The sequence below is a fragment of the Achromobacter pulmonis genome, assembly GCF_902859765.1.
Classification (GTDB): Bacteria; Pseudomonadota; Gammaproteobacteria; order Burkholderiales; family Burkholderiaceae_B; genus Achromobacter; species Achromobacter pulmonis.
Genome location: NZ_CADIJV010000037.1, coordinates 1 through 46,413, shown reverse-complemented (window position 1 = coordinate 46,413; position 46,413 = coordinate 1). Strand labels below are relative to the sequence as shown.

The 46,413-nt window shown below is 63.3% G+C and carries 40 protein-coding genes, 1 tRNA gene and 1 pseudogene; 28 read left to right on the top strand and 14 right to left on the bottom strand.

Translation table 11 applies throughout. The features are described from left to right. The 9 genes from HV701_RS23280 to HV701_RS23240 all read left to right on the top strand — a co-directional run. The coding region (locus HV701_RS23280; protein ID WP_175135370.1) for an ABC transporter ATP-binding protein at window positions 1-865 on the top strand (865 nt) is incomplete at its 5' end. Further along, window positions 862-1,575: an ABC transporter ATP-binding protein gene (locus tag HV701_RS23275; RefSeq protein ID WP_175135369.1), complete on the top strand. Its 714-nt coding sequence runs from the start codon at window positions 862-864 to the stop codon at window positions 1,573-1,575. The genes HV701_RS23280 and HV701_RS23275, both read left to right, overlap by 4 nt. Before the next feature lie 45 nt (window positions 1,576-1,620). Continuing rightward, complete coding sequence (locus HV701_RS23270) at window positions 1,621-2,781, top strand: transporter substrate-binding domain-containing protein (RefSeq protein WP_175135368.1); 1,161 nt, start codon at window positions 1,621-1,623, stop codon at window positions 2,779-2,781. A 269-nt stretch (window positions 2,782-3,050) separates the two neighbouring features. Then, entirely contained in the window at window positions 3,051-3,704 is a 654-nt protein-coding gene (locus tag HV701_RS23265; RefSeq protein ID WP_175135367.1) for an ANTAR domain-containing response regulator, read from the top strand. Further along, window positions 3,701-5,194 (top strand): M81 family metallopeptidase, encoded by a 1,494-nt coding sequence (locus HV701_RS23260; protein ID WP_175135366.1) that lies wholly within the window; start codon window positions 3,701-3,703, stop codon window positions 5,192-5,194. Before HV701_RS23265 ends, HV701_RS23260 begins: the two co-directional genes overlap by 4 nt. 244 nt (window positions 5,195-5,438) lie before the next feature. Continuing rightward, entirely contained in the window at window positions 5,439-6,617 is a 1,179-nt protein-coding gene (locus HV701_RS23255; RefSeq protein ID WP_175135365.1) for a hypothetical protein, read from the top strand. Between the two features lie 69 nt (window positions 6,618-6,686). Further along, the gene (locus HV701_RS23250) at window positions 6,687-7,094 is read left to right on the top strand and encodes a carboxymuconolactone decarboxylase family protein (protein WP_175135364.1); all 408 of its coding nucleotides are present in this window, start codon (window positions 6,687-6,689) and stop codon (window positions 7,092-7,094) included. Window positions 7,095-7,103: 9 nt separating this feature from the next. Continuing rightward, window positions 7,104-7,712: an LON peptidase substrate-binding domain-containing protein gene (locus tag HV701_RS23245; RefSeq protein ID WP_175135363.1), complete on the top strand. Its 609-nt coding sequence runs from the start codon at window positions 7,104-7,106 to the stop codon at window positions 7,710-7,712. A 70-nt stretch (window positions 7,713-7,782) separates the two neighbouring features. Continuing rightward, window positions 7,783-8,607: a ParB N-terminal domain-containing protein gene (locus tag HV701_RS23240; RefSeq protein WP_175135362.1), complete on the top strand. Its 825-nt coding sequence runs from the start codon at window positions 7,783-7,785 to the stop codon at window positions 8,605-8,607. Between the two features lie 243 nt (window positions 8,608-8,850). Here the strand turns inward: HV701_RS23240 and HV701_RS23235 are convergent, their stop codons facing one another. From HV701_RS23235 to HV701_RS23225, 3 genes are all read right to left on the bottom strand, one after another. Next, window positions 8,851-9,573, bottom strand: a complete 723-nt coding sequence (locus HV701_RS23235) for a PA1136 family autoinducer-binding transcriptional regulator (protein ID WP_175135361.1) — start codon at window positions 9,571-9,573, stop codon at window positions 8,851-8,853. Continuing rightward, window positions 9,573-10,424 carry a glyoxalase III HchA gene (hchA, locus tag HV701_RS23230; RefSeq protein WP_175135360.1) on the bottom strand — a complete coding sequence of 284 codons (852 nt, stop codon included), beginning with the start codon at window positions 10,422-10,424 and terminating at the stop codon, window positions 9,573-9,575. Before hchA ends, HV701_RS23235 begins: the two co-directional genes overlap by 1 nt. A 227-nt stretch (window positions 10,425-10,651) precedes the next feature. Next, a complete protein-coding gene (locus tag HV701_RS23225; RefSeq protein ID WP_236756492.1) occupies window positions 10,652-11,302 on the bottom strand; it encodes an imm11 family protein in 651 nt (216 codons plus the stop codon). A 684-nt stretch (window positions 11,303-11,986) separates the two neighbouring features. Here HV701_RS23225 and HV701_RS23220 point away from each other — a divergent pair. From HV701_RS23220 to HV701_RS23205, 4 genes are all read left to right on the top strand, one after another. After that, window positions 11,987-13,333, top strand: a complete 1,347-nt coding sequence (locus tag HV701_RS23220; RefSeq protein WP_175135358.1) for a tetratricopeptide repeat protein — start codon at window positions 11,987-11,989, stop codon at window positions 13,331-13,333. Between the two features lie 190 nt (window positions 13,334-13,523). Continuing rightward, window positions 13,524-15,158, top strand: coding sequence for a methyl-accepting chemotaxis protein (locus HV701_RS23215; protein ID WP_175135357.1), 1,635 nt, complete (start codon window positions 13,524-13,526; stop codon window positions 15,156-15,158). 281 nt (window positions 15,159-15,439) lie between these two features. Then, window positions 15,440-16,009, top strand: coding sequence for a cysteine hydrolase family protein (locus HV701_RS23210; RefSeq protein WP_175135356.1), 570 nt, complete (start codon window positions 15,440-15,442; stop codon window positions 16,007-16,009). 258 nt (window positions 16,010-16,267) lie between these two features. Next, window positions 16,268-16,459 carry a hypothetical protein gene (locus HV701_RS23205; RefSeq protein ID WP_175135355.1) on the top strand — a complete coding sequence of 64 codons (192 nt, stop codon included), beginning with the start codon at window positions 16,268-16,270 and terminating at the stop codon, window positions 16,457-16,459. 33 nt (window positions 16,460-16,492) lie between these two features. Here HV701_RS23205 and HV701_RS23200 read toward each other — a convergent pair whose 3' ends face one another. Both HV701_RS23200 and HV701_RS23195 read right to left on the bottom strand, forming a co-directional pair. Then, on the bottom strand, window positions 16,493-17,911 hold the full coding sequence (locus HV701_RS23200) for an erythromycin esterase family protein (RefSeq protein WP_254595234.1): 1,419 nt from the start codon (window positions 17,909-17,911) through the stop codon (window positions 16,493-16,495). Next, window positions 17,878-18,567: a phosphoribosyltransferase gene (locus HV701_RS23195; RefSeq protein ID WP_175135354.1), complete on the bottom strand. Its 690-nt coding sequence runs from the start codon at window positions 18,565-18,567 to the stop codon at window positions 17,878-17,880. The genes HV701_RS23200 and HV701_RS23195 overlap by 34 nt, the downstream gene beginning before the upstream one ends. 434 nt (window positions 18,568-19,001) lie before the next feature. Between HV701_RS23195 and HV701_RS23190 the strand changes: the two genes are divergently transcribed. The 4 genes from HV701_RS23190 (at window position 19,002) to HV701_RS23175 (ending at window position 23,630) form a co-directional block, all read left to right on the top strand. Further along, entirely contained in the window at window positions 19,002-19,430 is a 429-nt protein-coding gene (locus HV701_RS23190; protein WP_175135353.1) for a universal stress protein, read from the top strand. Between the two features lie 12 nt (window positions 19,431-19,442). Then, a complete protein-coding gene (locus HV701_RS23185) occupies window positions 19,443-21,986 on the top strand; it encodes a cation-translocating P-type ATPase (protein WP_175135352.1) in 2,544 nt (847 codons plus the stop codon). A gap of 89 nt (window positions 21,987-22,075) precedes the next feature. After that, window positions 22,076-23,053, top strand: a complete 978-nt coding sequence (locus HV701_RS23180; protein ID WP_175135351.1) for a cation diffusion facilitator family transporter — start codon at window positions 22,076-22,078, stop codon at window positions 23,051-23,053. A 25-nt stretch (window positions 23,054-23,078) separates the two neighbouring features. Then, the gene (locus HV701_RS23175) at window positions 23,079-23,630 is read left to right on the top strand and encodes a cytochrome b (RefSeq protein WP_175135350.1); all 552 of its coding nucleotides are present in this window, start codon (window positions 23,079-23,081) and stop codon (window positions 23,628-23,630) included. A gap of 59 nt (window positions 23,631-23,689) precedes the next feature. On the opposite strand, the gene HV701_RS23170 is transcribed toward HV701_RS23175, so the two are convergent. After that, a complete protein-coding gene (locus tag HV701_RS23170; protein WP_175135349.1) occupies window positions 23,690-23,965 on the bottom strand; it encodes a hypothetical protein in 276 nt (91 codons plus the stop codon). Window positions 23,966-23,998: 33 nt separating this feature from the next. Between HV701_RS23170 and HV701_RS23165 the strand changes: the two genes are divergently transcribed. The 3 genes from HV701_RS23165 (at window position 23,999) to HV701_RS23155 (ending at window position 29,848) form a co-directional block, all read left to right on the top strand. After that, complete coding sequence (locus tag HV701_RS23165) at window positions 23,999-25,279, top strand: hypothetical protein (protein ID WP_175135348.1); 1,281 nt, start codon at window positions 23,999-24,001, stop codon at window positions 25,277-25,279. 223 nt (window positions 25,280-25,502) lie between these two features. Then, window positions 25,503-27,908 (top strand): ATP-dependent endonuclease, encoded by a 2,406-nt coding sequence (locus tag HV701_RS23160; protein ID WP_175135347.1) that lies wholly within the window; start codon window positions 25,503-25,505, stop codon window positions 27,906-27,908. After that, on the top strand, window positions 27,905-29,848 hold the full coding sequence (locus HV701_RS23155; protein WP_175135346.1) for a UvrD-helicase domain-containing protein: 1,944 nt from the start codon (window positions 27,905-27,907) through the stop codon (window positions 29,846-29,848). Before HV701_RS23160 ends, HV701_RS23155 begins: the two co-directional genes overlap by 4 nt. 213 nt (window positions 29,849-30,061) lie before the next feature. Here HV701_RS23155 and HV701_RS23150 read toward each other — a convergent pair whose 3' ends face one another. The 3 genes from HV701_RS23150 to HV701_RS23140 form a co-directional block, all read right to left on the bottom strand. Continuing rightward, window positions 30,062-31,135: a DUF3800 domain-containing protein gene (locus HV701_RS23150; protein ID WP_175135345.1), complete on the bottom strand. Its 1,074-nt coding sequence runs from the start codon at window positions 31,133-31,135 to the stop codon at window positions 30,062-30,064. A gap of 296 nt (window positions 31,136-31,431) precedes the next feature. Beyond that, window positions 31,432-32,274, bottom strand: coding sequence for a hypothetical protein (locus HV701_RS23145; protein WP_175135344.1), 843 nt, complete (start codon window positions 32,272-32,274; stop codon window positions 31,432-31,434). A gap of 5 nt (window positions 32,275-32,279) precedes the next feature. Further along, window positions 32,280-32,376 (bottom strand) — tRNA-OTHER (locus HV701_RS23140). A gap of 491 nt (window positions 32,377-32,867) precedes the next feature. On the opposite strand from HV701_RS23140, the gene HV701_RS23135 reads away from it, so the two are divergent. From HV701_RS23135 to HV701_RS23100, 8 genes are all read left to right on the top strand, one after another. Further along, a complete protein-coding gene (locus HV701_RS23135; protein WP_175135343.1) occupies window positions 32,868-33,197 on the top strand; it encodes a hypothetical protein in 330 nt (109 codons plus the stop codon). 119 nt (window positions 33,198-33,316) lie between these two features. Then, window positions 33,317-33,997, top strand: a complete 681-nt coding sequence (locus tag HV701_RS23130) for an RraA family protein (RefSeq protein WP_175135342.1) — start codon at window positions 33,317-33,319, stop codon at window positions 33,995-33,997. Next, complete coding sequence (locus HV701_RS23125) at window positions 33,994-35,253, top strand: aminotransferase class I/II-fold pyridoxal phosphate-dependent enzyme (RefSeq protein WP_175135341.1); 1,260 nt, start codon at window positions 33,994-33,996, stop codon at window positions 35,251-35,253. Before HV701_RS23130 ends, HV701_RS23125 begins: the two co-directional genes overlap by 4 nt. A 71-nt stretch (window positions 35,254-35,324) precedes the next feature. Further along, the gene (locus HV701_RS23120) at window positions 35,325-36,146 is read left to right on the top strand and encodes an ABC transporter substrate-binding protein (protein ID WP_175135340.1); all 822 of its coding nucleotides are present in this window, start codon (window positions 35,325-35,327) and stop codon (window positions 36,144-36,146) included. Between the two features lie 17 nt (window positions 36,147-36,163). Continuing rightward, window positions 36,164-36,853 (top strand): amino acid ABC transporter permease, encoded by a 690-nt coding sequence (locus tag HV701_RS23115; protein WP_175135339.1) that lies wholly within the window; start codon window positions 36,164-36,166, stop codon window positions 36,851-36,853. Continuing rightward, window positions 36,846-37,535, top strand: coding sequence for an amino acid ABC transporter permease (locus HV701_RS23110; RefSeq protein ID WP_175135338.1), 690 nt, complete (start codon window positions 36,846-36,848; stop codon window positions 37,533-37,535). The genes HV701_RS23115 and HV701_RS23110 overlap by 8 nt, the downstream gene beginning before the upstream one ends. Window positions 37,536-37,559: 24 nt before the next feature. After that, window positions 37,560-38,294, top strand: a complete 735-nt coding sequence (locus HV701_RS23105; protein ID WP_175135337.1) for an amino acid ABC transporter ATP-binding protein — start codon at window positions 37,560-37,562, stop codon at window positions 38,292-38,294. Between the two features lie 73 nt (window positions 38,295-38,367). Then, complete coding sequence (locus tag HV701_RS23100) at window positions 38,368-39,303, top strand: LysR family transcriptional regulator (RefSeq protein ID WP_175135372.1); 936 nt, start codon at window positions 38,368-38,370, stop codon at window positions 39,301-39,303. A 115-nt stretch (window positions 39,304-39,418) separates the two neighbouring features. Here HV701_RS23100 and HV701_RS23095 read toward each other — a convergent pair whose 3' ends face one another. From HV701_RS23095 to HV701_RS23075, 5 genes and pseudogenes are all read right to left on the bottom strand, one after another. Further along, window positions 39,419-39,814 carry an Ltp family lipoprotein gene (locus tag HV701_RS23095; protein WP_175135336.1) on the bottom strand — a complete coding sequence of 132 codons (396 nt, stop codon included), beginning with the start codon at window positions 39,812-39,814 and terminating at the stop codon, window positions 39,419-39,421. 389 nt (window positions 39,815-40,203) lie between these two features. Next, a complete protein-coding gene (locus HV701_RS23090) occupies window positions 40,204-41,232 on the bottom strand; it encodes a MerR family transcriptional regulator (protein ID WP_175135335.1) in 1,029 nt (342 codons plus the stop codon). Between the two features lie 361 nt (window positions 41,233-41,593). Further along, a complete protein-coding gene (locus HV701_RS23085; RefSeq protein WP_175135334.1) occupies window positions 41,594-41,974 on the bottom strand; it encodes an I78 family peptidase inhibitor in 381 nt (126 codons plus the stop codon). A gap of 159 nt (window positions 41,975-42,133) precedes the next feature. After that, window positions 42,134-45,362, bottom strand: a pseudogene (locus HV701_RS23080) (error-prone DNA polymerase). Between the two features lie 7 nt (window positions 45,363-45,369). After that, on the bottom strand, window positions 45,370-46,413 hold a 1,044-nt coding region (locus tag HV701_RS23075), incomplete at its 5' end, for a Y-family DNA polymerase (RefSeq protein ID WP_254595233.1).

Here is a 46,413-nt window from a genome sequence, read left to right as displayed (position 1 = left end):
GGTGGCGCTCGCCGCCAGCGCCGCGCCCGGGCAGGGCGCTGGCCAGGACGCCCTCGCGCTGGCCGGCCTGGCCAAGCGCTTCGGCAGCCTCAAGGTGCTGGAAGGCATCGACTTGCGCGCGCGCGGCGGCGAGCTGCTGGGCCTGATCGGCCCCAACGGCGCCGGCAAGACCACGCTGATGCGCTGCATCGCCGACGGCGCCGAGCGCAGCGACGGCACGGTGGAACTGTGCGGCCAGCCCATCAAGCGCGAAGGGCCCGAGCACTGCGTGCGCCACGGCCTGGGCCGCAAGTTCCAGAACGCCAACATCTTCGACACCCTGACCGTGGCCGAAAGCCTGCGCCTGGCCACCACGCTGCGCGAGCGCCCGTCGTGGCGCCGCCGCTCGCCGCGCCTGGCGCTGCCGGGCTACGCGCTGGAGGTGCTGCGCATGACCGGCCTGGACCAGCAGCTGGACCGCGTCGCGCGCGACCTGTCGCACGGCCAGCAACAGGCGCTGGAGCTGGCCATGGTGCTGGCGCTGGAGCCGCGCGTGGTGCTGCTGGACGAACCCACCGCCGGCCTGAGCAAGGACGAGCGCGCCCGCATCGGCCAGGTGCTGTCGGCGCTGGCCCACACCCACGGCCTGTGCTGCCTGCTGGTCGAGCACGATCTGGACTTCGTGGCCGAGGTGGCCACCCGCATCATCGTGCTGCACCAGGGCCGCATCGTCATGGACGGCAGTTTCCGCGAGGTGACCGAATCGGAATTGGTGCGCACCATCTACGCCGGCAGCGCGCCGGCCGGGCAGGGCGCCCAGGCCGACCCCCCCGGCGACAATCCGCCCGACCCCCAACCCGCCCCGCCACAAGGAGCCCCAGCATGAGCCAAGCCGCCCCGGCCTTGCGCCTGGACCGCGTCGCCAGCGGCTACAAAGGCGCCGTGGTGCTGAACGATATCTCGCTGTCGGTGGCCGGCGGCGCCTGCGTGGCGCTGCTGGGCAAGAACGGCATGGGCAAGAGCACGCTGCTCAAGACGGTCATGGGCTACTTGCCCAAGCTGCGCGGCACGGTCAGCCTGGGCGGCGTCGACGCCACCCGGCTGCGCCCGCACGAGGTCGCGCGCCATGGCGTGGCCTACGCCGCGCAGGAACAGCCGCTGTTTCCCGACCTGAACATCCGCGACAACCTGCGTCTGGGCCTGGCCAACGACCGCCTGTTCGACGAGCGCTTCGGCGAAATCGCCGACCTGTTCCCCGTGTTCGCCAGCCGCCTGCGGCAGCACGCCGGCACCTTGTCCGGCGGCGAGCAGAAAATGCTGCTGGTGGCGCGCGGCCTGATGCAGCGGCCGGCCTTGCTGCTGCTGGACGAAATCACCGAAGGCCTGCAACCCTCGGTCATCGAGCGGCTCGGCCGCGCCCTGAACTGGGAACGCGAGCGGCGCGGCACGTCCATGTTCATCGTCGAGCAGAACGTGGCCTTCGCCCTGGATGTGGCCGACCGCTACCTGGTGCTCAAGCAGGGCGCCATCGTCGATCAGGGCGAGGCTGGCGCGCCCGGGGCCGCCGGCCATATCATGGACCACCTGAAAGTATGAACCCCGTATGAGCCCCGTTTCGGGTTCGAGCAGAAGGATGCTTCTATGACCCTCCGCACTGACACGGACGCCGCCGCGCCGGGATGGCGCATCGGCGTGTTGTACTCGCGTAGCGGCGTGACCGGCACCACCGAATCGCAGCATTTCTTCGGCACCGTGCTGGCGGTCGAGGAAATCAACGCCCTCGGCGGGGTGCTGGGCCGGCCGCTGGAGCCGGTGTTGTACGACCCGCGCAGCGACGCCGAGGAATACCGCCGCCTGGCCGCGCGGCTATTGCTGGACGACGAGGTCAACGTGATCTTCGGCGGTTGCACCTCGCACTGCCGCAAGGCCATGCTGCCGGTGATCGAACGCAACAACGCACTGTTGTGGTACGCCTCGGTCTACGAAGGCTTCGAATACTCGCCCAACATCATCTACACCGGCGCCGCGCCCAACCAGGGCAGCATGCAACTGGCCGCCTACCTGATCCAGCACTGCGGCAAGCGCATCTTCCTGGTCGGCGCCGACTACATCTACCCGCGCGAAACCAACCGCATCATGCGCGACACCGTCGAGGAACACGGTGGCGAAATTCTCGACGAAACCTACCTGCCGCTGGGCTGCGATGACAGCGACATCGTCGAGGTGGTGCGCGACATCCGCCGCATCAAGCCCGACGTCGTGTTCTCGACCATGATCGGCGACGACGCGCAGCGCTTCTACCGCCGCTACCACGCCGCCTGCGAAGCCGATCCCAGCGCGCCGCACATCCCCATCGCCAGCCTCACCATGGCCGAATCCGAAGTGGCCGAGATCGACCCCGCGCTATGTGCCGGCCACATTACCGCCGCCACCTACTTCAACACCGTCGACACGCCCGCCAACGCCCACTTCCTGGCCCTGTGGCGCGCCCGCTTCGGCGACCGGCCGGCCAGCGTCTACGCCGAAGCCTGCTACAGCCAGATGCACCTGTTTGCGCGGGCGCTGCAACGCGCCGGCAGCCTGGACACCCGCAAGCTGGCGCAGGCGGTGCACCAGGTGGGCTTCGACGCGCCCGGCGGCCGCCTGACCATCCTGGCCGAAAACAACCACAGCGTGCTGACCCCGCGCATTGGCGTGTGCCGCGCCGACGGCCGCTTCGACATCGTCTGGTCCAGCGGCGAACCGGTCAAGCCGGACCCCTACCTGACGGCCTTCGGCCTGGACGAGTTCTGGCTGGGGTAGGGCCTGTTCACACTGAAAGGAGCCTCGCATGAGTACCCAAATGAGTGACTGTCAAGGCGCGAAGCGCAGTCGTGGCAGTCCCCCGACGAGCATTCGTAACGCTGAGAGGCGCTCATTTGGGTACTCACCCTTCGGGCAGGCCGGTAATCGGCCGCCAGGCGTCGTTGCGCTCACCTTGCGTGGCAAAGCCACGCGGCGGCGACCGCGCCTAGCCTGGCGGCCGATTACCGGCCTGTGCGAGGCTCCTTTCAGTGTGAACAGGCCCTAACATGGACCATAGCCTCCGCCGCCTCTACGAAGACCTGCGCAGCGTGGCCGTCGCCGTGGCCTATCCGCCCGGCGAAGACCGCGACCTGCTGGTCGAACAGCTCCAGCGCATCGGCTGCCGCATCCACCTGGTCTGGCCGTTCCCCGACAAGCCGCCGGCCGGCGCCGACGTGGTGTTCTTCCAGGTGTCGCAATGCGGCCAGAACTCGTTCGCCTGGTCCGCCAGCGAGGTCGACGCCACCTTGATCGCGCTGTCCGAATACGAAACTCCCACCACCTTGAAGCAACTGCTCAAGACCAACGCCCACGGCGTGCTGACGCGGCCATTCCGTTCGGCCGGCATCCTCAGCACCCTGGTGCTGGCGCGCTCGGCCAAGCAGTTCCAGAACCGCCAGCAGAACAAGATCGACAAACTCGAAAGCACCATCAAGGCGCGCCGCGTGATCGAAAAGGCGATCCGCGTGCTGATGGACCACCAGCGCCTGGACGAACGCGCCGCCTACGAACACATGCGCACCCGCGCCACCGGCCTGCGGGTCAGCGTGGCCGAAGTCGCCGCCATGATCGTCGAGGCCAGCGAAGCCATGGAAAAACTGGGCCTGGGCGGCGCGCGCCCCGACCCGCAGAACCACAGCAATCACGGAGGCAAGGCATGAAAGTCATGATCGCCCGCATGAACCACGAGACCAACACTTTTTCGCCGGTGCCCACGCCGCTGTCCGCCTTCGGCAACGACGGCCCCACCTACGACCGCGACGCCTACGCCGAAAACCACGGCAAACGCACCGCCATGTCCGCCTTCATCGACCTGGCCGAAGCCCGTGGCGCCACGCTGGTCACGCCGGTGTCCGCCACCGCCTACCCCAGTGGCCGCGTCGACGGCCAGGCCTACCGCACGCTGTGCGACCGCATCGTCGCCGCCGCCGCCGGCTGCGACGCGCTGCTGCTCGACCTGCACGGCGCCATGGCCGTCGAGACCACCGACGACGGCGAAGGTGACCTGCTCGAACGCCTGCGCCAGCAAGCCCCCAGCGTCCCCATCGCCGTGGCCCTGGACCTGCACGGCAACGTCACCCAGAAGATGATCGACAACGCCGACGTCATCATCAGCTTCAAGACCTACCCGCACGTCGACATGTACGAAACCGGCGAGCACGCCGGCCGCATTCTGTTCGACTGGCTGGACGGCGGCCCGCGCCCGCGCATGGCCTGGCGCCGCCTGCCGCTCATGACCCACACCCTGCGCAGCAACACCGCCGAAGGCGCCATGCGCCGCGCCGTGCAGGCCGCCCGCGGCGCCGAGGCCGGCGGCATGCTGGGCGTCTCGGTGTTGGCCGGCTTCGCCCTGGCCGACATTCCCGACCCCTGCCTGAGCGTCATCGTGGTCGCCGCCGGCGATGCCGACGCCGCCGACCGCGTCGCGGCCGGCCTGGCCGCCGCCATCTGGGACGACCGCGACGGCTTCGTCTACGAGGCCGAGCCGCTGACCTCCTCACTGGACCGCGCCATTGCCCTGGCGCGCGGGGCCGACCGCCCCGTGCTGCTGCTGGACCACGGCGACAACTGCATGTCCGGCGGCACCTGCGACCCCATGGACGTGCTGACGGCTGCCGTCGAGGCGGGCCTGACCGGCATCGTCGCCGGCCTGTACTGCGACCCCGAGGCCGTCGCCGCCATGATCGAAGCCGGGCAGGGCGCCCAGGTGCAACTGCCCGTGGGCAACAAACGCCCCATCCCCGCCATCGGCCGCCCCGCCGCGCCGGTCACGTTGACGGGCACCGTGCGCGCCATCACCGACGGCAGCTACGTCATCACCGGCCCCACCTACACCGGCCAGACCGCCTGCATGGGCCGCAGCGCCGTGCTCGACATCGGCGCCGCGCAACTGGTCATCACCGAACGCACCCACGAACCCTGGGACCTGGGCGTCTTCCAAAGCCTGGGCGTCGACCCGCGCGCAGCCCGCTACATCCTGGTCAAATCGCGCATGTATTGCCGCCCGGTGTTCGTGCCGATCTCCTGCGCGCTGGTCGAATGCGACAGCCCGGGCGTCACCAGCTCGGATTTCTCATTGTTCCCGTACCAACGCCGCAACCGGCCGCGCTATCCACTGGAGCCGTTCAAGCCGGCGCACGTATCGCCATGAGGGCGGCGCGGGGGCCGCGCTGGCGCCCGCCGGGTCGCCGACGCGCCCGCTCAAACACGGGCCATGCCCAAGAGGGCGCCGACGTAACGTTAACGTTCGGATAATCCTCTTCATGCAGAATCGAAACGCATAAAGACACCGCCCGGTTCCATAGGCGCGCCGCCATGGCGCCGCCGACAGAACGGCCGTCACTGTCATGTGAAGCAGGCCGTCGGCCGCTCACCCCGGGCCATGGAATGCGTCAATGAACAACACGATAATCACGGCGGCAACCCGTCGCAATGGCGGCAGCCCCTGGGCCGGCGTTCGCATGGGGATGGCAGGCGCGCTGATCCTGCTCTGCGCGGCCATGATGGCATTTCCCGGTGTGGCAAAAGCACAGACAGCAAGAAGAGGCTGCACGTCCTCCGGCGGCTTCCAGATTGACTTGATCCCGTCCGTGAATTTCGACCTGGGCGCGATACCGCCGCCGGGCACCGAAATCTATCGAACCCAGACCTACGTCATCAACTATGAATGCGTCAACTATGACAGGATGGGCAGGCCCGTTGCCTCAACCCCTCAACTCCAGGCGCTGGCCGACTACACCACCCTGAACCGTTCCCTGAATAACGCGGGATTGGCACTGGAAATCATCGTCAACGGCGATGAGATCAACCCGTGGCGGCCGAACCTGCAAGCGGGCCTGCCGATCTCGGAAACCCATGAGGCCGGCCTTCCGTACACCGGGGAATCGGGGCCGAGAGTCGTGACCCTGATCGCGAGATTGAAGGTGGTGAACGATCACCCCCCGGTGGCACGCTACCCGGTTGCCTCGGGAACCATATTCAAGCTGGTCGCCGCCTTGGGAGCCGGGTCTTCGCCGGGGCCCTTCATCACCCATAGCCCCACGCGCATGCAATTCGTCCCGCGGTGTATCGGTGACGTCAGCGTGGACAGCCTGGTGCAATTTGGCAGAATCATGGCCATGAAAGACTACATGGGTACCTTGCCGCAGCAATACCCTTTCAACGTCTCCGCCCGCATCAACCCGTCCTGCAGTGTAGGTTCCCTCACGGCCCCCGCGACCCCGGATAACGAACAGACGCAATTCCTGATGCTGCTATCGGCCCAATTCATCCTGCAAGGCCCCGGGCGCATCGACGGCGATGGCACTTCCATCATCCTGCGCAATGAGGATGGCGTGGAGAACGGCCTGAAAATGCAGATCCTGGATACCGAAAACGCCAGCCAACCGGTGCCGATCCTGCCTGCCCCCGTCCCGCCATTGCGTGACGCTGTCGGCAATTTCGGCCAATTGGCGGGCAGTAATCCCGCCGCCGCCGTCCACACCTACACGGCATCGCTGACGCCGGACGCCGGCAAGGAGTTGAAGCTTGGCAAGTACTCGACGCAGGTGCTGGTCAAAGTGACTTATTACTAGCTTTCCTGTTCAATGGGATGTCGCGCGGGCGGCATTTCGCCGCCCGGCCCTTACCTGTTGGAGTGGCGTATGGCTACGGTGCATCTGCTGTCGGACGAAGAAGCGCGCAAGATCCCCGAGGCGTGGGCGGTATTCGAAGACATCCGCGCCACCCGCAAGTCGGACTTCGTCAACAACTTCTGGCGCGCCCTGGCCAACGACCCGCCCCAGCTCAAGCGCGTCTGGGAACAGCTGAAACAGGTCATGATGGCCGACGGCGAAATCCCGCCCCTGATGCGCGAGATGATCTACATCGCCGTCTCCACCGCCAACGGCTGTACCTACTGCATCCATTCCCACACCGCCGCCGCCCGCGCCAAGGGCATGACCGACGGCCAGCACGCCGAACTGCTCGCCGTCATCGGCATGGCCGCCCAGACCAACGCCCTGGTCACCGCCATGCAGGTGCCGGTCGACGACGCCTTCACGGTGAAGTAGGGCGGCGCCATGGCCAGCATCCCGCTGTTCCCGCTGTCCAACGCGCTGTTCCCCGCCGGCGTGCTGCACTTGCGCATCTTCGAAGTGCGCTACCTGGACATGATCCGCCGCTGCATCGCCGACGGCAGCGAGTTCGGCGTGGTCGCGCTGCTGGCTGGCAACGAAGTCCGCTCGCCCGAAGGCCAGGAAACCCTGGCCGGCGTCGGCACCCTGGCCCGCATCGAGGTCTGGGACGCGCCCATGCCCGCCTTGCTGCAAGTGCGCTGCATCGGCACCCGTCGTTTCCGGCTGGTCTCCAGCCAACTGGCAAAATACGGTCTTTGGATGGGCGAAACCGAACCCATCGCCGATGACCCGCCGCTACCCGTGCCGGCGCCGCTGCAACCCTGCGCGGATGCGCTGGGGCGGCTGGTGGCGCAATGGCAGCAGGAAGGCGTGCCTGCTGAACGCATGCCGGTGGCGCCGCCGTACCGCCTGGATGAATGCGCCTGGGTAGCTGACCGTTGGTGCGAGCTGTTGCCGCTGCCGGCCGCTGACAAAGCGCGCCTGCTGGGCCTGACGGACCCGCGCGCTCGTCTCGAAGCCGTGCGCATCGCGCTGGAAGGGCCGCGAGCCTAGCCAGCGACAGGCGGCGCTGCGTTGGCGGCGCGGGGCGGGGCGACGCGGACTTGAACTGTTTTTGGACACCATGGATATCAGGATAGACGAAGGCCTGCGCGCCTATATTGACCCCTTGACCGACGACGAACGCGAAGCGCTCGAACGCAGCCTGCTGGCCGAGGGCTGCCGCGACGCGCTGGTGCTGTGGGGCGAGCTGCTGATCGACGGCCACAACCGCTACGCGCTGTGCATGAAGCACGGCATTCCCTTCGAAACGCGCCAGAACACCTCGTTCAAATCGATGGACGACGTGCATTTGTGGATGATCGAGAATCACCTGGGCCGGCGCAGCGTGTCGGATTTCCAGCGCGGCGTGCTGGCGCTGCGCAAGAAAGAGATATTGCAATCGCGCAGCGTGCCGCCCTGGGAAGACGACGGCAGCACGCCGCCGCCCGAGCCGCCGCCCATCCCGCCCGCGGCTGCGTTGAGCCGTCAGGCGCTGGCGCGCGAGGCGCGCATCAGCAGCAATACGCTGGGGCAGATCGAGAAGATCCAGAAAGCCGCCGCGCCGGAACTGGTGCGGGCGGTGAAGGATGGGGCGATCTCCATCAACGCCGCGGCGGCGGTGGCGACCTTGCCGCCCGAGCGGCAGGCCGCGGCGGTGGCGGGGGGCAGGAAGGAATTGCAGCAGGCGGCGCGGGAAGTGCGCCAGGCCAAGGCGCCGCCGCCGAAAGAGGCGGTGCCGGATATTCCGATCGAGAATATCGCGGATCTGCCGGCGGAGGTGGCGCGGCTACGGGAGTTGCTGGCGCGGTTGACGGACGAGCGGGATCAGTTGAAGAAGAAGGTGATGCACTTGACGGTGGCGTTGGCCGAGGCCAGGAATGCGTCGGCGGGGGCAGGGGATGATTAATGGGGTTGCTGCCTTCCTCCAACTCGTATCGCTGGTTGTAAAGGCCAGCGGTTCTACAGGGTGACATCAAGCGTGCCCAGACAGACGGCCACGAAAGTCTGCATTTCAATCAGGGCACCAGATCGTAGCCTGAACACGATTGCCGGCGAGTTCGCGCCAGAAATTCCGCCTCGTCGGTCTGTGACCACCGCAAGGCAATCAATCCGTCCATCCGGCGCCATGCCTTGCGGCGAGCGACTGGACTTACGCGACGATCTCGCCATTTCGGATTGCCACTCGGATAGCCTGTGCCGTCGTCGCGACACCCAGGCGCTTGCGAATGCGGCGCAGATGGTTCTCCACTGTGCGCTCGGACAAACCGAGCGTCGCGGCGATATCGACCTGCCGTCGGCCCGCGGCGGTCCAGGCCAGTACCTCGCGTTCGCGGGCGGACAGGGCTCCGATGGCATCATGCGGGGGGAGCTCTAGGAGTCTGCGTGCCGCGAGAAACGCTGTTTCAGCAATCAGTTTTAAAGCCAGCCGAGCATGTGAAGAAGCATTAATCTGCTCCCCGCCCAAGCTCATTGCTCCTTCCAGCCCCAGCGGGCCGAACACTGGCACTTGTAGACCGTGAATGCCTGAGCCTTGCGGGGTGCGAACGACCCGGTAGCGTTCGCCTTCCTGGCCGATCGTCTTGGTCCAGAAAAACGGTTCGTGCGCATCCAGAACGTGACGGGTCACCGGACAGTGCCGCACGTAGGTCACGGCGTCGACGGGCTCGCCAGTTCCGAACCAGTTTCCTTCAACCCAATAAATGCGCTCAACAGCCTCATCCCGCGTGGCAGATGTCGAGTACAACAAGAAACGATCGTAGCCGAGTGGAGCACTGAATGCGCGAACTTCGCTTTCGATTGCAGACAGGGTTCTGGCGCCCTCGATGGAGAGGGCACTCCGGAACACCGCTTCCGACGTGACGGCATCCTTCATCAGGTGGTGACTTCCTTGAGCAACGTCTGTGCTGCAAGCTTGCCGAGGGCATTGCCGGCCAGCGGACTGTCGCCGGTGATCAGCTTGCGATCCCTGTGCACCGCGCCTGAGATATTGTCTTCGTTGACAATTTCAAAGCCTAGGGCCTTGAGTTTTTCACCGAATTTCCAGGTCAGGTGTCCCGGCATATAGCCGATGTCCGGGGTTTTAGCGTCAAGCGAGTCGGGGAAAGCGCAAATCTTGTAACCACGATATATATCGCTGTCACCGACGGCGAGGAAAGCCGCAGGGCCATGGCACAGCGAGATGACGAACCTGTCATTTGCCGCCGCCCATTCAAGGGCCTGGCCAACATCCTTGCTCTGCGGAATGTTGATCAGCGCACCGTGACCACCGGGGACGAATATCGCGGCGTAGTTGTCCAGACCTTGTGCTATGACGGTTGACAAGGTCAGCGGCTGCTTGAATTGCGGATGGTATTTGGCGAAGAAACGCTGTACTTCCTGGTCTTCGGAAGGCATTGCCCAGTACTCGAATTTGACGGGATTTCCCGATAGGGTCGCCACGTCAAAGGCAAAGCCGGCCTGGTCGAGGTGATACATGGGCAGCAGCGTCTCCACTGGGTGATTACCTGTCGAGAAAAACGTGCCATTGTCGGTCAGGAGATAGCGCTCGTCGGCACCGATCATCAGGATTCTCTTCCTGCCCTTGTAAGGAGCCGGGTAATCAGCACCGCCCAGATCGGATCTTGGCGAGGTGAACTGACTCAACGAGTAGCTTGAGGGGAAAAACGCATCCTTCTCCGCGGGATCAGGTTGCGGCCTCTTATCGGAGACGTTTTGATCAGACATGTGAGGCTCCATTTGTCGTTCGTGCGAGGTTCTAATATGTAGCGCAGAAAAGCTGGGCGCAATGAGGGATTTCCGTCAACGTCATGCCGTAAGAGGACGGCTTGGTGACGCTATCGCAAGGAACTGATAGCGAGCCCGACGTTCCACGCGTTCCTAACGGCCCCGCCAACGCCAAGGCACGGTCCACGCTAAAGATGAGGATATCGCCACGCTTAACATCTCGTTCTCTACGTATCGGCGACATCGCGCAGCCGTACACCAGAGAAGTTGGCCGCACTCAATGCCTCAAACATCGCGCGGTCGCAGATGGGAGGTGCTCCCATGCGATCCTGGCGGAAGATATGGGCACCTCGCACAACATCCTGTTTGAACACCAAGCTGGCTCCGCCTACGAGGCTATAAAATTTCTCGTACTCGCCGGTCTGACCATTGTGGTCGAGCCTGGTCCTCACGCGAGAAGAGGCTTCATCCAGGGCATCAAGTCTGCGCAGCACATTGCCCAGGTAGTACGGAGGGGCAGGGCTGCCGTCAGCAAGGCTGAAGTCGCATGCCACAAACGCAAACGCCTCGGCGTCGATCTGCTCAAACAGTTGCTTCAACGGCTCCGACACAATCCATATGCCCGCGAGCTCTTCCAGATCGCGTGGCATTGCGCCCTTCTCCGGTACATGAACCAGGTGGGGACGCTCCGGATACTGATTTGGCATTCCATTAGGACGCGAGACGACATTCATCCCCGGATCGATCAGCTTCTCTTCGTTGGCGATTGCTATGCCGGGAACCCTGCCGTCTGCCCAGAAGCTGGCGTCGATCAGGAAAAATTCGCCCTTATGCGACGCGGCTTCGGCTGAAACGTCAATGGCGGTCGGTTCGGTCACGGTGGCTTCCATCATGGATGCGGGGGCAGAACGGGAATACAGTGGAGCCGATGCTAGCGGGGCGTCAGCTCAGCCACAAGTTCCGTCTAAACGACGCCCGCGATACTGGATTCACGTAAGTCTCGGGAAAGTTCGGAACAATGGTCGACAAGATGGTAGCTCCGTCGTGCTGAATTGTGGTGCTCGGCTGCGGGCGGCGGTGTTGCTCGCTTGTTGTCGTGCGCCTCGTGAAACCGAATTCCGGTGTTGTTGATTGCGACAGGAGATAATGACTTGTAGTCAGAAATCCTTCGAGGAATCAGTTGGCAAGAACGATCCGTTTTATGTGGTGATCGAATAGGAACTGGGGAGCACCGCCGATTTCGAAGGTCTTTGGCTCATGCTGGAAGATCTGGCCTTTTCGAGCGTCCGTTTCAGGTCGAAAGCTGCCTGTCGTCAACGACTGGTTGCGGCCAGAAGCGGAAATTGGGCTTCGGTCCACGCGGGACAGTTGCCGGCTGATCTGGGCCGATCGTGTTGCCTGCTTGGGTGGTAGCTCTCGCCCGCACCGATCAGCGAATGGGGCGTTGAATGCGCAGAGACAATGCCGCCGCAGCCCGGCAAATCAGAGGTTTCTGTTAGTATCCGCAACAAGGAATTTGCAACCAACGGCAACTTATGAAATCGACCCACAGAGCGAGTCCAATGCTTAGGCTGCTGGCTATCTGCTTTTTGCTGTGGGGCACAGCTGTAGCGCAAGCGACTGAGACTTCCACATTTGCGTTGCGAGATGAATTGAATGCCTTCAAGGAATTGCAGCAAAGCAAGTGGGAATCACAAAAGGAGCTTCAAGTCAAAGAGTTGGATTCACAAAAGGCGCTCCAAGTCAAAGATATTGAGGCTGTCCGCCAACAGATCACCGCCGTTGACAAGCGTGTAGATGACCAATTGGCGCAGGTGGGTCAAAGCATTGATCGATTTGGCATCTTGACCGCCCTGCTGAGCCTCTGCATCACGGTATTGCTGGTTTTCGGTGGATTTCTCGGGTATCGCAATGCCAAGTCGGAAGCCAAGGAGGCGGCCTCTGATGTTGCGAAAGCCAGCGCACAAGATTGGTTTGACAAACAGGCAGTCCTGTTGAGAGAACAACTTGAAGCAATCGCGCAGAAAGCCGCTCAGTTGCACATAGAAATGGATGGGCATGCGCAAGGGGTTCAAGCGCGCGCTGCGGATATCGCCAGAGCTCTCGACACTGCACAAGAGTCAATTGGCAAAACCGGAGCTCAAACCCCATCTGCTCTGGCCGACTCAACAAGAGTGCTTGTTCAGCGCGACCTTGAGCTGAAAGCCTCTAGCGAAGACAGCTACTCTTTCGATGACTGGAACACTCGCGCCCACGCCGCGTACACCGCTGGAGCCTTAGAAGACGCTGCCTATTTTTGGCTCAAAGCTGCAAGAGTTGCCAATGCCGTAGCCACCAGTGTTGCAAAGGTGCTAGTCAATCGAGGTATCACGCAGGGGCAACTAAACCAACACGAAGCCGAAATAGCCACCTACGATGAGGTGCTGCGCCGCTTTGGTGAGGCTGCCGAGCCCGCGTTGCGCGAGCAGGTCGCCAGGGCCTTGGTCAACAAGGGCGTCACCCAAGGCCAACTGAACCAGAGCGAAGCCGCCATGGCCACCTACGATGAGGCGCTGCGCCGCTTTGGTGAGGCTGCCGAGCCCGTGCTGCGCGAGCAGGTCGCGATGGCCTTGCTCTACAAGGGCATCACCCAAGGCCAACTGAACCAGAACGAAGCCGAAATAGCCACCTACGATGAGGTGCTGCGCCGCTTTGGTGAGGCTGCCGAGCCCGCGCTGCGCGAGCAGGTCGCCAGGGCCCTGCTCTACAAGGGCATCACCCAAGGCCAACTGAACCAGAACGAAGCCGCCATGGCCACCTACGATGAGGTGCTGCGCCGCTTTGGTGAGGCTGCCGAGCCCGCACTGCGCGAGACGGTCGCCAGAGCCACGGTCAACAAGGACGACATCCAACGCCAGTTGAACCTGTGAGAGGAATTCGCGGGCGACTGCTTTGGGTCGAAAGCTGCCCGTCATTTGACCTCCTTGGAATTTCGACAGAGGCGTCTGCCAGATAAAATTCCGGCCCGCTATGCGAAATCGCAAATTCTCATTACAAATTCGTTGCTATATGTGTCATGAAACCTATACTAGGGTTTTCCCTTTGTCATAGTACAAATTCATGCGCTCCCGTTTAACGATCAGCAACTTATTCCGCAACTCATCCATTGGCACCCGGCTGACCCTGGGCTTCGGCACCGTACTTGCGCTGTTATTGGCGCTCGCTGGCCTGGCGCAGTATGAACTGACCCACATCGGCGGCATCAACCAGGCGATCACAGAACAGACGTGGGCCAAGGCGAACGCCATCAACATCATTGACGTGACGACGCGCGCCAATGCGCGCGCGAACCTCGAACTGATCGTCAATACTGATCCCCGCACCGCTGAAGCGCTGTTCGCTCGCATCGACACCAACCGAAAGGCGATCGACCAGGCGCTGGAAACGCTGCGGCCGTTGTTCCGCACCGAAGAAGAACGCCAGAAGTTGCGGTTGTTGGAAGACGTGCGCGGTCGCTATGTGAAGTCGTTCCAGGGCGTGGGCGCGCTCCTCAAGCGTGGTGAGCGCGATGCCGCTCGCCAACGCTTGCTGGAGGAGACCCTTCCGCTTCTGGATATCCTGCAAGACCGCGTCAGCGAAATTTCCCGGATTCAATCTGACGAGATGGTGGACGCCAGCGCCGCCAGCCAGCGGGTTATCGACAACGCGGGCACGATGAATTTGGTCCTGTCGGGCGTGGCTATCGTGCTGGGCGGCCTGTTCGCGTGGCGGGTGACCAAGTCGATTACGACGCCGCTGGCCCAGGCAGTGACGGTGGCGGAGACCGTGGCGCGTGGCGACCTGGGGCAACCCATCCACGCTGACACCCGGGACGAGACCGGCCGACTGCTGCTCGCGCTGCATGATATGCAGGACAAGCTGGCCGGCGCCGTTCGCACTATTCGCGCCGGGTCCGAAACCATATCCAGCGCAGCGGGGCAGATTGCGGCCGGCAACACGGACCTGTCCAGCCGCACCGAAGAGCAGGCCGCGTCGCTGGAAGAAACCGCCGCCTCGATGGAAGAACTGGCCTCGACCGTCAAGCAAAATGCCGACAACGCACGCCAGGCCAATCAATTGGCGGCAAGCGCTTCCGAAGTCGCGCAGCGCGGCGGCGCCGTCGTGTCGGCGGTGGTCAGTACGATGGGCGATATTTCCGCCAGTTCGCGCAAGATTTCCGAGATCGTTTCGGTCATCGATGGCATTGCGTTCCAGACCAACATCCTGGCGCTGAACGCCGCCGTGGAAGCGGCCCGGGCGGGCGAGCAGGGCAAGGGCTTTGCGGTGGTCGCGGGCGAGGTGCGGTCATTGGCGCAACGCAGCGCGCAGGCTGCGCGCGAGGTCAAGACGCTGATCGAAGCGTCCGTGAGCAAAGTGGCCGAAGGTGCTGACCACGCGGAAAACGCAGGCACCACCATGCAAGAGGTGGTCGCCTCGGTGAAGCGCGTGACGGACATCATGGGCGAGATCGCCGCGGCATCGCAAGAACAGGCCTCCGGCATCGAGCAGGTCAACCGCGCGGTGTCGCAGATGGACGAAGTGACCCAGCAGAATGCCGCGCTGGTCGAAGAAGCCGCGGCCGCGGCGGGCTCGATGCAGGACCAGGCGCATGCCTTGGTGAATGCGGTCGGCGTGTTCCGCTTGAGCGGGGATGCCACGCGACGCGAGGCCGTGAGCGCCCAGCCGCGCGAGCGCGGCGCGCTGGTATTGACCTGAGCACCTGCGCAATGGCCCATGATGCATGGGCCGTTGCGCGCGCGCCGCGCGACGGACAATCGCGAACGTAAACCATTGGCCTAACCAGGCCCAAGAGTCGGCGGGGCAGGGCTGCCCCGCGGGCGCGTCCAATGACTCCCCCTGGACTTCTCGCCAGCCGTTGGACACGCCCGAAAACGTTGCGCGGTGGCCGTGGCGGCCATGCGGTATAGTCGGCTTCGCTCGCCATTTCTGCCCCGTCTCGACCCGCCCATCGATTCGAAAATCTCCGGCCCGTCTCCATGCGCTCTCCACTTCCCCCACGCGGTGCCGTCCTTCTGCTGATTGACCTGCAGTGCGCGATCGACCATCCCAGTTGGGGCGAGCGGAACAATCCCGGCGCCGAACGCCAAGTGGCTCGGCTCCTGGCCCATTGGCGCGCCCAGGGCTGGCCGGTCTGGCACGTCCGGCATGACTCTACCGATGCCACGTCCCACTATCGGCCGGGCCAGCCAGGACATGCATTCAAGCCGGAAACAGCGCCCATCGCGGGGGAATCGATCATTCCCAAGCAGACGAACAGCGCGTTTATCGGCACCGACCTGGAAAAGACGCTTCGCGACCATGGCCACGACGCCTTGGTCGTGGCGGGAGTCATCACGAACAACTCAGTCGAGGCAACGGTCCGCATGGCCGGCAACCTTGGCTTGCAGGCCTGGCTGGTGGCTGACGGTTGTTTCACGTTCGCTCGGACCGACTGGCATGGGACACCGCGAAGCGCCGAGGATATCCACGCCATGTCGCTCGCCAACCTGGACGGCGAATATTGCACCGTCGTTACCGCGGATGCGCTGTTGAACGCCCTGGGCTGAAGGCAGCGGGATGCCGCTGGACGGCGCGCCATGCCTGGTTTGAGCCGTGGCCCTTCGCCGCGCGAGCTCTATGTATGGAGTTTATCTACTTTTGTAAGCCAAAAAAGCCATACATATAGAATCATTCAAGAGTTTGTATGGATTGGGCGTTAGAATTCCACACCTGTAGGGAGCAGGGCGCTCACCGCCCTGAACCAGGCTGATGCGGTGGTCTCACGGCCACCGCCCGTTTGGCTTTGCCTGGCCCGCGCGCAGTAAATGCAGCTGCCGCAGCAGCGTTTTGAGGAAATGATGAATTTTTGGGTCCCTGTAATCTTCGGTACGTTCAAGATCCTCGTGTTGGGCACGGGCATGTTTCTGGCGATCAAGTCGCATCATGACGGCGCCAAAAAAGACAAGGAAAAGATGAAGAAGGAGAAAGAGAAAGAGAAGGAGATGAGCGCGACCTAGGGCCCGGACCCCATTGGCTTTGCGTTCACGGCGCTACAGCCCGCGCGGGAAAGTCTCTGGCGCCTCTCCCAGCGTCCAAGTGTCCCCCCACTCCAGCGGCTCGACGGCGCGGGTCTGGTCGAAATGGAGGACGCAGTCGAATTGTTGCGGTAGGCAAGCATGGAAATAATGGCTTTGCCGTTCTGTCTGCGGCCGATAGATGACGCCGATGGCACGTTCCAGCCGACGCCGGGACAGCGCGTGCGTCAGGCCCCGGTCGCCCTTGAACGACACGACGAATCGGTCGATGCCCGTCTCATGCAACGCTGCCTCGTAGCTGCCAGGCAGGGCCGGCAGCACCCGCTTGCGCTCTGCCGGCGAATCCCAGTCGTCCGCGGCGGTAACGCTTCCCTGATAGGTGGTCAGTCCCACCAGGAAAGTCTCGGCGCCGTAACGCTCGCGCGCCAATTGGCCTACCGTCCACTCTCCCGCCTGTCCGACGTCCGTCGCGCGCGCATCGCCCACATGCGAATTGTGTTCCCAGACGACAATCTTGGCCGGCCCGCCGTCCCCCGTCCGTGGCAGATGGCGGGCGAGGGCATCCAGGGTCTGTGCCATATGGCGGTCCCGCAGGTTCCAGGAAGACACGCGCCGATCGAACATGGTGCGGTAGTACGCTTCGGCATTCGTGATCAAGCGCGCATTTTGCTGCGCACAGAACAGCGCATCGCTTGACTCGTATCCATCGCTTTTCAGATATTGCGCGGCACGCGTGTTCAGTTCACGCATCTGCGCGATGACGGCGCCCTGGCATGAGGCCGACAAACCATGGCCCGTCAAATATCCATAGCGTTCGCTGTTGCGATCGAAATGATCAAAGCAAGCGTAGCGCTCACGCGCATGGCGGGCCGATTCGGGGTCGACATGATCGAGATACCGCAGCACTTCCGCGATCGACGTAAACAGGCTGTACAGGTCCAGGCCATAGAATCCAACCTGCTCGGTCAGGGGTGACACCGAGTCGTTGTAGTCACGCAGCCACTCGATGAAACGAACCACCGGGGTATTGCGCCACATCCAGGTCGGAAAGCGCTTGAAACTCGCCAAGGCCTGATCGCCGGTGGTGTCTTCTCCCTGACCGCGAACGTATCGATTGACCCGATACGCATCCGGCCAATCGGCCTCGACCGCTACGGCAGAGAAGCGCTTTTCCGCGATCAGCCGTTGCGTCAGCCGCGCGCGTTCTTCATAGAACTCGTGCGTTCCGTGACTGGCTTCGCCGATCAGCACAAAGCGCGCGTCGCCGATCTTCTCCAGAACGGAGTCGTAGTCGCGCGAGCTTCCCGTCAGCGCAAGCGCGGACGCGGCAATCGCCCGGGCAGGCGAGGGCAGATGCGCATCAGTGGTCATTTCCATAAGCTGCCTTGGGCCAAGAACCATCAACCGTGACTCGGCGCGGGCGATGCTATCCATGCGGACAGCGGATGGGTGCGCGCGGCTTCTTGCAAGAGACTGATTACCTCGTCGTCCGTGGTCTGCTCAAAGTCCAGGTACCACTGCCCCACGCCGTAAAAAGGCGCGGGCGTCCTCAAGCAGATCATTTCGTCAGCCTCAAGCGCCAGTTCCTCGTGCGGCTGCGCGGCGGAAACCGGAACGGCGACCACAATCTTTGCGGGCTTGGCCATCCGCACGGTCCGCACCGCCACACGCATCGTCGAACCGGTCGCCAGGCCGTCATCCACGAGAATCACCGTTTTTCCGCACAGACGCAGCGGTGGCCGCCCCGCCCGGTACAACGCGTCACGGCGCATCAGCTCCCTTCGCTCGCGCGACGCGATTGCCTCGATCTCTTTCGTGGGAATCCCGTACGCCGCGACGACCTCGGTCTGCAGTTCAGACTGATCGTTGCTGATCGCGCCGATGGCGCATTCGGCATGCCCCGGCATCCCGAGCTTGCGCACCAGCACAACGTCCAGCGGAACATTCAGCGCGGCGGCAATCTGGAAACCCACCGGCACTCCCCCACGGGGCAGCGCCAGCACGATGACGTCGGTGCGCCCCGCATATCCCATCAGCCGCCTGGCCAGCAGCACGCCAGCCTCTTTTCGATTCTTGAAAGGAGTGTCCATCCATGAACCTCCATCGTTGCTTCCTGAAGACGCCAGGCGCGCCATCGCTGACCGCTGCGTACGAGACGGGCGCGCATCGCCGGTCCCGGCCTGGATCTGGCCCGCCAAGTTCCCTCAGCGTAAAACCTTGGGTCAGGTCCGGATTGACCAAAGTCAATCCTCGAACGAAGCGCAGGCACACAATCGACGTGCCTTGCCGCAACGGACAGCGACCGTCATGCGATGGGGCGACGTGGATTTCATGCTTCAGCGATTGGAACCCCATCATGAAAGACGGGGAACGTCGCCGCCATGTCCTGGTGGCCTTGGAATTCGATCCCCGCGTCGATGCCACGCGAAGCATGGCGATGCCCTATGTGCTTGACCCGCATCAATAATCCCCGCCGCGGATGCGCCAAGCTGGAAGAATCCCACACTCCCCCAAAGAGGCCCTGATGAAAATCCTCGTTGCCGTCGATGGCTCGAAATTCTCCTTGCATGCGGTCAAGTACGCGGCAAAACTGGTGGCCGGCCTGCAATCGGGCCCGCACAGCATTACGTTGATCTGCGTGCACGACGATACTGGCCTGAACCACGCAAAGTCCTTTGTCGGCAAGGCGGCAGTGGTCGATTATCTGCGCGAGGTCTGTGAAAAGGAACTCAAGCCCGCCCGCAAGTTACTTGAAGCGGCCGGCATCAGGCATGACATGGTCGAGCGGACCGGCCATGTGGCCAAGGAAATTCTCGACTGTGCGGGCAAGGGAAAATTCGATCTGGTGGTGCTGGGCTCCAAAGGCCGCGGGGCCATCGCCGACCTGCTGATCGGCTCGGTCGCGCAACGCGTGCTGGCAGCGGCCCGCCAGCCAGTCCTCCTGGTGAAGTGAACCGCCCTGGACATGGACGACATCGATGGCCTGAGCCCGGCGCAGGCGCGGCAGCGCCTGACGCTTGACGGCCCGAACGCGCTCCCGACTTCGCGGCGGCGGAGCGTATTGCGGCTGGCGCGCGATGTGGTGGCGGAACCCATGTTTTTGCTGTTGGTGGCCTGCGGCGCGCTCTATCTGGCGCTGGGCGACCGGCAAGAGGCGTTGATGCTGCTGGGGTTTGTGTTTGTCGTGATGAGCATTACCTTCGCGCAACAACGTCGCACCGAGCGCTCGCTGGAGACGCTGCGCGATCTATCCAGCCCGCAGGCGCTCGTCAGGCGGGGCGGCCAGAACCAGAGAATCCCCGCTCGCGAGCTTGTGCGCGGCGACGTTGTGCTGCTGGCCGAGGGTGACCGCGTGCCCGCCGACCTGGAACTCATCAGCACCGCCAATCTGGCTCTGGACGAATCGCTGCTTACCGGCGAATCGGTGCCGGTGCGCAAACAGGCGGGCGCTGACGCGGCCGTCCTGGCATACGCCGGCACCCTTGTCACGCAGGGCGGCGGGCAGGGCCGCGTCGTGGCCACGGGCATGCATAGCGCGCTGGGCCGTATCAGCCAGTCGCTACAGGGCATCGCCATTGATATCACCCCCATCCAGCGCGAAACCCGGCGTGTCGTCAGAAACGTAACCGCGTTGGGACTCGCGCTGGCGGTGGCGCTGGCATTGGCGCACGGTCTATTGCGTGGCGATTGGCTCGGCGGAATGCTGGCGGGATTGACGCTGGCCATGGCCATCCTTCCGGAAGAGTTGTTGGTCATTCTGACCTTGTTTCTCAGCCTGGGCGCATGGCGCTTGTCGCGCCAGAAGGTGTTGGCCCGCAGCATCCCCGCCGTGGAGTTGCTGGGCGCCGCCACCGTACTGTGCGTTGACAAGACCGGAACCCTCACGACCAATCGCATGGCCGTTCGGCGGCTCCAGTCGGGCAGCGCGCTCTACGACAGCCTGCGAGACGGCGCGGCGCCGCTGCCCGAGGCGCTGCACGGCGTGTTGGAATACGCCGTCCTGGCCACCCACCGCCACGCCAGCGACCCGATGGAGGTCGCCATTGTCGGCGCCGGCGCGCGGCTACTGGCCCGCACCGAGCATCTGCACGTCGACTGGAGCCTGGTCGAGGACTACCCCTTGTCGCCCGCCATGCTCGCCATGTCGCGCGTCTGGCAGTCGCCCGACCAGCGGGCCTATGTGATCGCCGCCAAAGGCGCGCCCGAAGCCGTCGTCGACCTATGCCATCTTCCCGCCGCCGATCGCGCGCGCATCGCCCGGCAGGTGGCGGCCATGGCCGCCGATGGAATACGCGTGCTGGGGGTGGCCCGCGCCGTGTTCGCCACCCCGCCGCTACCGGCCAGCCAACACGATTTCGACTTCGTCTTTCTCGGCCTGGTGGGGCTGGAAGATCCGCTGCGCCCCGATGTGCCAAGCGCCATCGCCTCCTGCCAGGCAGCCGGTATCCGGGTGGTGATGATGACCGGAGACCATCCGGCCACTGCCGTCGCCATCGCCCGTCAGGCTGGCCTGGACACCAACGCCCCGCCGATGACCGGCCAAGAACTGGCGAGCCTTGGCGACGCCGCCCTGCGGGAGCGCTTGTCCGCCACCCAGGTGTTCTGCCGCCTGCAGCCCGCGCAGAAGCTGCGCCTGGTGCAAGCCTTTCGCGCGCGCGGAGACATCGTCGCCATGACCGGCGATGGCGTGAACGACGCGCCCGCCCTCAAGGCGGCTCACATCGGCATCGCCATGGGCGCGCGCGGCACCGAGGTGGCGCGCGAGGCGGCCGATCTGGTGCTGATGAACGACGACTTTGCCTCCATCGTCACCGCGGTGCGCCATGGCCGTCGCGTGTTCGCCAATCTGCGCAAGGCCATTGTGTTCGGGGTGGCCGTGCACGTGCCCATCGTGGGCCTGTCGCTGGTGCCGGTATTGCTGGGCTGGCCCATGCTGCTGATGCCGGTGCACATCCTCTTTCTGCAGCTCATCATCGATCCCGCCTGCGCGATTGTTTTTGAGGCCGAGCCGCTGGAAGCGAATGCCATGTCCGAGCCGCCGCGCCGCGCGGACGCCCGCCTGTTCGACCGCGCCATACTGACCCGTGGCTTGTGGCAGGGGTGCGGCCTGCTGGTTCTACTGTTGGCCCTGTATGCCGGCGCGCGAGTGGCGGCAAATTCTGAAGACATGGCCCGCGCCATGGTGTTCACGGTACTGGTGCTTGCCAACCTGGGACTCATCTACGCCAATCGCAACCTGACGCGCCCCTCTTGGCGCACCGGAGATGCCGGTAACCGCTACGCCGCCTGGATCAGCGCGGTCACCGTGCTGCTCCTGGCCTGCGTGCTCGGCATCTCTCCGGTGAGCCGCCTGTTCGCGTTCGAGCAGCCTACGCCGTGGATACTCCTGTCGGCGGCAGGGCTGACCGTGCTGGGCTTGCTGTGGCTCGAGGCAGTGAAATGGGCGCTAGGGCGCAAGTCAAGGCAAATCCGTTGCGGTGCCTCCCGTCCGGCGCCGCCGCGAAATTGACGCCCACGTTCATCATTCGTTCAGGTTTCGGTGCTTATGCTCCAGCCCGAACGCCGCAAGGCTAGATTGCAAGAACAGGAGCACGAACCATGACCGCCTTTCCGCCTCCGCTGGAAGATCCGGAGGACGATGAACACAGCCCGGCCGAACGCGCCGCCGCCGCCGCCCGCAGCACCTGGGTCAGCGTGGGCGTGAACGTAGTGCTCGCCAGCGCCCAGATCATCATCGGCATTTTCTCCAAGTCCCAGGGCCTGATCGCGGACGGTATTCATTCTTCTTCCGATCTGGTCGCCGACTTCATCGTGCTGCTGGCCAACCGGCATGGCCAGAAAGCAGCCGACGCGGACCACCCCTACGGCCACTATCGCTACGAGACCGCGGCGTCCCTGGCGCTGGGCGTGCTATTGCTGCTGGTCGGCGGCGGCATGCTGTGGTCCGCCGTGACCAAGCTGGAGCAGCCCGACGCGATCCCGCAGGTGCATCTGGTCGCGCTCTGGGTGGCCTGTGGCGCCCTGGTCATCAAAGAGGCCTTGTTCCGCTACATGCTGGCCGTGGCCAAGCGCGTGAAGTCCAGCATGCTGGTGGCCAACGCCTGGCACGCGCGCTCCGACGCGGCCTCGTCGCTGGTGGTGGGCCTGGGCATCATCGGCAACCTGCTGGGCTACCCGATACTGGACCCCATCGCCGCGGCCATCGTGGGCTTCATGGTGGCCCGCATGGGCTGGAGCTTTGGTTGGGACGCCTTGCACGACCTGCTGGACCGCGCCATCGACGAAGGCGAAGCCGCCGCGATCCAGCGCACCCTGATGGACACCCCGGGTATTCAAGGCGTGCACGACCTTCGCACCCGAAAAATGGGCGATATGATCGTGGTCGACGCTCACCTGGAAATCGACGCCGGGCTGACTGTCGACGAAGGCCACAAGATCGCCGTGCAAGCGCGCCAGCGCGTCATGCAGCGGCATCGTGTCTTGAACGTGATGACCCATGTTGATCCCTGGAAACCTCCCGACGCGCCCACGCAGGGCGCCGAGGGCAGGGCGAAGATTGAACCAGGCAGTCCGTAGCGCGTTTTGATGACAAGGAAGAAACATGAAAATCAAGAACTCCGACACCCAGTACGCAGGCCTGGTGATCGCCATGCACTGGCTCATGCTCGTGGTCCTGGCATTGGTCTACGCCTGTATGGAATTGCGCGGGCTGGCCACCAAAGGCACCGATCTGTACGACAACATCAAGGCCCTGCATTTCTCGCTCGGGCTGTGCGTGATCGGGATGGTGGTTTTGCGGGGGGTTATCCGGGTGGCTTCGGGTGCGGCGCCTGGCGTGCGTCCGCCGATGCCGAGGTGGCAGGATGTGTTTTCACGGCTGATGCATTACGCGCTGTATGCGTTCATGATCGTCACGCCGATTCTGGGGTGGCTGACGCTCAGCGCGGGGGGGAAGGTGATTCCGTTGTTTGGGTTGGAGGTTCCGGCGCTGGTGGGGCCGGACAAGGCCTTGGCGGATCAGGTCAAGGAGCTGCATGAGACCTTGGCCACGGTGGGGTATTTCCTGGTGGGGCTGCATGCTGCTGCGGCGTTGTTGCATCATTATGTGTTTCGGGATAACACGTTGGTGCGGATGTTGCCGGGGCGGCGGTGAGGTTTCTGCGGGCGGGAGCGTGAGGCAGGTGCGCTCCTAGGTATCAAAGCAAGCTCTATTCAATTCAAACCTGCTGCGATGCCCTGGTGTTGTTGGGGGGCGATCTGTTGATCGACGGCTACAAACCGGTATGCGCTGTGCATGAAGGCCGGCATTCCGTTCGAGATGGGCCAGAACATCTCTTCAAGTCGATGGGCGGCATGCATCTGTGAATGATCGAGAACCACCTGCGCCGGCGCAGCGTATTTCCGACGCCGGACGCTGGCGTTGCACAAGATTCTCAAATTATCCGTATGCGTGCTCAGTTTGCTTGACGCTCTGACGAGAAAACTCATAATGGATGGACTCAATGTCCCTCCGTCTCTCCAATGTCCGCATCTACCCAGCACAAATCACTTCCATCACTTGCTGATCAATTATTAGTCAGAGATATCTGTTCGGCTTCCAACGCATTGGAAGCCCATCGCAGGTTCGAGAGACATGCAACCGCCTTGGGCGAATGGCAGATAATCTTTGCGGAAAAGAGTGACGTCGGATCCATCAAATTGCTGGATCTGGAACTAGGAGCTGCTGGCATTGCGACGTCTGTGTTTCGCGGAAATTCACTGTGGCTCATGGACGCACCATTTGTCTTGCAATTTGGGCCTATTCATTTTAGTGGGGGCTCCGCCATGTTCGTGGACTCCAATGCGGCTTCCTATATTCGCGCGATAGCCTACCAGGAGGACCCATCGCCTAAAACATTGAGCCGGGCTAATTTGATCAACCAAATTGGAACAAGGCTGCAGCACCTCAATCCTTTCCTGTATCTGTGGGAGTCACTGCGGTCTTGGACTGACGAGACGATTGCCAAATGCAAAGAGTCGGTAGCGGCGATTCATGCATTGTCGTCTTCCGGTAGCAAACTGAGTGCCGAATGGGGGCGTCGCTTCCGAGCAGAGTTCCGTGAAAGTGCAGAGAATTTTGCCGCTGGTCTGATTGCGGAGTTCGAGCAGGAGAAGAGGGCGGGACGCTTCGTGGGAATGCAGGATCAGCTCGATCTGATGGAAGCGATTTTGATTCGAACGCAAATCATAGAGATTAGTTCTAAGAAGTCCAAGGAACATAAACTTTGGCAGTTGGCTACTTACATGCACGAAGAGCTGCATACGATTGCGCTGCGAGAATTGATCGTCTGTGGTGATATTCTGTTTCGCAGCGATCGCTCAAGAATCGCGAAAAAACTAAACTCCATCCAGAATCAGGCCGATCCTTTGGCGTTGATTAGAAATTGCGCATGGGACATGTATATTCCTCGTGTTCTAGACGCCTTGACCGCGGTCACTCCTGAACAGGCTCCCCATGTGGATTTCTATCTGGCTGAGGTGTTGAGCTTCGACGGCGACGTTTCTGACATTATCAATACTACGAAGTTGAGGGCGATCGCCGTGCATCGGCCCTCGAAGATGAACCTTCCCTTTTTCGACAATGATGTCGCTGAATGGTTGGGCAACCGTCTCGCCCCGAAACGCATGGACAGCTTGTCAGATTTGTTCCAGCTGGAAGCGATTTTCGACAGGAAAAGACAACGAACTTCAGCATCGGTCCGATGCATACTTGAAGCTGATCGCGAGCGACTGATGCAGTTGATAAAAAAGAAAAATGGTTGAATTTGAACCGGGTCTGCCCAGACCGCCAGTAGTTTGAAATGTGCCTCGACCCCTCTGAGGTAAGCGGGCCAGCCTGTTGGTTCAGCGTCGCATCCAGTCCATAAAAAGCATGATGTCGAATTTTGTAGCAAAATGTCATTGAGTGGGGGAGCTAACGCTAACGGACTTGACCCGACCGGCGTGTTCAACACCAAGCCTCCCGACAACCTTTTGAGGGGGCATTATGAAGTTGCAGGCTTATCGACTGCAGAACTACCGCCGACTCCGCGACGTCGTCATCGAGCTCGATAATGAGATATCTATCTTTGTTGGCGCCAACAACAGCGGGAAGACGTCTGCAGTCCAAGGGCTATATTCCATGCTCCGGGGCGATGCAAGGAAGTTCGAACTCTTTGACTTCAATGCAGCGCTGTGGGCCGAAATCGACGCCGTGGGAAGATCGGCTCCGGCAGATGAGGAAGCGGCCAAGAGATTGCCATCCATCCTCTTAGATCTTTGGTTCCGTGTCGGTGAAGATGACCTTGCGACCGCAATATCGCTGCTCCCGAGCACTGAGTGGGAGGGAAAGTGCGTCGGGATTCGCGTGTCGTTTGAGCCTCGCGATGCCTCCGAACTCGTCCAGCGGTTCCATGATCTGCATAAGAAAGCCAACGACGTGGCGAACGCGTTGGCGGCACAGCGCAAAGCAGCCAATGAGACTGCTGCCGAGGTGGATGGGGGAAATAATGTTGAGGTGAAAGCCGACGCTAGCGAGTACAGGCCCTGGCCAGAAAGCTTGACGAAGTACCTAACCAAGGAGCTGAGCAAGGAATATACCTTCCGCTACTATGTGCTTGATGAGAGGGCCTTTGTCGACTATCGGGCGACGGCAGGCTACGAGCCGCAGCCGCTAGGCAAGGAGCCGGGTGGCGCGAACATTCTCAAGTCGCTGGTGAGGGTGGACTTCTTGCGCGCGCAGCGGCACCTTGATGACCCGGACGCTGCTAGCTCTGATCGCGCCGAGAGCCTTTCTCGGCGCCTCAGCCGCTTTTACCATCGCAACTTGGAGAAGCGTGGCGACGACCATGCGGCTCTCAAAGCGCTCGATACCTCAGAGAAAGAACTGAACTTCCACCTGGAGGAAGTCTTCAGTGACACCCTAAAGCGCCTGGGCAAGCTGGGCTATCCAGGCGTGAACAATCCCGAAATTGTCATTCGGGCGGCCTTGGACCCGACCACCGTCCTGGGACAAGACGCCAAGGTCCACTACGTGATTCCGGGCGCAGCCGCCGCTCAACTGCCCGACAGCTACAACGGCCTGGGATTCAAGAATCTGGTCTACATGGTGGTTGAACTGCTTGACTTACACGAGCAGTGGAAAGCTGAGGAAGACAAGCGGGCGCCGCTTCACTTGATCTTCATTGAAGAGCCTGAGGCTCATCTGCACGCGCAGATCCAGCAAGTGTTCATTAGGAACGTTTTGCGTCTGCTTGAGGATACCAACGACTACGCGACGTTTTTTCACACGCAACTCGTTATCACCACGCATTCCCCACACATTCTCTATGAGCGCGGGTTTTCTCCCATCCGGTACTTCCGTCGCGTCAGCGACCAACTAGACCATCAAACGGACGTGCGGAATCTGTCCCGCTTCAAGACGGGCGAGGCTGAGGCGTCCGCGCGCGAGTTCCTTCAGCGATATTTGAAGTTGACGCATTGTGACCTCTTCTTCTCCGACGCGGTCATTTTGGTGGAGGGCAACGTCGAGCGCCTGCTCCTGCCAGCGATGATCGAATCGGCAGCTAAGCGCCTTCGTTCCTCTGCTCTGACCATTCTTGAAGTTGGTGGAGCGTTCGCCCATCGTTTTCAAGATCTCATTACCTTTATCGGGCTCACTACACTAGTCATTACGGACCTTGACAGTGTGACGGTCAAGTCGGTTGACGAGAAGGCCGCTGCGCACGCAGCGGTTGCTGTCGAAGATGCCGACGAAGACGACGATCTGAAACCCTTCGAGGTGGAAGAAGACGACGCGACACACCCTAGTGGTAAGAAGAAGTCAAAGAAGCGCGGAAGCACCTGCCATGCGCACGTGGAAGGGGCTGTCACGTCCAACCAAACCCTCATCAGTTGGATTCCAAAGAAGCGTTCGGTGGCAGAGCTCTGGGAAGTGACGCCGGAACAGAAAACGTTGTCGTTGGCCGAAGGTTCCAGCGCAGCGGTCCGAGTTGCCTATCAGACAAAGGTCCCCGTGACAGTTGGTTCGGCGACAGCGCAACTATGCGGTCGCACGCTTGAGGAGGCTTTTGGTCTGGAGAACGCAGAATGGTGCCAAGCTGAGGCCAATCGGGCGATTGGTCTTAAGCTGCACCGCGCGCCCAGTACCCCCCAGGAACTGGCTGAGAAGTTGCATGACAGGGTGGTGGGAAAGAACTTCGACAAGACCCGCTTCGCTCTAGAGGTCCTGGCAAGTGGACCCGTCAGTGGATGGAGGGTTCCCGCGTACATCGCTGAAGGGTTGGCCTGGCTTGAAGCGAAGGCGGCCCACGAAGTTGATTCGGACGCGGCCATCGCTAACGAGCTCGCGACGATTGAGCCGGCTACGGCTGCTTCTGTCGCGGTTATTGCAGGCGCGGAGCAGACGTCATGAGTAGGCGAGTCGACAGTCCGGACACAGATGCCGACCGAGAGATCTACGCATGCATTACCGCAACTCCCCCGCAGCCGTTTGTGGTTCGTGCAGGCGCAGGTTCCGGCAAGACCACTTCCCTCATCAAGGCGCTGGACTGGGTGATGTCGGCGCACGGCGCCAGCATGCGGGCGAGGAAGCAGAAGGTCGCCTGCATTACCTATACGGATCTAGCAGCCAATGAAATCCTGGCGGACGTCAGCTCTGATCCGCTGGTTCATGTTTCGACGATCCATAGCTTTTACTGGGGCATTACCAAGACATTTCAGGCTGACATCAAGATCTGGCTGAAGGACGAAATTCGTAGGCGGGTTTCTCAGTTGGAAGAAGAGTTCAAGAACTACGGCCAGCGCGTTCGGCAAAGTACGCGAGATAGGAACAAGGCTGACCAGGAGCGCTACGCCCGACATCTGGAATCTCTGGACGGCGTCAGAGCGTTCAATTACGGTGCCGGCAGTGACTACGCAAAAGGAATTCTTGGCCACGAGGACATCCTCCAGCTCGCGGACTTTTTGCTACAAAACCGCCCACTGTTCCGGCGGGTCGTGGCGCTGAACTACCCGTTCGTGTTCATTGACGAGAGTCAGGATACGTTCCCGGGCGTAGTGAAGTCCTTCAAGGAAGTTGAAACCCAGATGCGGGGTAAGTTCTGTCTCGGTTTCTTTGGCGATCCGATGCAGTCGATCTTCATGAGAGGGGCGGGGGACATCCCGCGCGAAGACCATTGGCGATTCATCATGAAGCCGGAGAACTTCCGCTGCGCCAAGCAAATTCTAGACGTCGCTAACGCCGTGCGCGCGCAGGGCGACGGCATGGAGCAAGTCCGTGGGTTGCACGAGAGGGTCGATGGAGAGTTCAAGCTTGTGGAGGGCTCGGCCCGGATGTTTGTCCTGCCGAACACGCTGAACCGGACTGAGGCGCTAGCAAGGGTCCGAGCATGGAGCGCGGGAGCGGACAGCGACGAAGGTTGGATTACCCCGGACCTTGCGGTCAAGATTCTTGTCATAGTGCATCGCATGGCTGCGAATCGGCTTGGCTTCGGCGGCATCTACTCAGCGCTGAACGACAAGACGTCGGATGCTATGAAGCAGGGAATGCAGGACGGCACCGGTTGGCCGGTTCGCCCCTTTCTTAGTTTCGCGCTTCCGATCGTTGCAGCGATGAACGACGGTGACGAGTTTGGAACGATGAACCTGCTCCGGGAGTTCAGCCCGCGCCTGGCGCCAGCCAATTTGAACGGTCGCCGCGCGGCGAACGTACTACGTGAGTTGCACGTAGCTGTCATGAGACTCGTCGCCATGCTGGACGAGCCCGGTACCACTGTCGGTGACATAGCCATCCATCTGCGCGACTCGGGCCTGTTCGAATTCGACGAGCGCTATGAGCGAGTGCTTGGGTTCGCCGGAGACGTTGGTGAAGTCGCTCAAGAGGCCGAAGTCGCTACCCCCGCTCCTGCTGAAGGGCGATCCTCGGATGCGGCAATGCTCAAGTTCTTCCAATGCGCCGCTCAAGAGCTCCGGCCATATGCGCGATACGTCTCGCAGGGCTCCCCCTATGCCACGCAGCATGGCGTGAAGGGCGCTCAGTTCGATCGCGTTGTTGTGGTGATGGACGAGGAGGAGAACGACTACAGAACGTACAACTATGAGCGGGTCTTCGCCAGCGCTGCTGCTCGAGCCGCAGATCGTGCGCGAGCTCAGGAAGGCGATGAGAACACTTGGAGCCGAACGCTGAGACTGCTGTACGTTTGCTGCACTCGCGCCAGGCGGGGGCTTGTACTAACCTTCTTTGTTGCTGACCCGGCGACGACCGTAGAAGACGTCGTGGCGAGCGGGATCCTGCCGCGGAGCGCAGTTCTCACGCAGGAGGCACTGGCTACATCGCTGCCGGCTCGCGAATGAGAAAAAGCATGATTGCTCGCATACTCGTTAGCCTCGATTACAGACTGCGGTCTGCTTCGCTGAAGCCGCCACGCCTTTCGACCTGGGAAGATTGTGGCGACTAGGACGTCCGTCAGCTAGAGATCGACCGCATTCAAGCGTGGATTTCAGCAGGACGCAGAACCGAGCGTTCCCGATCGTGCACCGGCTGAGAAATGGTGCGCCGCCGCCTCGCTATTTTCGGCTGCGGCGCTCTAGATGATCCAGTATGACGTCGATCGGACTTCCTACATCTGCCGAATCTGTTTTCAGGTCCTTGGGCGTCACGGCGGCGCTAGGCATTACCCCGTCAAACTCCCAGCGATGTCCAACAAGCTCGACAAAGGCGTTAGTGAATGGGTCGGCTACATCACCGTCTTTATATTTCATGAATCGAGCGACTGCTCCAGCACATAGGTCGGAAACCTGAATTGCTGGATATTCCTTCGAATCGCCCTGTTCAAGCGACGTCGCTCGAAGAGGAAAGTGAAACTTGCGTCGGTCGTATCCTATGAGCATTGACGGCTCCCCCGACATGGCCATCATTTTCTCAAACTGATCTTGGGTCGCAAGAATTGGCTTTGATTTGTCGTGAATAACGCGAAATCGCTCAGACTTACGAGCACCCCAGACCCCCATCTGACTGAACAAGGCCGGAATTGCCGGCTCAAGTGCATTGGGGCCTATTCCGTCAAACCATGCATGAAATAACTCTTGGTCCGCGAACGGCGCAAGAAAGCCTCTAAAATCGGTGTCGACAGAAGCTTCTACAGCTTCTCGAGCCGCAAGAAAATATGCCTGTGCGGCTTCATCCGTTCGCGATCTGATCAAATCGACGAACGTCTTGAAAAGCTCTTCCGTCACTGCTTTTCCACAAAATTCTGGAAGGCAGAAGTGCATCATATTTGCCATCGCAAGATTGGCGCCACCTCGATAGAGATCTTGTCCCATTTCGTGCTGCAGCGTTTCAAGGACAAGGTCAATCATCTTCGTTACAACCATAAATCTCTTGTCGAAGCAGTGAATGACCAATCGACTGTTGTCGAGGCGAGGGTCAGAGAAGAAGCGGATGAGGCGATTAATTCCATCCGACGACTTTCTCAGCGTTTTGAATTTTGGCTCGGCCCCTTGATTCGATTGCACGTGAGAAAGAATTGAAGCTGCTTCCGCTGCCCCAAAGTCATTTGAAACGAGTACGAAATGAGGTTGTTCTGGATCCAGAAGCCATTCGCCAGAATTTCCTGCCTCGTCGCAATAAATGGTCGCCATATCGTCTTCAGTTAACCGCGGGTAGTCTGGTCAAGCTAACTGACAAGATGTCGCCGCACACTCGTCTCTTCTAATAACGCTTCTTGGCCTTAGCTCACAAAAGCATAATGGTCGGCCGTCCGGTGTGGAATGTATGTTGAAATGTATCAGAAAAAAACGAGCTCCCTCAACTAGTGTTTCGGAACCCGTCTTGGGCAGAAGGATGTTTTCGAAACGAAGCAGAAGTTCAATGTGGAGTTGAGGTGCCTGACCGGAGATTAAACTGGGCCGCAAAGCAGCGTTGGTTTGAATGGGCTTTAGTCAAGCGCATTCTTCAGTGTGGGAATCAGATCTTTGATTGCCTCGAGATCTTGTGTGGCAAGTGGAGAAGCAGAAAGCGTATTGCCAGCCCAATTCGAGACGAAACTACCCCAGCGAGCAGCTTTCGTGTCAAAAAGCCTCGTGCGAAAGCCGTGATTCGTTGAATTCTGCTCTAGTGATTCGCGTAAGAGACTCAGATATAAAGATGGCCTGTCCAGCTTTCCGAGGATGTGGTGGTCGGTTGCTTGAACGAAGTTGTGGACGGCCGCAATCAGTGAGGCAGTTTCTTTAAATGTGAGATCGTCACCAGACTCGGCCTTATTGACGAGATTGATGGGGTTCAAACCGCAATACAGATTGGCAATTTGTTCCGAGTGCCTTTGTAGAGTGTCCTTTGAACGGTCCGATATGACGTTATCGGCGAGCTCGTGCATGACATTGTTGCGCCACGTTATCAGCACTTCTACTAGAGCCGCTTCAATGTCAGGCGCAGGGACCCAATCAGAGAAGGCCTTAGCTTTCTTATATACTGACCTTCCGCAAGCTTGAAGCTCTCCAGAAAAGAGAGGGTCTTGAAGGTAATCTGGCTTGCGATTAAGCAAGGAAAAATACACATCCAAGGCATCAACTGCAGTTCCAAGGAAGGAATGCAAGATAAAAACCCTAGATCGCTGGATTGAGTGAGATACGTTTTTTGGGGACCAGGCGGCGTGCAGGCCGATAGCTTGATGTTGCGGATTCTTGTCCAGACAGTCGAGGGCTACCAGTGCGGAGACCAGAAAGTGGTTTGCTTGTCCTAACTGCCGCTTGAACGTCTTTCGAGCCAGAGTGTATTTCATCGCGGTGCACCAGGCAGGAGTCGAACCTGCTTCTCTCCATCTAAGGATGGTCTGTGCGACCATTTTGAAGTGGAGCGCCTGTACCCAATCGGCCGCTGGTGCATATTTGAGGGTCTTCTGCTTGCTGTTTGTGAACTACCTATAACGCGTTGGGATTATACATGATCGACCGCGTGTACAGTTCGTAACGGCCACCGATGGTTCTTCTCAGATCTCATTTAGCCGGTTCAGATGGCAATTAGACATCTGGCGGGATTCTTAGGTGGGAGCGGAGCAGGCTGTGTGCGCGCCGAGCAGATGTCATTTTTATCCGTCCATCCGTCAGGGCCGCCGCGCTTCCCGTATACTCCCCCCACTACCGCACCAACGGTAGTCCCGGAATGGAAGCCGGGTAAGCTATAGGCGGGACAGCCGCCGCTCAGGCGGCATTTTCATGTCCAGCGTCTACGCACGTCCCTATGGGCGGGCCTGGACGGGGGTGCGCTTGCGCACGCCGGGTCCTATAGCTCCGGTCTTCCAACCCTGTCTTGTGCCCGCCCGCCCCGTTTGGAAGCGGGGAGGCGGGTTCTCCACTCGCTATAGGAGGCAGCCCCATGCTGCACCCCCTCACCCAAAACCCCTGGCAAATCGACACCGACCGCGAATCCGGCCCCGTCTCCCTTTCCCACCTCCACCAACTAGACCGCACCCGCTACGCCATCCAGACCATCGCCCGCATGGTCGGCAACAGCGCGTCCGAACCCGACGCCACCGGCTCCCCACCGCTGGACCCCTGGGCAGTCACCGCCCTGATGGGCGGCGTCGAAAGCCTCTGCGAGCACCTGGGCACCCTGACCGAAGCCATGCTCGACCAGGCCCTGCAAGCCGAGGATGAAAGGGCAGCCCCCACCCCCACCCACAACGCTCCCCCCTCGATCCAATAACATCCACGAAAATAATTCCTACATAACCGGGAATTTATATCGTTTTGAGGATCGCCCCGCGAGGCCTTGTAATGCGTGTTCGCTTATTGCCGTTCACGCTTTCAAGAAAATTCCTCGCTATGAATCCCATCGGATACCGCATTCTTCCCCGGACCGCGCCGGCCGTCGCCGCTGACGTGCTGGCCGGTTTCGCCGCCATTGGCTCGGCCCAGATCAGCGATTGCATGAACCGCCTGTACGGCGTCAGCGGGCTGCGTCCGCTGCACGCCGGCAACCAGCGCACGGTCGGCCTGGCGCTCACCGTGAAGACGCGGCCGGGCGATAACCTGATGATCCACAAGGCGATTTCGCTGGGTGGCGCGGGCGATGTGATCGTGGTCGATGGCGCTGGCGATACCAGCAATGCGCTGGTGGGCGAATTGATGATGATGGACGCGCAGGGGCGCGGCATCGCCGGGTTCGTGATCGACGGTGCGGTGCGTGACCTGGACGTGTTCGCGCAGGGGCAGTTCGGCTGCTTTGCGCGCGCGGTGTCGCACAAGGGGCCGTACAAGGATGGTCCGGGCGAGATCAATGTGCCGGTGTCGGTGGGCGGCCAGGTGGTCAACCCGGGCGACGTGGTGGTGGGCGATGCCGACGGCGTGGTGGTGATTCCCGCCGAGCATGCCGCGGCCGTGCTGGTGCTGGCGACCAAGAAGGAAGCCGACGAGGCGGTGGCCAAGGAGAAGCTGCGCGCCGGCACCTACACCAAGCCCTGGCTGGAGAAGACGCTGGCCGAGAAGACGGGAGCCGTGAAGTGAGCCAGACCCCGACGCAAACCCCGACCCAGGCGCAAACCCAGCCCCCGCAAGCCGCCAGCATCGTCGCCGACCGCATCAAGCGCATCAAGCTGTCGCCCAGCGTGGCGGCGCGCGCCATCATCGCCGAGCTGCGCGAGCAGGGGCGGCGCATCATCGACCTGACGATCGGCGAGCCGGATTTCTCGACGCCGGAGCATATCCGCCAAGCGGCCACGGCCGCCATGAACCGGGGCGAGACCAAGTATTCGCCGGCCCAGGGCACGGTGGCGCTGCGCAAGGCGGCGCGGGCGCATCTGCTGGAAGCGACCGGCGTCGATTATCCGGTGGCGCGCATCATCGTCAGCACGGGCGCCAAGCAGGTGATTTTCAACGGGCTGGCCGCGACGCTGAACGACGGCGACGAGGTGCTGATTCCGGCGCCGTTCTGGGTGTCGTATCCGGACATGGTGCTGGTCAACGGCGGCGTGCCGGTGGCGGTGCCGACCACGCCGGCCACGGATTACAAGCTGACGCCCGAGGCGCTGGAGCGCGCCATCACGCCGCGCACCAAGTGGCTGATGATGAACGCGCCCAGCAATCCGACCGGCTCGGTCTACACTGCCGACGAGCTGCGCGGGCTGACTGCGGTGCTGGAGCGCCATCCGCACGTCTGGCTGATGACGGACGATATCTATGCGCGCCTGAATTTCACCGACGCGCCGACGGTGCATCCGTTGCAGGTGGCGCCGGCGCTGGCGGCGCGCACGTTGGTAGTCAATGGCGTGTCCAAGGCCTATGCCATGACGGGCTGGCGCATCGGGTATGGCGCGGGTCCGGACGAGCTGATCCAGGCCATGGCGATTCTGCAGTCGCAGAGCACGTCGGGCGCGTCGTCGGTGAGCCAGGCGGCGGCGCTGGAGGCGCTGTCGGGGCCGCAGGACTGCGTGACGGAGTTCGCGCGGGTGTTCCGCGAGCGCCGCGATCTGGCGGTGGCAGAGCTGTCCGGCACGCCGGGGCTGGAGATCGTGGTGCCGCAGGGCGCGTTCTACGTGTTTCCGGACTGCTCGGGGCTGCTGGGCAAGCGCACGCCGGCCGGCGACGAGATCCGCACCGATACCGACCTGACGCATTACCTGCTGCGCGAGGCCGGGGTGGCGGTGATCGACGGCCATGCCTATGGCGCGCCGGGCACGTTCCGCCTGTCGTTCGCGGCCTCGCTGGACGATATCCGGCAGGGGTGCGCGGCGATTCGCGCGGCCTGCGCCAAGCTTGCTTAGTTGTTCCCCGGCCCGCCCGTGAGCGGGCCGGTTCTGTTTTTCGTTCAAACCACAACACAAGGGGAATCACCATGAAAAGCCATTCACTCATTGCCGCCTGCCTGGGCCTGGCCGCGCTGTCACTGGGCGCCGGCGCCCGCGCCGATCAGGTGGCCGACATCAAGGCCCGCGGCGAATTGATCTGCGGCACGTTGGGCACGTCGCAGCCGTTCAGTTTCCAGGACGCGGCGACGCGCCAGCTGGTGGGCTATGACGTTGATGTGTGCAAGCTGGTGGCCGACAAGCTGGGCGTGAAGATCAGCTACAAGCTGCTGTCGGTGGCGGCGCGCGTGCCGGAGCTGAACGAGGGCCGTGTCGATATCCTGGCGGCCAACCTGGGCTATTCGCCGGACCGCGCCCAGCAGATCGCCTTCAGCCACGCCTACTATGTCAGCCCGCAGAAGCTGCTGGTGCGCAAGGATTCGGGGCTGGACACGATTGAATCGCTGAACGGCCACCGCATCGGCGCGACCAAGGGGTCCAGTTCGGAGCGCGAGATCAAGCGCATTCTGGACAAGTCGCAGGTGATTGGCTACGGCGACAGTTCGGCCACGTACCTGGCGCTGCAACAGAAGAAGGTGGACGCGCAATTCGCCTCGGAATTGGTGTTGGTGCGGCTGGTGCTGCAAAGCCCGCCGACGGCGCCGGTCAGCGTGATTCCGAAGTCGGTGTTCAATGAGCCGTGGGGCCTGGGCGTGCGCAAGTCGGAGCCGGGCATGCTGAAGGTCGTGAACCAGGCGTTGGATGAGGCCGAAAGCTCGGGCGCGGCCGCGCGGCTGTTCGACAAGTGGTTCGGCCCGCAGACGCCGTACAAGCTCGAACGCAGCTTCAAGATCGGCCCCATCGCGGGCTGAGCGCCGGTGCCCGCGCGATGAGCTTACTTGACGCTTCGCAATACCAGCTGCTGGCCAGCGGCATGGCGGTGACGCTGCAACTGTTCCTGGTGTCCTGGGTGATGGCGTTCACCATCGCGGTGACGCTGGTGGTGGTGCGCGCCACCAACCTGGCGCCGTGCCGCTGGCTGGTGGACGCCTATGTGGAATACCACCGCAACGTGCCGCTGCTGGTGCAGGTGCTGTTCTGGTACTTCGGCATGCCCGAGCTGCTGCCGGAGGGTTTCCGGCTGTGGCTGTACCAGCACAACGCCGAGATGTCGCTGGCGGCGATCGCGCTGGCGCTGGGGTCGGCCGCCTATATCGCGGAGGACATCCGCAGCGGGCTGCGCGCCATTCCCGGCACGCAGTTCGAGGCGGCGCGGGCGCTGGGCGCCAGCTACCTGCAATGCATGCGCTTCGTGATCGTGCCGCAGGCGCTGCGGATTTCGATTCCGCCGCTGGTGGGACGGGCCTTGCTGCTGTTCAAGAACACCAGCGTGGCCATGGCCATCGGCGTGATGGAGCTGACCTACCAGGCGCGCGAGATCGAGAACGAAACCTACCGGACCTTCGCCACCTTTGGCGCCGCGACCATCATGTACCTGCTGGGCTCCTTCCTGATCATGCTGATCGGCTCGCGCATCTATGCGCGCTACCGCCTGAACCAGGGAGGCCACAGTGCTTGATCTTCTGTCGCAATACTGGCCGACGCTGCTGGTCGGCCAATACCCCAATGGGCCGTTGGGCGGGCTGGCGCTGACGCTGATTCTGGCGCTGTGCGGGCTGCTGCTGTCGTTGCCGCTGGCGCTGGCCATCGCGCTGGCGCGGGTCAGTCCGTTTGGCTGGCTGCGCGTGGCCAGCAAGACGCTGGTCAACGTGGTGCGCGGCATGCCGCTGCTGATGCTGATCTTCTGGGCGTACTTCGTCATTCCGAAGCTGACGGGGCAGGTGATCAGCGGCTTCTGGACGCTGATCGCGGCGCTGGTGGTGTACGAAAGCGCCTATCTGTCGGAGGTGATCCGCTCGGGCATCGAGGCGGTGCCGCGCGGCCAGATCGAGGCCTCGCGCTCGCTGGGCGTGGGCTACTGGACCACGATGCGCCGGGTGGTGCTGCCGCAGGCGCTGTTCAACGTGCTGCCCAGCATGACCAGTCAGTTCGTCTCTACCATCAAGGAGACCTCGCTGGGCTATGTGATCAGCGTGAACGAGTTGACCTTTGCCGCCAACCAGGTCAACAACCTGGTGCTGACCAAGCCGCTGCAGGTGTTCGGCATCCTGGCCATCATCTACTTCCTGGTGTGCTTCAGCCTGAGTCGCGGCCTGTCGTGGCTGGACCTGCGCATCCGCCGCCAGCGCGCCATGGCCTAGGGCCGGTGCTTATCGGAATTCATCATGATCAAGCTTGAGAAAGTCAATAAATGGTACGGCGAGCACCACGTCCTGAAGGACGTGGACCTGTCGGTGGCGCGCGGCGAAGTGCTGGTGGTGTGCGGGCCGTCGGGCTCGGGCAAGTCCACTATGATCCGCACCATCAACCGGCTGGAGCCGATCGAGAAGGGCCGCATCCTGATCGATGACGCCGACATCTACGCCAAGGGCGTCAACCTGAACGCGCTGCGCCAGAAGATCGGTTTCGTGTTCCAGCAGTTCAACCTGTTTCCGCACATGAGCGTGCTGGACAACGTGGTGTTCGCGCCGGTCAACATCCGCAAGCAGCCGCGCAAGCAGGCCATCGAGCTGGCGCGCCAGTTGCTGGCGCGGGTGGGGCTGGAGCACAAGATCGACGCCTATCCCGGTTCCTTGTCGGGCGGCCAGCAGCAGCGCGTGGCGATCGCCCGGGCGCTGGCGCTGCAACCGCCGGTGATGCTGTTCGACGAGCCCACCAGCGCGCTCGACCCGGAGATGGTGGGCGAGGTGCTGCAGGTGATGAAGGGCCTGGCCAAGGACGGCATGACCATGGTCTGCGTGACGCACGAGATGGGTTTCGCGCGGGACGTGTGCGACCGGGTGGTGTTCATGGATGCGGGCGAAATCCTGGAGGTGGATACGCCGGAGCGCTTCTTCAGCGCGCCGCGGCATCCGCGGGCGCAGCGGTTCCTGGCGGATATTCTGCATCCGCGGGGGTAGGGGGAGGGGGCGGCCGGCCCCCGCCTCGACGATAATGCGAGGGTTCTTCATGCATTTCACATCCACCGCCGCGATGTACACCCTCAAACAGCTGGAGGCGTTCTACTGGAGCTCGCAACTGGGCAGCTTCAGCGCGTCCTCGCGCAAGCTGCACACCACCCAGTCGGCGGTCGCCAAGCGGGTGGGCGAGCTGGAGGCCTTTGCCGGCGCGCCGCTGTTCGAGCGCCGCGCCAAGAAGCTGGTGCTGACGGCGCAAGGCCGCAAGCTGTTCGAGTTGGCGCGCGAGATGCTGGACCTGAACAGCCGCATCGTGCAGAACATGGCCGACCCGGCCAGTTTCGAGGGCGTGGTGCGGCTGGGCGTGACCGAGCTGGTCGGCATGACCTGGTTGGCGCGGCTGGTCAGCCAGATCAGCCTGCGCTATCCCAAGGTGCAGCTTATGCCGGAGATCGACGGCGGCATCACGCTGTACGAGCGGCTGGAGCAGGACCAGTTGGACCTGGCGATCATGCCGGGACCGTTCTGGAGCTACCAGTACGACTGTGTCCACCTGGGCGCGGTGACCAACGTCTGGATGGCCAGCCCGTCGCTGGATATCGACTTTGCGGCGCGGCTGGCGCCGCAGGACCTGGCGCCGTATCCGGTGATTTCGCAGCCGACCAATTCAGCGCTGTCGCACTTGTACGATGCCTGGTTCGCCGAGCAGGGCCTGTCGGTCAAGCGGGTGCTGACCTGCAACAGCCTGGGCATGATGGCGCAGCTGACCATGCTGGGGCTGGGCATCAGCTACCTGCCGGGGGCGTATTTCGCGCCGCTGGTCGAGCGCGGGGCGCTGTGCCGGCTGGATGTGCAGCCGGATCTGCCGACGATCAATTACTACGCGGTGCACAAGAAGAGCATCGTCAATCCGGTGGTGTCGCGGGTGATTGATATTGCGCGGGAGGAATGCGCGTTTGAGGTGGCGGGGGATTTTCTGCCGCATGTGCCGCCGGCGGTGCGGTCCGCTTGAACGCCATTCGGGGGCGTAGACGGCTACCGCTGTTTATTCCAAAAGGACAATTTCTTTACTCGGGAGGCGCGACGATGCGCCACCTGGATCGTAATGCCTCCCGGGAGCCTGCTATTTATTGGCACACGCCTACGGCCTTGGCGCCGTAGGCTGCTTCGCTCTTGGTGTACCTGTCGCCCGCGCTCGACGACAACTGCTGCATCAGGCCTTTGCACGAAAAACCCATCATATCCACATAATTCTGTGCGGATCTGGCGGCCTGCTGGTTCCAATCCACCTTGAGGCTGTCCACCGCGATTGTGGCGTCCGCAACCTTGTATCCGTCACCCGCGTCCGACGACAGCTGCTGAATCAATCCACTGCGTGAAAATCCGGCAAAACTGAGGTATTGCTTGGCCGAGCGCACGGCATTCTTTTGAGGAATGGTCAGTTCTTGAGCCCAGGCGGAAGTCGTGCCAAGGGTTGCAAGAGTGATAAGGGAGATGCATGCGCGCGCTATCGTCTTTTTCATATCCAGTTTTATTGTGAGTTGATATTGAAATGCGATCTCGAATCTGCCATTCGGTTATTCCGGAAGAGAGCCGCTTGTTCAGCGTTTCGCGATGTTTTTTATCGGAAAGGTTGAATGGCCGAGTGGAGAATGAAACGTAAATATACACTGCCAATAAATTCCGCATGTAACGTCGCTATCTGAATCTGAATCTGAATCCGCTAGCGGGTAGGGATATTGCGCGCAGGGGATGCGCGTCAGGCGACGGCCCCGGCGGTGCTGGGCGGCACGGCCGACCTTGGCGTGGTGCATGGCTGGCCGGCGCCGGATGCCGACCTGGATCGCGGCGCGCTGGTAGCGCGGACCGCGCCGGGAAGGACGCCCGGCACGGAGGGCGCCCGCCCCGCAGATCAGCGCGCCGTCGTCAACGCGGCCATCGCCTGGCGCATGAAGGCCAGCGTGGCGTCGTCGGCCCAGGTGCCGGCGGTCAGTTCGGGCTCGGTCATCAGCGCGTGGCGGAATTTCGCGTGGGTGGCGGGGTCCTTGCCTGCATAGGTGCAAAACAGTTCCAGCCATTGCCGTGCCAATTCGCGGCCGGCGGCCGAGTCGGGCGTCTGGCCGGCGTCGATCGCATCCCGCACCCGGGCGATCAGGGCCGGCCATTCGCCGACGCGGTCGTGATAGTGCGCCCGCATGAAGCGCGCCTCGTCCGGCGTCAGGTGCTTTTCGTAGAGACGCAGCTTGCTTTCGGAGAAGGCGCGCACCACGTAGTCACGCATGGCGGGGGAAATGCCGATGTGTTCCTGCATGGCCGGTTCCTGTTCGTGCATCCGGTTCAGTTTCACCAGCAGGCGCGGATCGCCGTTGGTGTCGCGCAGCAGCAGCGTCATCCAGCGCTGGGCCAGGGCCTGCGAGCGTGCGTCCTCGGGCGGGGCGCCGCTGTCCATCTGCCGGTGCACGTCCTGAATCAGCGCGAGCCAGTCGGTATCGTCGTCGCGGCGACGGCCATACATGGGCAGGCGCGCCAGTTCTTCCTGGGAGAAATATTTGTCGTACATGTTCATCAGTTCCAGAGTGGTGAGCCAATCGGCCAGCTCCGGCTCCGCGCCCGTCGCCAACTGGCCATGCAACTGCGCGAGGCGTTCGCGCAGCCGGGCGGCCTGTTGGATCTGGCGGTCGAGCATCGCGATCTGCCTGGCGATGATCTCGTCCAGCGGCGTGCCGGGCTGGTCCAGGTAGGCGCCGATTTCCGCCAGCGGCAATCCGAAGCGACGCAATGCCTGGATCTGGTGCAGGCGGGCGATGTCGTCGCGGCCGTAGAGCCGGTAGCCGTTGTCGGCGCGCGCCGAAGGTGTCAGCAGGCCGATCGCGTGATAGTGGTGCAGCGTGCGGACGGTTAGTCCGCTGCGCTTGGCCAGTTCTCCTACTTTCAGTCGCACGGGGTTCCTCCGTTGATGGCGCAGACGGAACTGTTGGGCATGACGTTGCGTAAGGGTCAAGCGTTTGTGGGTCGAATGTGGCGCGACGTTGAAACATCCCGCGGCACGCGGCTTGCAGTGCGGGCCGCAAAGATAGGGGGCGCCGTCCGATCATGGCGGTTGAGCGCGCGACAGCCGCCGTGCCAGTGCGAGCGGCGGCCGCAGGGCCGGGGGGCAGGGCGGGGGCCGGTGGGCGGCCAATGGCTGGCGGGGCGGGGGGCGGTCCGGGGGGATCGCCTCACGCAGACCGTGGGGACAGCGGGGAACTTGTGCCGTGTTCAGGAACAGGGCCGTGCCGCCTGTCATGCCGGCCCTGCCGGCCTCAACCGCAGCGGATCGCCGTCATCACGTCCTTGTCGTCGACGATCAGGTTCAGGCGGGTGTCGTTGTATTCCATGGTGACCAATTGGCCCGGACGCAGGATGCGGACCTTGGTGGCGCCGCTGCGGCTGCGCAGGTCTTCCGTGACGGACTCGGTGGCTTTCTGGCCGATCTGGGATTGCAGGGCGCTGGCGTCGCAGGTCTTGCGGGCGCTGCCGGACGGGGCGGAGGACGATCCATACGTCGCGCCGGAGGTGCTGTCGGACGCGGCGGGCGAGCTGGCGCTGCTGGAGGAGGCGGATGAAGAGGAACGCGGGGCCCCGGTATTGGCGCAGGCGCTCAGCGTGGCTACCAGCAGAACGGGAATCAGCTTGCGGATCATGGTCACTCCTGAAAAATGAAACGTTTCCGCGGCACGGCCATCGCGCGGGCTGGCGGGCGTCGCGGAAAATCCATCATAGACCAGCCGCCGGCCGCGCGCTCGGCTGGCGTGGCCGGGCTTTATGCCCGGGCGTGGCATTCGGCCGCCGGGTTCCCGCCGTCAGTGGAAATTGCGGCTGGGCATGCTCAGGCCGCCCAGTAATTCGGACAGATCCACCAGCCGCTGCGCGATCAGGTGGCGCACGCCGTCCACGCTCTGCCAGCTGCCATAGACGCCCAGCAGGGTGGCGCCGAGCAGTTCGCGGCGCTGCCGTTCGATCAGCTCGGGACGCACCACCACGTTGACGGGGCCGGTTTCGTCTTCCAGCGTGACGAAGATTACGCCCTTGGAGGTCTGCGGCCGCTGGCGCACCGTGACGACGCCGCAGGCGCGGGCCACGCGCTTGTCGGGGTAGCCGTTGAGCACGCTGGCCGGCTGGAAATTGCGCGCCGCCAGTTGCGGCCGCAGCAGTTCGACGGGATGGCGCCGCAGGGTCAGGCCGACACTGCGGTAGTCGGCCGCCACGGTCTGGTTCTCAGTCGGCACGGCCAGTCGCGGCGCCTCGGTTTCGTGGATGGCGGCGTCGCGCAGCAGGTCGCGGCTGTGCACGCTGGCGGCGGCTTCCCAACTGGCCTGGCGGCGGTGGCCGGCCAGGGTGCGCAGGGCGTCGCCGGCGGCCAGGGCGTTCAGGTCGTGGCGCGTCAGGGCGGCGCGGCGGGCCAGGTCGCCGGTGCTGGTGAAGGGCGCGTCGGCGCGGGCCGCCTCGATGCGGCGGGCGCTGTCTTCGTGCAGGCCCTGGATCAGGCTCAGGCCCAGGCGCACGGCGGGGCGGATTTCGTCCGACGGGGGTGCGTGAGGATGGGGCTGGCGCGGGGGGGGCGTCGGCGGGCGCGGTTTCCAGCGCGGCGTCCCAGCCGCTGACGGTCACGTCCACCGGCAGCACCCGCACGCCGTGGCGGCGCGCGTCCTGCACCAGTTGCGCCGGGGCGTAAAAGCCCATGGGCTGGGAATTGAGCAGCGCCGCCAGGAAGGCCTCGGGCTCGTGGCGCTTGAGCCAGGAACTGGCGTAGGCCAGCAGCGCGAAGCTGGCGGCGTGGCTTTCGGGGAAGCCGTATTCGCCGAAGCCCTCGACCTGGCGGAACAGCGCCTCGGCGAATTCCAGGGTGTAGCCATGGGCCAGCAGGCCGCCCACCAGCTTGGCGCGGTATTTGTCGACGCCGCCCTTGCGCTTCCAGGCGGCCATGGAGCGCCGCAGCTGGTCGGCGTCGCCGGGCGTGAAACCGGCCGCCACCACCGCGATCTGCATCACCTGTTCCTGGAAGATGGGCACGCCCATGGTGCGGCTGAGCACGCCGCGCACCTTGTCGCTGGGGTAGTCGATGTCTTCTTTGCCCTGGCGGCGGCGCAGGTAGGGATGCACCATGCCGCCCTGGATCGGGCCGGGCCGCACGATCGCCACCTGCACCACCAGGTCGTAGTATTCGCGCGGCCGCAGGCGCGGCAGCATGGTCATCTGGGCGCGCGATTCGATCTGGAACACGCCGATGGTGTCGGCCTCGCAGATCATGTCGTAGGTGGGTTCGTCGCCTTCGGGGATGTCCTGCAGGCGCAAGGGCTGGCCGCGGCGCTGGCCGGCCAGTTCCAGGGTGCGGCGCAGCGCCGACAGCATGCCCAGGGCCAGCACGTCGACCTTGAGCAGCTTGAGCGCGTCCAGATCGTCCTTGTCCCACTGCACCACGCTGCGGTCGGCCATGGCGGCGTTCTCGATCGGCACCAGCCGCGACAGCTTGCCGCGTGAGATGACGAAGCCGCCGGGGTGCTGCGACAGGTGGCGCGGAAAGCCCATCAGGGTCTGGGCCAGCGCGGCCCATTGCCGCGCCACCTGCGATTCCGGGTCCAGGCCGCAGGCGCCCAGGGTGCGCAGCATTTCCTTCTTGCCGTCCCACCATTGGTGGGCGCGCGCCACCGCGTCGATCACGCCGGGGTCCACGCCCAGCGCACGGCCGGTGTCGCGCAGCACGCTGCGCGGGCGGTAGGAGATCACCACGGCGGTCAGGGCGGCGCGCTGGCGGCCGTACTTGCGGTAGATGTACTGGATCACTTCCTCGCGCCGCTGGTGCTCGAAGTCGACGTCGATGTCGGGCGGCTCGTTGCGTTCCTTGCTGATGAAGCGCTCGAACAGGTTGTTGCCGCGGCGCGGGTCGACCTCGGTGATGCCCAGGCAGTAGCACACCGCCGAGTTGGCGGCGGACCCGCGCCCCTGGCACAGGATGCCGTTGTTGCGGGCGAACAGGACAATGTCGTAGACCGTGAGGAAGTAGGCCTCGTATTGCAGGTCGGCGATCAGCGCCAGTTCTTTTTCGATCTGCGCGCTGACGTGGGCCGGCGTGCCGGCCGGGAAGCGCCGCGCCGCGCCGGCCAGGGTTTCCTGGCGCAGGTAGGTGGCCGGCGTGTGGCCGCGCGGGATGATCTCGTCGGGGTATTCGTAGCGCAGCTCGTCCAGCGAGAAGGCGCAGCGCCGCGCCACCACCAGGGTCTGCGCCAGGGCCTCGGGTGGATACAGATTGGCCAGCCGCATGCGGGTGCGCAGATGTTGTTCGGCGTTGCCGGACAGCGCGTAGCCGCATTGCGACACGCATTGGTGGGTGCGGATACCGGTCAGGGTGTCGTGCAGCGGCTTGCGCGAGCGCACGTGCATCTGCACCTGGCCCAGCGCCACCACCGGCAACTCGGCGGCGCGCGCGGCGTGGTCGACGGCGGCGCGGTGCAGGTCGTCGCGCGAGCGGTACAGCAACGTCAGGCCGACCCAGGCGCGGCGCGGGAAGGTGGCGGCCAGCCAGCGCGCCTGCTGCGCCATGCGGTCGGGGTCGTCGCCGTAGACGGGCGACAGGATCGCCAGGCACTCGGGCAGGTGGCGCAGGTGTTCGTGGCCCGGCGGCGGGGCGGTGAAGTCCTCGGGCGCGAGCCGGTATTCGCCCTTGGGGGCGCGGGTGCGGGCCAGGGTGATGAGCTCGGACAGGTTGCCGTAGCCCTCGCGGGTCTGCGCCAGCAGGGTCAGGTCGAGCGGGGCGGCGTCGGGGCCGGCGCGCAGCCGGAAGGTGGCGCCAATGATCAGCGGCAGCTTCTGGGTCTTGGCCTCGACGTGGGCGCGCACCACGCCGGCCAGGCTGCATTCGTCGGTGATGGCCAGCGCGGCGTAGCCCAGTTCGGCGGCGCGGGCGACCAGTTCCTCGGGGTGCGAGGCGCCCTGCAGGAACGAGAAGTTCGATTGGCATTGCAGTTCGGCGTAGCCGGGCAGTCCGGCCGGCGGGCCGGGGGCGTCGTCATGGGGATCGTCGGGCGCTTGCATGGCGGGGTCAGGCGTACAGCCCGTGCAGGTACCAGCGCGCGTGTTCGTCGTCGCGTTCGCGGTAGATCCAGTAGCGCGCGCTGGCGGCGTCCTCGGCGACGAAGTAGTCGCGCACGGTCAGGGCCGGGTCCCACCAGCCGCTTTCGATGCGTTCGGGGCCGCGCATCAGCCGCAGCGCCTGGCCGGCGTATTGCGGCCGGTGGCCGGCCAGCTTGAGCGGCAGCGGCGGATCGAGCAGCCAGAAAGGACGGTCCAGGGGCTCGGGCAATGGCTCGGGCCGCGGCGGCGGGTCAAGGGCGTCGCCCCAGGTGTTGGCGGCCTCGGGCCGGTGGTCGGGGGTGGGACAGGCGTGGCGCACCTGTTCGCGGCCCAGCCGCGCGGTCAGCAGGTCCAGCAGCCGGGCGTGGTCGGCGGCGGTGCCGCCGGGCTCGGGGAACAGGGTGGTGCTGGCGGCGGGCTGTTCGGTGGTGTCGGGCGCCAGCAGCGTGACCGCGATCACCGGCGCTTCCAGGGTGAGGCGGCCGAGTTTTTCGCGCAGCAGGTTGAGGATCTGCGGCGCCTGCCAGACGGGCTGGGCCAGCGCCAGTTCCAGGTCGGTGGGCGGGCGCGCATGGCGGCCGCGTTCGTGGTCCAGGCGCAGCAGCACGCGCCGTACCGCCAGTTGCCGCGCCGTCAGCCAGCCGCCCAATTGCTCGGCCAGGCGCCGCGCCACGGCCAGCACCGCGTCGGTGTGTTCGAGGTATTCCATCAGCTCGATGCGGCGTTCGAAGCGCGGCGGCGGCTCGATCCAGTGGAACAGCTCGGGCGCCTGGCCATAGGCGGCGTCCAGCGCCTGCAGCAGGTCGGGCGCGCTGCGTCGTTGCAGGCCGCCGCGCGGCAGGGCGCGCAGGTCGGCCAGCGTATGGCAGCCGATGTCGTTGAGCCAGTCCAGGCGAGCTTGGGCCTGGGGCAGCAGGGCCACGGGCAGGGCGTCGAGCCGGCGCGCCAGCGTGCGCGCGGTAAGCACCCGGCGCGGCGCGCGGCGGCCGCCGCGATGCGCCAGCAGCCAGGC

What these genes read in the sequence shown, in the direction of transcription:
- HV701_RS23275 (WP_175135369.1), top strand. Translation starts at nt 862, where the DNA reads ATGAGCCAAGCCGCCCCGGCCTTGCGCCTGGACCGCGTCGCCAGCGGC.
- HV701_RS23270 (WP_175135368.1), top strand. Translation starts at nt 1,621, where the DNA reads ATGACCCTCCGCACTGACACGGACGCCGCCGCGCCGGGATGGCGCATC.
- HV701_RS23265 (WP_175135367.1), top strand. Translation starts at nt 3,051, where the DNA reads ATGGACCATAGCCTCCGCCGCCTCTACGAAGACCTGCGCAGCGTGGCC.
- HV701_RS23260 (WP_175135366.1), top strand. Translation starts at nt 3,701, where the DNA reads ATGAAAGTCATGATCGCCCGCATGAACCACGAGACCAACACTTTTTCG.
- HV701_RS23255 (WP_175135365.1), top strand. Translation starts at nt 5,439, where the DNA reads ATGAACAACACGATAATCACGGCGGCAACCCGTCGCAATGGCGGCAGC.
- HV701_RS23250 (WP_175135364.1), top strand. Translation starts at nt 6,687, where the DNA reads ATGGCTACGGTGCATCTGCTGTCGGACGAAGAAGCGCGCAAGATCCCC.
- HV701_RS23245 (WP_175135363.1), top strand. Translation starts at nt 7,104, where the DNA reads ATGGCCAGCATCCCGCTGTTCCCGCTGTCCAACGCGCTGTTCCCCGCC.
- HV701_RS23240 (WP_175135362.1), top strand. Translation starts at nt 7,783, where the DNA reads ATGGATATCAGGATAGACGAAGGCCTGCGCGCCTATATTGACCCCTTG.
- HV701_RS23235 (WP_175135361.1), bottom strand. Translation starts at nt 9,573, where the DNA reads ATGAAGGATGCCGTCACGTCGGAAGCGGTGTTCCGGAGTGCCCTCTCC.
- hchA (WP_175135360.1), bottom strand. Translation starts at nt 10,424, where the DNA reads ATGTCTGATCAAAACGTCTCCGATAAGAGGCCGCAACCTGATCCCGCG.
- HV701_RS23220 (WP_175135358.1), top strand. Translation starts at nt 11,987, where the DNA reads ATGCTTAGGCTGCTGGCTATCTGCTTTTTGCTGTGGGGCACAGCTGTA.
- HV701_RS23215 (WP_175135357.1), top strand. Translation starts at nt 13,524, where the DNA reads ATGCGCTCCCGTTTAACGATCAGCAACTTATTCCGCAACTCATCCATT.
- HV701_RS23210 (WP_175135356.1), top strand. Translation starts at nt 15,440, where the DNA reads ATGCGCTCTCCACTTCCCCCACGCGGTGCCGTCCTTCTGCTGATTGAC.
- HV701_RS23205 (WP_175135355.1), top strand. Translation starts at nt 16,268, where the DNA reads ATGCAGCTGCCGCAGCAGCGTTTTGAGGAAATGATGAATTTTTGGGTC.
- HV701_RS23200 (WP_254595234.1), bottom strand. Translation starts at nt 17,911, where the DNA reads ATGGATAGCATCGCCCGCGCCGAGTCACGGTTGATGGTTCTTGGCCCA.
- HV701_RS23195 (WP_175135354.1), bottom strand. Translation starts at nt 18,567, where the DNA reads ATGGACACTCCTTTCAAGAATCGAAAAGAGGCTGGCGTGCTGCTGGCC.
- HV701_RS23190 (WP_175135353.1), top strand. Translation starts at nt 19,002, where the DNA reads ATGAAAATCCTCGTTGCCGTCGATGGCTCGAAATTCTCCTTGCATGCG.
- HV701_RS23185 (WP_175135352.1), top strand. Translation starts at nt 19,443, where the DNA reads ATGGACGACATCGATGGCCTGAGCCCGGCGCAGGCGCGGCAGCGCCTG.
- HV701_RS23180 (WP_175135351.1), top strand. Translation starts at nt 22,076, where the DNA reads ATGACCGCCTTTCCGCCTCCGCTGGAAGATCCGGAGGACGATGAACAC.
- HV701_RS23175 (WP_175135350.1), top strand. Translation starts at nt 23,079, where the DNA reads ATGAAAATCAAGAACTCCGACACCCAGTACGCAGGCCTGGTGATCGCC.
- HV701_RS23170 (WP_175135349.1), bottom strand. Translation starts at nt 23,965, where the DNA reads ATGAGTTTTCTCGTCAGAGCGTCAAGCAAACTGAGCACGCATACGGAT.
- HV701_RS23165 (WP_175135348.1), top strand. Translation starts at nt 23,999, where the DNA reads ATGTCCGCATCTACCCAGCACAAATCACTTCCATCACTTGCTGATCAA.
- HV701_RS23160 (WP_175135347.1), top strand. Translation starts at nt 25,503, where the DNA reads ATGAAGTTGCAGGCTTATCGACTGCAGAACTACCGCCGACTCCGCGAC.
- HV701_RS23155 (WP_175135346.1), top strand. Translation starts at nt 27,905, where the DNA reads ATGAGTAGGCGAGTCGACAGTCCGGACACAGATGCCGACCGAGAGATC.
- HV701_RS23150 (WP_175135345.1), bottom strand. Translation starts at nt 31,135, where the DNA reads ATGGCGACCATTTATTGCGACGAGGCAGGAAATTCTGGCGAATGGCTT.
- HV701_RS23145 (WP_175135344.1), bottom strand. Translation starts at nt 32,274, where the DNA reads ATGAAATACACTCTGGCTCGAAAGACGTTCAAGCGGCAGTTAGGACAA.
- HV701_RS23135 (WP_175135343.1), top strand. Translation starts at nt 32,868, where the DNA reads ATGCTGCACCCCCTCACCCAAAACCCCTGGCAAATCGACACCGACCGC.
- HV701_RS23130 (WP_175135342.1), top strand. Translation starts at nt 33,317, where the DNA reads ATGAATCCCATCGGATACCGCATTCTTCCCCGGACCGCGCCGGCCGTC.
- HV701_RS23120 (WP_175135340.1), top strand. Translation starts at nt 35,325, where the DNA reads ATGAAAAGCCATTCACTCATTGCCGCCTGCCTGGGCCTGGCCGCGCTG.
- HV701_RS23115 (WP_175135339.1), top strand. Translation starts at nt 36,164, where the DNA reads ATGAGCTTACTTGACGCTTCGCAATACCAGCTGCTGGCCAGCGGCATG.
- HV701_RS23105 (WP_175135337.1), top strand. Translation starts at nt 37,560, where the DNA reads ATGATCAAGCTTGAGAAAGTCAATAAATGGTACGGCGAGCACCACGTC.
- HV701_RS23100 (WP_175135372.1), top strand. Translation starts at nt 38,368, where the DNA reads ATGTACACCCTCAAACAGCTGGAGGCGTTCTACTGGAGCTCGCAACTG.
- HV701_RS23095 (WP_175135336.1), bottom strand. Translation starts at nt 39,814, where the DNA reads ATGAAAAAGACGATAGCGCGCGCATGCATCTCCCTTATCACTCTTGCA.
- HV701_RS23085 (WP_175135334.1), bottom strand. Translation starts at nt 41,974, where the DNA reads ATGATCCGCAAGCTGATTCCCGTTCTGCTGGTAGCCACGCTGAGCGCC.